The sequence below is a fragment of the Mesorhizobium sp. dw_380 genome (assembly GCF_018588885.1).
Taxonomy (GTDB): Bacteria; Pseudomonadota; Alphaproteobacteria; order Rhizobiales; family Rhizobiaceae; genus Mesorhizobium.
This window is the reverse complement of the sequence record NZ_JAFFIW010000033.1, coordinates 1-57671: the sequence shown is the minus strand read 5'-3', so window position 1 is coordinate 57671 and position 57671 is coordinate 1. Positions and strand designations below refer to the sequence as shown.

The 57671-nt window shown below is 60.4% G+C and carries 50 protein-coding genes and 8 pseudogenes (1 of these 58 running past the window's edge); 31 read left to right on the top strand and 27 right to left on the bottom strand.

Annotated elements, in window-relative coordinates; translation table 11 throughout:
- On the top strand, positions 1–503 hold the 3' portion of the coding sequence (locus JT360_RS34125; RefSeq protein WP_214474966.1) for a c-type cytochrome. The gene continues 643 nt to the left of window position 1, outside the view; 503 of the gene's 1146 nt are visible here — the last part of the coding sequence; the start codon falls outside the window, past its left edge; the stop codon is at positions 501–503.
- Here the strand turns inward: JT360_RS34125 and JT360_RS25195 are convergent.
- A complete protein-coding gene (locus JT360_RS25195) occupies positions 475–900 on the bottom strand; it encodes a c-type cytochrome (protein ID WP_214474964.1) in 426 nt (141 codons plus the stop codon). The genes JT360_RS34125 and JT360_RS25195 overlap by 29 nt on opposite strands.
- Before the next feature lie 94 nt (positions 901–994).
- On the bottom strand, positions 995–1315 hold the full coding sequence (locus tag JT360_RS25190) for a hypothetical protein (protein WP_214474962.1): 321 nt from the start codon (positions 1313–1315) through the stop codon (positions 995–997).
- A gap of 104 nt (positions 1316–1419) precedes the next feature.
- Here JT360_RS25190 and JT360_RS25185 point away from each other — a divergent pair, with 104 nt between their 5' ends.
- The 6 genes and pseudogenes from JT360_RS25185 to JT360_RS25160 all read left to right on the top strand — a co-directional run bounded on the left by JT360_RS25185 (position 1420) and on the right by JT360_RS25160 (position 7126).
- On the top strand, positions 1420–1689 hold the full coding sequence (locus JT360_RS25185; RefSeq protein WP_214474960.1) for a hypothetical protein: 270 nt from the start codon (positions 1420–1422) through the stop codon (positions 1687–1689).
- 188 nt (positions 1690–1877) lie between these two features.
- Positions 1878–2129: a hypothetical protein gene (locus tag JT360_RS25180; RefSeq protein WP_214474959.1), complete on the top strand. Its 252-nt coding sequence runs from the start codon at positions 1878–1880 to the stop codon at positions 2127–2129.
- A gap of 884 nt (positions 2130–3013) precedes the next feature.
- On the top strand, positions 3014–3379 hold the full coding sequence (locus JT360_RS25175; RefSeq protein ID WP_214474958.1) for a hypothetical protein: 366 nt from the start codon (positions 3014–3016) through the stop codon (positions 3377–3379).
- A gap of 477 nt (positions 3380–3856) precedes the next feature.
- Positions 3857–5228 (top strand): annotated as a pseudogene (locus JT360_RS25170) (adenylate/guanylate cyclase domain-containing protein).
- An 888-nt stretch (positions 5229–6116) separates the two neighbouring features.
- Positions 6117–6626, top strand: coding sequence for a YciE/YciF ferroxidase family protein (locus tag JT360_RS25165; RefSeq protein WP_214474956.1), 510 nt, complete (start codon positions 6117–6119; stop codon positions 6624–6626).
- Positions 6627–6688: 62 nt separating this feature from the next.
- Positions 6689–7126: a low affinity iron permease family protein gene (locus tag JT360_RS25160; RefSeq protein ID WP_214474954.1), complete on the top strand. Its 438-nt coding sequence runs from the start codon at positions 6689–6691 to the stop codon at positions 7124–7126.
- 29 nt (positions 7127–7155) lie between these two features.
- On the opposite strand, the gene JT360_RS25155 is transcribed toward JT360_RS25160, so the two are convergent.
- The gene (locus tag JT360_RS25155; protein WP_214474952.1) at positions 7156–7527 is read right to left on the bottom strand and encodes a response regulator; all 372 of its coding nucleotides are present in this window, start codon (positions 7525–7527) and stop codon (positions 7156–7158) included.
- A gap of 184 nt (positions 7528–7711) precedes the next feature.
- On the opposite strand from JT360_RS25155, the gene JT360_RS25150 reads away from it, so the two are divergent.
- Positions 7712–9505 carry a PAS domain S-box protein gene (locus JT360_RS25150; RefSeq protein WP_214474950.1) on the top strand — a complete coding sequence of 598 codons (1794 nt, stop codon included), beginning with the start codon at positions 7712–7714 and terminating at the stop codon, positions 9503–9505.
- 90 nt (positions 9506–9595) lie between these two features.
- Positions 9596–10267: a Tn3 family transposase gene (locus JT360_RS25145; protein ID WP_502845488.1), complete on the top strand. Its 672-nt coding sequence runs from the start codon at positions 9596–9598 to the stop codon at positions 10265–10267.
- A 531-nt stretch (positions 10268–10798) separates the two neighbouring features.
- Here the strand turns inward: JT360_RS25145 and JT360_RS25140 are convergent.
- Positions 10799–12589, bottom strand: a complete 1791-nt coding sequence (locus tag JT360_RS25140) for an adenylate/guanylate cyclase domain-containing protein (RefSeq protein WP_214474948.1) — start codon at positions 12587–12589, stop codon at positions 10799–10801.
- Positions 12590–13035: 446 nt separating this feature from the next.
- Between JT360_RS25140 and JT360_RS25135 the strand changes: the two are divergent.
- Positions 13036–13374: pseudogene (locus tag JT360_RS25135) on the top strand (SAM domain-containing protein); the annotation flags it as partial.
- Positions 13375–13409: 35 nt separating this feature from the next.
- Here JT360_RS25135 and JT360_RS25130 read toward each other — a convergent pair.
- Positions 13410–14831, bottom strand: a complete 1422-nt coding sequence (locus JT360_RS25130; RefSeq protein ID WP_214474945.1) for an adenylate/guanylate cyclase domain-containing protein — start codon at positions 14829–14831, stop codon at positions 13410–13412.
- A gap of 629 nt (positions 14832–15460) precedes the next feature.
- Here JT360_RS25130 and JT360_RS25125 point away from each other — a divergent pair.
- The 3 genes and pseudogenes from JT360_RS25125 to JT360_RS25115 all read left to right on the top strand — a co-directional run bounded on the left by JT360_RS25125 (position 15461) and on the right by JT360_RS25115 (position 16326).
- Positions 15461–15830 (top strand): annotated as a pseudogene (locus JT360_RS25125) (hypothetical protein).
- Positions 15821–16036 carry an RES domain-containing protein gene (locus tag JT360_RS25120; protein ID WP_352128331.1) on the top strand — a complete coding sequence of 72 codons (216 nt, stop codon included), beginning with the start codon at positions 15821–15823 and terminating at the stop codon, positions 16034–16036. The pseudogene JT360_RS25125 and the gene JT360_RS25120 overlap by 10 nt, the downstream one beginning before the upstream one ends.
- Positions 15997–16326, top strand: coding sequence for an RES family NAD+ phosphorylase (locus tag JT360_RS25115; RefSeq protein ID WP_214474988.1), 330 nt, complete (start codon positions 15997–15999; stop codon positions 16324–16326). Before JT360_RS25120 ends, JT360_RS25115 begins: the two co-directional genes overlap by 40 nt.
- A gap of 71 nt (positions 16327–16397) precedes the next feature.
- Here the strand turns inward: JT360_RS25115 and JT360_RS25110 are convergent, their stop codons facing one another.
- From JT360_RS25110 to JT360_RS25100, 3 genes are all read right to left on the bottom strand, one after another.
- Positions 16398–17480, bottom strand: coding sequence for a sensor histidine kinase (locus JT360_RS25110; protein ID WP_214474943.1), 1083 nt, complete (start codon positions 17478–17480; stop codon positions 16398–16400).
- Positions 17481–17953: 473 nt separating this feature from the next.
- Positions 17954–18367, bottom strand: coding sequence for a curlin (locus JT360_RS25105; RefSeq protein ID WP_214474941.1), 414 nt, complete (start codon positions 18365–18367; stop codon positions 17954–17956).
- A 171-nt stretch (positions 18368–18538) separates the two neighbouring features.
- Positions 18539–18778 (bottom strand): hypothetical protein, encoded by a 240-nt coding sequence (locus JT360_RS25100; RefSeq protein WP_214474940.1) that lies wholly within the window; start codon positions 18776–18778, stop codon positions 18539–18541.
- Positions 18779–18942: 164 nt separating this feature from the next.
- Here JT360_RS25100 and JT360_RS25095 point away from each other — a divergent pair, with 164 nt between their 5' ends.
- Positions 18943–19317: an ImmA/IrrE family metallo-endopeptidase gene (locus JT360_RS25095; protein WP_352128345.1), complete on the top strand. Its 375-nt coding sequence runs from the start codon at positions 18943–18945 to the stop codon at positions 19315–19317.
- A gap of 88 nt (positions 19318–19405) precedes the next feature.
- Positions 19406–19681 (top strand): annotated as a pseudogene (locus JT360_RS25090) (transposase); the annotation flags it as partial.
- Here the strand turns inward: JT360_RS25090 and JT360_RS25085 are convergent.
- Positions 19645–19812 carry an SDR family NAD(P)-dependent oxidoreductase gene (locus tag JT360_RS25085; RefSeq protein ID WP_214474938.1) on the bottom strand — a complete coding sequence of 56 codons (168 nt, stop codon included), beginning with the start codon at positions 19810–19812 and terminating at the stop codon, positions 19645–19647. The pseudogene JT360_RS25090 and the gene JT360_RS25085 overlap by 37 nt on opposite strands.
- Before the next feature lie 55 nt (positions 19813–19867).
- A complete protein-coding gene (locus JT360_RS25080; protein ID WP_214474937.1) occupies positions 19868–20290 on the bottom strand; it encodes a nitrogen regulation protein NR(II) in 423 nt (140 codons plus the stop codon).
- A 334-nt stretch (positions 20291–20624) separates the two neighbouring features.
- Here JT360_RS25080 and JT360_RS25075 point away from each other — a divergent pair, with 334 nt between their 5' ends.
- Positions 20625–21677 carry a flavin reductase family protein gene (locus tag JT360_RS25075; protein ID WP_214474936.1) on the top strand — a complete coding sequence of 351 codons (1053 nt, stop codon included), beginning with the start codon at positions 20625–20627 and terminating at the stop codon, positions 21675–21677.
- A gap of 3 nt (positions 21678–21680) precedes the next feature.
- On the opposite strand, the gene JT360_RS25070 is transcribed toward JT360_RS25075, so the two are convergent.
- The gene (locus JT360_RS25070; protein WP_214474935.1) at positions 21681–22526 is read right to left on the bottom strand and encodes a LysR family transcriptional regulator; all 846 of its coding nucleotides are present in this window, start codon (positions 22524–22526) and stop codon (positions 21681–21683) included.
- 172 nt (positions 22527–22698) lie between these two features.
- On the opposite strand from JT360_RS25070, the gene JT360_RS25065 reads away from it, so the two are divergent.
- The 6 genes and pseudogenes from JT360_RS25065 (at position 22699) to JT360_RS25040 (ending at position 27360) form a co-directional block, all read left to right on the top strand.
- Positions 22699–23784 (top strand): amidohydrolase family protein, encoded by a 1086-nt coding sequence (locus tag JT360_RS25065; RefSeq protein ID WP_214474933.1) that lies wholly within the window; start codon positions 22699–22701, stop codon positions 23782–23784.
- Positions 23784–24161, top strand: coding sequence for a Rieske (2Fe-2S) protein (locus JT360_RS25060; protein WP_214474931.1), 378 nt, complete (start codon positions 23784–23786; stop codon positions 24159–24161). Before JT360_RS25065 ends, JT360_RS25060 begins: the two co-directional genes overlap by 1 nt.
- Before the next feature lie 26 nt (positions 24162–24187).
- A complete protein-coding gene (locus tag JT360_RS25055) occupies positions 24188–24850 on the top strand; it encodes an HD domain-containing protein (RefSeq protein ID WP_214474929.1) in 663 nt (220 codons plus the stop codon).
- 279 nt (positions 24851–25129) lie between these two features.
- Positions 25130–25888 (top strand): annotated as a pseudogene (locus JT360_RS25050) (Tn3 family transposase); the annotation flags it as partial.
- Positions 25889–25994: 106 nt separating this feature from the next.
- Entirely contained in the window at positions 25995–26798 is an 804-nt protein-coding gene (locus JT360_RS25045) for an IS5 family transposase (protein ID WP_214474985.1), read from the top strand.
- A complete protein-coding gene (locus JT360_RS25040) occupies positions 26752–27360 on the top strand; it encodes a reverse transcriptase domain-containing protein (RefSeq protein ID WP_214474927.1) in 609 nt (202 codons plus the stop codon). Before JT360_RS25045 ends, JT360_RS25040 begins: the two co-directional genes overlap by 47 nt.
- 321 nt (positions 27361–27681) lie before the next feature.
- Here the strand turns inward: JT360_RS25040 and JT360_RS25035 are convergent, their stop codons facing one another.
- Positions 27682–28977 (bottom strand): epoxide hydrolase family protein, encoded by a 1296-nt coding sequence (locus JT360_RS25035; protein ID WP_214474925.1) that lies wholly within the window; start codon positions 28975–28977, stop codon positions 27682–27684.
- Between the two features lie 135 nt (positions 28978–29112).
- Complete coding sequence (locus tag JT360_RS25030; protein WP_214474923.1) at positions 29113–29340, bottom strand: DUF680 domain-containing protein; 228 nt, start codon at positions 29338–29340, stop codon at positions 29113–29115.
- Positions 29341–29906: 566 nt separating this feature from the next.
- Between JT360_RS25030 and JT360_RS34120 the strand changes: the two are divergent.
- A pseudogene (locus JT360_RS34120) lies at positions 29907–30140 on the top strand (DUF1348 family protein); the annotation flags it as partial.
- 111 nt (positions 30141–30251) lie between these two features.
- On the opposite strand, the gene JT360_RS25025 reads toward JT360_RS34120, so the two are convergent.
- The 3 genes and pseudogenes from JT360_RS25025 to JT360_RS25015 form a co-directional block, all read right to left on the bottom strand.
- Positions 30252–31487, bottom strand: a complete 1236-nt coding sequence (locus tag JT360_RS25025) for an MFS transporter (protein WP_214474921.1) — start codon at positions 31485–31487, stop codon at positions 30252–30254.
- An 84-nt stretch (positions 31488–31571) separates the two neighbouring features.
- Entirely contained in the window at positions 31572–34547 is a 2976-nt protein-coding gene (locus JT360_RS25020) for an ATP-binding protein (RefSeq protein ID WP_214474918.1), read from the bottom strand.
- A gap of 4 nt (positions 34548–34551) precedes the next feature.
- Positions 34552–36000, bottom strand: a pseudogene (locus tag JT360_RS25015) (cytochrome c biogenesis protein DipZ); the annotation flags it as partial.
- Positions 36001–36410: 410 nt separating this feature from the next.
- Between JT360_RS25015 and JT360_RS25010 the strand changes: the two are divergent.
- Positions 36411–37223, top strand: a complete 813-nt coding sequence (locus JT360_RS25010) for a hypothetical protein (protein ID WP_214474917.1) — start codon at positions 36411–36413, stop codon at positions 37221–37223.
- 152 nt (positions 37224–37375) lie between these two features.
- Positions 37376–38632, top strand: coding sequence for an MFS transporter (locus JT360_RS33685; protein WP_250889060.1), 1257 nt, complete (start codon positions 37376–37378; stop codon positions 38630–38632).
- Positions 38633–38686: 54 nt separating this feature from the next.
- Here the strand turns inward: JT360_RS33685 and JT360_RS25005 are convergent.
- The 6 genes and pseudogenes from JT360_RS25005 to JT360_RS24980 form a co-directional block, all read right to left on the bottom strand.
- Positions 38687–39445 (bottom strand): annotated as a pseudogene (locus JT360_RS25005) (zinc-binding dehydrogenase); the annotation flags it as partial.
- Positions 39442–40233, bottom strand: a complete 792-nt coding sequence (locus tag JT360_RS25000) for an alpha/beta fold hydrolase (protein ID WP_214474916.1) — start codon at positions 40231–40233, stop codon at positions 39442–39444. The pseudogene JT360_RS25005 and the gene JT360_RS25000, both read right to left, overlap by 4 nt.
- 58 nt (positions 40234–40291) lie before the next feature.
- The gene (locus tag JT360_RS24995; RefSeq protein WP_214474915.1) at positions 40292–41176 is read right to left on the bottom strand and encodes an SDR family NAD(P)-dependent oxidoreductase; all 885 of its coding nucleotides are present in this window, start codon (positions 41174–41176) and stop codon (positions 40292–40294) included.
- A gap of 62 nt (positions 41177–41238) precedes the next feature.
- Positions 41239–41688, bottom strand: a complete 450-nt coding sequence (locus JT360_RS24990) for a cytochrome P460 family protein (RefSeq protein WP_250889064.1) — start codon at positions 41686–41688, stop codon at positions 41239–41241.
- An 87-nt stretch (positions 41689–41775) separates the two neighbouring features.
- Positions 41776–42831, bottom strand: coding sequence for an alpha/beta fold hydrolase (locus tag JT360_RS24985; RefSeq protein WP_214474981.1), 1056 nt, complete (start codon positions 42829–42831; stop codon positions 41776–41778).
- A gap of 70 nt (positions 42832–42901) precedes the next feature.
- Positions 42902–43318, bottom strand: a complete 417-nt coding sequence (locus JT360_RS24980; protein WP_214474913.1) for an organic hydroperoxide resistance protein — start codon at positions 43316–43318, stop codon at positions 42902–42904.
- A gap of 357 nt (positions 43319–43675) precedes the next feature.
- On the opposite strand from JT360_RS24980, the gene JT360_RS24975 reads away from it, so the two are divergent.
- Entirely contained in the window at positions 43676–46552 is a 2877-nt protein-coding gene (locus JT360_RS24975) for an ATP-binding protein (protein WP_214474912.1), read from the top strand.
- A gap of 236 nt (positions 46553–46788) precedes the next feature.
- Here the strand turns inward: JT360_RS24975 and JT360_RS24970 are convergent, their stop codons facing one another.
- Together JT360_RS24970 and JT360_RS24965 are read right to left on the bottom strand one after the other, a co-directional pair.
- Positions 46789–47064 carry a hypothetical protein gene (locus JT360_RS24970; protein WP_214474910.1) on the bottom strand — a complete coding sequence of 92 codons (276 nt, stop codon included), beginning with the start codon at positions 47062–47064 and terminating at the stop codon, positions 46789–46791.
- A 418-nt stretch (positions 47065–47482) separates the two neighbouring features.
- A complete protein-coding gene (locus tag JT360_RS24965; RefSeq protein WP_214474908.1) occupies positions 47483–48373 on the bottom strand; it encodes a DUF1194 domain-containing protein in 891 nt (296 codons plus the stop codon).
- Positions 48374–48492: 119 nt separating this feature from the next.
- On the opposite strand from JT360_RS24965, the gene JT360_RS24960 reads away from it, so the two are divergent.
- Positions 48493–49596, top strand: a complete 1104-nt coding sequence (locus tag JT360_RS24960) for a helix-turn-helix transcriptional regulator (RefSeq protein WP_214474907.1) — start codon at positions 48493–48495, stop codon at positions 49594–49596.
- Between the two features lie 610 nt (positions 49597–50206).
- Here JT360_RS24960 and JT360_RS34115 read toward each other — a convergent pair.
- From JT360_RS34115 to JT360_RS24945, 3 genes are all read right to left on the bottom strand, one after another.
- On the bottom strand, positions 50207–51118 hold the full coding sequence (locus JT360_RS34115) for a helix-turn-helix domain-containing protein (RefSeq protein WP_214474905.1): 912 nt from the start codon (positions 51116–51118) through the stop codon (positions 50207–50209).
- A 188-nt stretch (positions 51119–51306) separates the two neighbouring features.
- Positions 51307–51954 (bottom strand): response regulator, encoded by a 648-nt coding sequence (locus JT360_RS24950; protein ID WP_214474904.1) that lies wholly within the window; start codon positions 51952–51954, stop codon positions 51307–51309.
- A gap of 5 nt (positions 51955–51959) precedes the next feature.
- Positions 51960–53660 (bottom strand): sensor histidine kinase, encoded by a 1701-nt coding sequence (locus tag JT360_RS24945; protein WP_214474903.1) that lies wholly within the window; start codon positions 53658–53660, stop codon positions 51960–51962.
- A gap of 223 nt (positions 53661–53883) precedes the next feature.
- Here JT360_RS24945 and JT360_RS24940 point away from each other — a divergent pair, with 223 nt between their 5' ends.
- The 4 genes from JT360_RS24940 to JT360_RS24925 all read left to right on the top strand — a co-directional run bounded on the left by JT360_RS24940 (position 53884) and on the right by JT360_RS24925 (position 57388).
- Entirely contained in the window at positions 53884–54798 is a 915-nt protein-coding gene (locus JT360_RS24940; protein ID WP_214474902.1) for an alpha/beta fold hydrolase, read from the top strand.
- A 45-nt stretch (positions 54799–54843) separates the two neighbouring features.
- On the top strand, positions 54844–55452 hold the full coding sequence (locus tag JT360_RS24935) for a hydrolase (protein WP_214474901.1): 609 nt from the start codon (positions 54844–54846) through the stop codon (positions 55450–55452).
- 48 nt (positions 55453–55500) lie between these two features.
- Positions 55501–56343, top strand: coding sequence for an alpha/beta hydrolase (locus tag JT360_RS24930; protein WP_214474899.1), 843 nt, complete (start codon positions 55501–55503; stop codon positions 56341–56343).
- Between the two features lie 142 nt (positions 56344–56485).
- Positions 56486–57388: an alpha/beta fold hydrolase gene (locus JT360_RS24925; protein ID WP_214474897.1), complete on the top strand. Its 903-nt coding sequence runs from the start codon at positions 56486–56488 to the stop codon at positions 57386–57388.
- The last annotated feature ends 283 nt before the right edge of the window (positions 57389–57671 follow it).

The following is a 57671-nucleotide window of genomic DNA, read 5'->3' as shown; positions in this document are numbered from 1 at the left end:
GCGATGCTGGAACCAAGACGCAGGGCAGCGGGAGCACGGACGGCGACAATCTCTATCGATCACTCTGTTCGGGGTGCCATGGGATGAATGGAGGCGGATCACCTGACGGGTCCTATCCGTCACTAATTCGCAACACCGCCCTCGGCGCAGCCACGCCTGAGAATGTCGTCATGACGATCCTTGAAGGCGTCAAGGCTGGTGATGTCGCGGGGCGCAAATCAATGGCGGCCTTCGGCGGCTGGTTGGACGATGGCCAAGTGGCGACACTTGCAAACTATGTGACCGCGCGGTTCGGAAATCCGGACGTGAGCACCACGGCGGCCGACGTGCGCCAGATGCGGGCAGGCTCGTCGACTGAGCAAACGGTCACGCTTCTGGCGGCCCAGGCACTGGCGGCGAGTGGCGCCGGATTGCTGCTCGCTCTGCTGCTTCTGCTGGCAAGACGCTTTCGCAGGGAAACGAGCTCAGCGCGTCTCATGTTCGTGCATAGAGATAGGCGGTGATATCGCGCGCTTCCTGGGGCGACAGATTTGTGTTGGGCATGGCCGTCTTGGGATCGACGTCCCGCGACCTGCTGATCCAACGCATCATCGCGTCTGGGGTGGCTCGCGACGCCCCGACATATCCCCTCTCGGCAATGCCTCGTAAGGAGGGACCGACAGTGCCATGGGCGCCAGGGACTCCAGGAATTTCGTGACATCCGCCACAGCCATTGCGGATCATTGCCGCGACGGCCCGTTCAGGGTCACCGCCGACCGCCTGCAGGATGGTGGTTTCTCGCAGATTGTTGCCGCGGACTGATCCGATGGCGCAGACAGCCAAAGCAATGACGACCGCCGCTGATGCGCCTGCCGCCCACAACAGTGGGGATGGCGTTTGCTCGACGGCCTGTCGGCTCATCTGCGCCTGCTGCTACTGCATCCGCAAAAACGCTGCCGGATCGTTGCCGACGCATGGAAAGGAACAACGTCCGGAAGCGCTATGATGCACCGGCTCATTTGTTGCAGTTCTGCATATTTGACGTCGTCGTGCCGGAGGCGGTGTTGTTGTCGATATCATTGCCCGCGGCATCCTTGCAGCGGTCAGTCATGCCGCCCGACTTCGTTGTCGAATTTGTTGTCGAATTTGTTGCGTTCGGGTCGACGGGCGTTGTCGATGCACCTGAGCCCGAGCCCGAGCCGGTGCCCGCGGTGCCATTCATGTTCCCAGTCGTCGAGCCCGAACCATTGTTTGAGCCGGAACCGCTCGACTGCGCCATGGCCAACGTGGCCAGAGCGACCGTAAGAACGGTGGCGGAGAGAAGTTTGGCAATCATGGTTGATCTCCTTGGTTGTGTGTACAGCCTCCACCAAACCGGTCGTCTCCTGATATGTTCCGAGTGAAATCGGTCTTTGGCGAAATTCTTGCAGGATCGGGTCTTTGGGCGATGTGATCGCGCGCTTGAGCGACATTAAGAAGCCAACCGCCGTGCTGCCCAGGAGCGTCGACTCGAAGTCCAGGCGCACGATGCGCTCGCCGAAAGGCGCTCTGGCGACGTACGCAAGGCGAGGACAGGCTTTGGCTGCCCATTCGAAAGACGCCAAATCGCCGACCGCCGCTGGCCAGAACGCTACGGCAGCGATGGCTGATGACAAGGACAAGCTCGATTACCAAGCCCGCACGCGTGTCAGCAGGAGACGAGGAACATGAAGTAGGCTACTTCGTCAGCAAATTTGGGTTACCATACCAGAATACTGGAGCTCGACGCCAACCAAGCAGCAATTCAGGGCAGGTTCCCTATCTTGCCATTCGGCGAAGCGGTCTGGAATGTCGAACTTGGCCGATACCGGTAGATCGGCATCGATTGAAGATCCACCGCGACATAGACGGCGCGGCGCATGAGCGAAGAGAAGCGCCAGGAGCCCCTCACTCCTTGCATCGCCCGCGACCGCGAGCCAACGGTCACGCTTGCCGACTTTCTGGGAGGAGACATCGCGGCCATGAACGTCAACACCACCGCTGAAATCAGACGCCTGGCCGGTAACGGTCGCCGACGCACTGAAATCGCCGCGCTGCTGCGCTGCCCCTATCACGTCGTCGACGAAGCGCTTTCCGGACCTGGCGCATTCGCGCCGACCCACGCTTGGTAAGGAGCCCTCCTTTGAAACCGCCAAGCCGAAACATGTCTCCGACATCGAAGTTGGGATGATGCTTGGCGAGGGTTCCACCAAGCAATCGGCAGGGGGCCCGTCACTGATCTCGACACCCGGAGACGGGCCTTCGCTATTGTACGCTTTTTTACCAACGCCTTGTCATATCTTCGGCCTAGCGTAGTTCATGGAATGCGGGTGCTGGCTTCCCCGCAAGGCCGACGCGGGGATTTGGTTGGGTTCCCAACCCGTGTCGGCCGTCCTCTTCTGAGAGATTAGGCCATCAGGCTTAATGGAGCCGTCGCTAATGTGCCGGTAGTTTGATCATCGCTGGATGTCCTGATCCGGTAGGCCGGCACGGCCTGTGTTCAACCCAACGCTTAGCACCGCGCCGGCCTATTCTTTGAAACGATCCCCAAGTTTAAGTGAAAGATCATGAAGCGAAGAGAAGCGCGCGGAATTGGGCTGTCGCCGGTGTGCCTCGCGAGCCAGCGGCTACGCTTGCTGACATCCTGGCAGAAGACATCGCCAACACGACGGCCCAAATCCAGCGCCTGACCGGTATGGGTCGCCAGCGCACCGAAATCGCGGCTCTGCTGCGCTGCCCTATCGCATGGTCGACGAAGCGCTGTCCTGACCTGCCTTCGCCGATGGTGCTTGGTAAGTCTGCGTTCCGCGAGGATTAGATTATCACAGTTAATTGCGCAGTCGCTAATGTGCGGCTAGCATATGTGCGAGCTGGCAGGTTCCCCACTCATGCCCAGCTCAAGGCCGGCACGGCCCCGTTTCACCCAAAACGCTTACCGCGCCGGCCACCTAGTGTCTGGTCAGCCGCTCGACACCTCAATGATGGCCCTTGGCACGCCGGCAGGACCAGCTCTCAGATGACCGAGTTTGAAATCGCAACAGCCACAACAGCTGACAGGCGCTCGCGCGCGCGGTCACGGTCCGGGATGGATTGCGCGCGCACTCCCCTGAAATCCTCACAGCGCCGTGAGAAGCAGAGAGCAATCGATCTCTTCGGTAAAAGGAGCCTGCAAATCAGCTTCCGCCAACAGAAACTGAGTACGAAGCGATTTCAATCTGGCCATCTTGGCGGCGCGCTCAGCCTCGGCGAACGCCATCCCGGACCGACCATTTTCGCCAAATCGCAGCCCACGCATCCATCCGCTCTCACGAAATATTCTTCAGGAGACACGGATAGTGCCAAAGGATCTCGGGCATTGTCGATTATTCAAAATTGGTATTGACGGACGGCAGTTCGACGGATGGCGACCAAGTTGCCTCTACGCGGCCGCGCGAAAGCGCCCCCCGCCCGCACGCGATCACTCCGGAACCTTGAGACGCGCTTATTCAGCGCGTTGCTTTAGAGCCGTTTTGCTGGACAGGGCTAAGTTCCGCATTAGGGGCACTTTTTTCAGGCAATCGGCCGACGCCGGAGCGTCGGCCGTTAGTTCGATGATCGCGTGCGCCACATAGAGGGCCGCGATCAACCAAACCCCGATCGCCAGCGCTTGCCACAACGCGCTATGGAAGGACGTCGGCCTGGGGATACTCATGGCTTGCCATGCCCCATGAGATAGGCCGCGACCTTAGCTGGCTGGTCGCGCCCTTGGTGCACTTAGGGCGCCTGTTCCTCAATGCGCAGCGTGCCAACAAAGGAATTCCCATTCGCATCGCGCTGGTTTTTTTAGTACGCTGTCGCGAGGTAAGGTTGAGGATCCGGCGTGACGGTGGTCGACGATCGTCTTCTCGAAAGCAAGATGACCAAGGTGGAGCAGGCGCGAGCCTGGAGCCCACGCGTCATCTCGAAATTCGAGACGCTGATCAGGAGTGCCGACGACCACGCACTCTATCGCGTCAATCCGCTGAGCTTTGCTCGCGACCGCGCAATCGCCGGGCCTGAAGCAATCGACCTCTTCCTTCATGCCGCCCGCTGTGGCTTGTTCGACATGAGCTGGGATGTGCTGTGTCCCCAGTCCGGGATGGTGCTCGATAGTTTCGGCGCCCTGCGCACGCTGAAGACCCACTATGTCTGTGGCCTGTGCGACGTATCGGGCGACACCGACCTCGACGACTTCATCGAGGTCACCTTCTCGGTATCGCCGAAGTTACGGCGCCTGCCATACCACGATCCCGAGACGCTTCCTGTCGAGGATTTTCACTGGAAGCTCCACTTTGGACATGACGGGCGGCTGCCGGGGCAAGACGTTCGCTTTCTTGACGTTCTGCACGGCTTCGTTCGGGGCATGACGTTTCTGCCGCCCGGCACCACCACAGTGCTCCGCGCCGACCTGGGACCGGGCGCCCTTTCGGGCGTCAACGTCCAGACGCAGGCCGCATTCGCCGTGCCAATATCGGGCGGTCCGGTGTCGGCGCCGACACTTCTGAAGATCGATTATGACGGCAAGCGCTTCTTGCCGGCGCTACCCGCTGTGCCACCAGGTCCGATCGTCATCGAGGTGGCGAATAGGGGGGCAGTGCGAGGTTCGTTGTTTATCATCAACTGGCCGCCTGAGCTTGTCGCTCTGACTACCAAGCCGGCGCTCGATTTCGACCCTTATGTTTCCGGTGGAGCGCTGCTTGCTCGGCAAACCTTCCGCCAACTCTTCCGGTCCGAACGTGTCGACGAGAAGGAGGGGCTCGGCATCCGGCAGATCACCTTCCTGTTCACGGACCTCAAGGGCTCGACCGCCATGTACGAGCGCCTGGGCGACCTCAACGCCTATGCTTTGGTCCGCGAGCATTTCGCGCTTCTCAATGCTGCGGTTCACCAGCATTCCGGCGCTGTCGTAAAGACGATCGGAGATGCGGTGATGGCAGTATTCTCGCGGCCACCGGATGCGATTTCGGCCGCCCTTCACATTTTTGAAGAAATCGATCGCTTCAATGGCGACAATGCCAGGCCGGGAATCATCCTAAAGATGGGTGCCCACTGCGGTCCATCGATTGCCGTCACACTCAATTTGCGTCTCCGAAGCGCTCTATTCCGCGCCAGGCGTGAGTGACCTGCTTGCCGGCCGTCGTGTCGTGGCTTTTGACGCGCCTCTTCGAGGTGTGGAGGGTGATGCAGCTGTCTATCGCATTATGCGGGGCTAAACATGATTGCGTGCCAGCTGCCTTTCGCCTAGAGCGGCAGCGTAACCGGAGCTGTACAGCAGCAAAGTCAAGACAAGCCCCTCGCCATCCGATCTCAAGCATCAGAGCGAAAGGGACCGTAAGCTGTGCTCAGCCAGTTGAAGCAGAGGTTCGGATTGTTGGGGCCCGTTGCTGCTCGGGGAACAGCAGTGCGAAACCGGTCTGATCAGCCGGCTGGGACCAGCCCGAATGATAATCGTAGTCGCTGGCGGCGCCCCCTTCGGCAGGTTTTCGGAAGATATGTTTTCGCCTTGAGGTTCCCAGGATTTGACCCGAAGTGTTCGCGCGGAGCGAGAGCGTCTGATGGGGCCTTTCCGGCAGTACCACTCTGATTTGCCCTATGCCTGGCCCAGCCGAGCGATGGTATCTGAGATCTTTCGCAATGGAACTCCTCGAAGTCACGCGGTGACTGAACGGCACTGGTCAACGCGCAAGGAGCGGCATTGTTGCTGCACTGCACAAAAAGTTATTTTGGCATAGAGGCCGCGCATTCACGTCATGGCATTGCAGCAGGCATAAAGACTTGCAATGGGCTTCCGCTTTTATCCAGGACCCGGGCCTCTGTGCGAGTCGCCAAGCCCGTCGCTGTGCCAAGCGTCGCCGAGACAATCCTTAGCGCCACGAACGTTGCCCCGTTCGGATCGGCCGTCTTACCGACGGCCGGGTCACCCAGCTCCGGTTGATCGGCACCGACCGGAATTCGCTGCTGCGCGAGGCGCGGCAACTGAGCCGGCAGAGTCTTCGCTAGGCAAGCATCAGGAACCCGCTCGGTCCTGCGGCAAGGGGCTTGCTGGAACCGTCTGGCGTTGGGGGAGTTATCGCTCGCAATCAACAAAGAAGGTCCTCGACATGGCAACGTCCAAGGCATCGAATAAAGGTCTCAATGACCTATTCCACGACACGCTCAAAGACATCTACTTCGCCGAGAAGAAAATACTCGCCACCCTGCCGAAAATGGCCAAGGCTGCACAGAGCCCGGACTTGAAGGCTGCCTTCGAAAAGCACCGTGAACAGACCAAGGAGCATGTGGTCCGCCTCGAACAGGTTTTCGAGGCGATCGGCAAGAAACCGGCGGGCAAGACGTGTGCGGCCATCATCGGCATCACCGAGGAAGGCGCCGAGATCATGAGCGAGTATAAGGGCGCGGCTGCCTTGGACGCCGGTCTGCTGGCCGCCGCTCAGGCGGTCGAGCACTATGAGATTTCCCGTTACGGCACCATGCGGACCTGGGCCTCTGAACTTGGCCTGACCGATGCGGTCAACCTGCTGGACCTCACGCTCGGCGAAGAGAAAGAGACCGACGCGTCCTTGACGGAACTCGCCGAGGCAGCTGTCAACATCGCCGCTGAAGCGGCTTAGGAAGGCCTTCCCGCCTGTCCGGCGCCCTGATGATCGTCAGGGTTCCCATGCAAGAGGGCTTCATGGAACGATCGTTCACCAGAATGGCCGGGGCCGTTGCCCGCGCCACCGGTCGACCTTGGGCTTTCGCCCTCTGCGTCGGCTCCGTTATCCTGTGGGCCGCCTTGGGGCCTATGTTTCAGTACTCCGAGACGTGGCAGCTCATCATCAACACCGGCACTACGATCATCACCTTCCTCATGGTGTTCCTGATTCAAAACACACAGAACCGGGATGGAGCGGCCATACAGGCCAAACTTGACGAACTGATCAGGGCGGGCCGCGGAAAGAATGATTTCATCGGAATCGAGCATCTCACCGAGGCCGAAGTCGAGGAAATGCGCGCCCTTTGTCTCCGCGCTGCCAAAAGGAACCAGAAAACAGAGACCCGAGCAAAAAGGTCGGCGGGCAACCGGAAGAAACGGACATCGCCACGCACCTCACGCCGGCCCCCCACCTAAGTCCGCAAGCGCCACACCAAAGGGTGCAGCTACCCGGTCAACCTTGGTTGCTGACCGGCGATCAGCTCTCTGAGGAGGCGGACAACTTCTTGCGGTTCGGCCGGCTTCATCACTGTCACACCAAGTGAGAATGCCTCGTCGCTATCCTCAACGCCCAGGCCGGAATACACGACGAACGGTACACCGCGGCCAGCCAGTGTTTTGGTCGCCTCCACGCTCTCGCCGTCCGACAACCTGACGTCCAGGACCGAAGCTGCGGGTGTGTGGTCCGCGAGAAAACGCGCCGCCTCGGAACATGACGAGGCCAATGCTACGGTGAAGCCTGCCCCGGAAAGAGCAGCCTCCATCTCAAAGGCAATCAAAGCTTCGTCGTCGACGACAAGGACCAGAGGTTTGTCCATGTGAGGCACGATTGCACGTTCTTAGATGAAACACGAGTCGAGGTTGTTTCCGTCCGGCTCCACGTTTGTATGTCGCGAAAGGCTGAATCAACAGGAGCATCGTGCCCAGGCCGCGAGGGGCGAGCTGTTGGAACGAATTGCCCACGGCCCGCGTTGAAGGCGGTTAAGCAGAGAGGGGTTTGGGATGAATGAAGTGCCGCAGGCGAATGTTGTCGCCTTCAACAACCCCGAAACGTCCGGTGGGGATAACCGGAACTTCGACTACCAGGATTTCTTTGAGAACGGTGCCGTTGCTCTCCACTTGGTGAGTGCGGACGGTGCCATTCTGCATGCCAACAAGGCCGAGCTCGACCTACTCGGTTATTCGGCGCAGGAATATATCGGTCGCCATATTGCAGAGTTCTATCCCGACCGGGATGTGATCGACGACATTTTATGCCGCCTCTCCCGTGGCGAGAAGATCACGAGATATCCGGCGCGATTGAGGGCTCGCAATGGCTCAATCAAGCATGTCGAAATCACCGCGAGCGGACATTTCCGCGATGGCAAGTTGATCAACACACGCTGTTTCACTGTCGATGTAACTGACCTGGAACGCACCCGCACGGAGCTGAAGCGGCAGGACAGCACCTATCACCAGATCCTCGATGGTCTGCCGGTTGCTATCTACACGACTGATCAGGATGGGACGATCACCTACTACAACCGCGCCGCCGCCGACCTTGCCGGCCGCGAGCCCGAGATCGGCAAAGAAAAATGGTGCGTGACATTCAAGCTGTTCACGCCTGACGGCAAGGAACTGCCGCATGACGAGTGCCCGATGGCGATCGCGCTCAAGGAAAACCGGCCTGTGCGCGACCAGCAAGCCATAGCGCAACGTCCAGATGGGACCTTCTTTCCATTCCAGCCCTATCCGACACCGATCCGCGATGAGACGGGCAACCTGATTGGTGCCGTCAACATGCTGTTTGACCTCACCGACCGCCAGCGTGCCCAGGAGGCCAGGCACCATCTGTCGGCCATCGTGGAGTCCTCGTTCGACGCTATCGTCAGCAAGGATCTGAACGCCGTCATCAAAAGCTGGAACCGCGGCGCCGAACGGCTGTTCGGGTATACCGCCGAGGAAGCGATTGGCCGCTCGGTGACCATGCTGATCCCGGATGACCACCAGGACGAGGAACCTCGCATCCTTGAACGCATTCGCCGTGGCGAAGCGGTCGACACATACGAAACGATCCGTCAGCGCAAGGACGGCAGCCTGGTTCCGGTCTCGCTGACGATATCGCCTGTGCGCAGCGCAACCGGGCAGATCATCGGCGCATCGAAGATTGCGCGGGACATTACATCGAGGAAAGAGAACGAGCATCGCATCTGCATGCTGATGCGCGAGGTCAACCATCGGGTCAAGAACCAGTATTCTGTTATCCTTTCAATGATCAGGGAGACCAACAAGCGAGCCGACAACCCGGTGGTGTTCGAACGGCAGGTGCGGGAGCGAATCATGGCCCTGTCACGTTCGCATGATCTGCTTGTTGCTGGCGAATGGAGGGGCGTCACCCTCTTCGAACTGCTGCTGTCGCAAACCAAGCCCTTCGGCAGTGAGGGGCGGATTTCCATGTCGGGACCATCCATCGTCCTTAGCCCCAACGCCGTCCAGTATTTCGGCATAGCCTTCCACGAACTCGCGACAAACTCAGCCAAATACGGCGTGCTTTCAGGAGACAAGGGCACGATTTCAGTCCGATGGAACGCGACCGGTTCCGGTGCCTCGAAGCTCTTCCAGCTCACTTGGGCGGAAATAGATGGGCCGAAGGTCGAGAAAATCGGCCAGGGCGGCTTTGGGACCGTGGTGTTGAAGCGCGTTGCGCCGGAGGCGGTCGGCGGGAAGGCTAGTCTTGAGTACGGCACAGATGGGATCGTCTGGACGCTGGAAGCGCCGGTGGCTGCGGTCGAAGCGTCTGTTGCGAACGAGGCTTAGACGGGCTGGTATCAGTGCTATCGCTCTTTTTTGATCTCTGGGACCAGCTGTCATCATTGCGCTGGCCGTCACTCAAAGCTCTCGCCCGCCTTGGCGCAGCTCACCTTCGCGCTCCGCCTTTCTAGCGAACGGCTTGGCTGGGGCCTGGAACCACGCCCCCTGACCTCTGGACTTCGTTATCAATTTGATTTGGAACTGCAATCACAAAATCTTAGATTGACGCTCCGTCAAGTATGGATCTTGAAGAAAGACATCGGGGCGATGCGCGACAGGACCGTCACGCCATCGCTGATCCTTAAAAAGCTCTCCGCATACCGGCAACAGAATAGCCTTGCCGCCGCACTGCGCGAGGTTGGTCGTATCGAACGCACGCTATTTACATTGAGATGGTTCCAGGACCCTGCGCTGCGCCAGCTCGTCACCGGCGAACTCAACAAAGGAGAAGCCCGCAACAGCCTGGCGCGCGCGGTTGCTTTCCACCGGCTGGGACGCTTCCGGGATCGTGGCCTCGAAAATCAGCAGATGCGGGCGGCGGCCCTCAATCTCGTTACCGCCGCGATCATCCTGTTCAATTGCCGCTATCTCGACCGCGCAGTGGGCGAATTTCGAAAACGCGGAATGACGCTCGATCCCGAGCTGCTTTCGCGGCTTTCTCCTTTGGGTTGGGACCGGATCAACCTCACTGGAGATTATGTTTTGTCAGACAGCATTGAACTCGACGCTGATGGCCTCATGCCGCTCCAATTGACCGCTTGCCCGTGATCGTTACGCCGCTATGGTGAATCCGTGTCCGAATAATGCAATGGGGGCCTTCACGGTGCGGACCGTCAAAACCGGACATTCAGTTGGACGTGGGCATCGTCGTTATCTGACCCCGATGAGGACATAGGGCTTGGCCGTATCACGGGCACTCTCGCGGACAGCTGTCGCTCGTCATCGATCAACATGACAATTGCTCAAGTCTCAAGCATTCCTGCTCAGCCTACAATTTCATCGCGGCCTGGAGACCCTCAAAGGCCTCACACCCTTTGAATACATTTAACAAAGCTAGACAAACGAGCCTCGATCGATTCAGGCGCGGTCCGCCCCATTAAACCAGGGGACTCAACATCTAGCCGATCACGTTTGCCGCAGTCCGGGGTTCGAATGGAAAGCGGCCGAGGGCGACCCCGCGCTGACACCTCGCCTTGTGCCAGGGACGGACGTTTTACGCGAACCTCCCCATATTTTTTTGAAGCTCGGGAAGCAGACCCGAGACGTCACCAAGACAGACAGCTCGATGCCAATTTGCATTTAAACCGGGAGGCCAACCTTGCTGAGGCCCTCGGACAGATGGTCAACGTCGGCCTGATCGCGGAAGGGGAGCCGTCCAACATGCTCGGCAAAGGAGTATTTCGGATTGATCTCCATCAGTTCGCGCCAGACCCGGCCGGCTTCCTCGGCCTCGTCCAAATGGCCGAGCGCGACAGCAAGAAAGGCGCGAGAGAGATCGGTCTTCGGGGCGAGCTGTATACGCTCCCGGAACAGCGCCGAGGCAGCTTCGAATTTGCCGGCGACAAGATAGGCAGAGCCGAGAAAGTGAATGTATAGCTGCTTCAACGCGGGATCGAGCCGGATGGCTTGTTCGATATGAGGAATAGCCGCGAGGGGCTGGCCGCCATAGATGTTGACGATGCCGCGCGAGTTGTGCGCCTGAGCGTAGTTCGGATTGAGATTCAGCGCAGCGTCCGCTTCAGCCGCGGATCGGTCGAGATCCTTTTTCCACAAGTAGAAGACCGAGGCGACGTAGTGCACGAAGGCAACCTGCGGACTCTTCTGCAAGGCCAAGTCGACATGGCGCTCGGCCCTTTCAAGCGACTCGCTCCAGCCATCCGTCCAATGGAACTGCCAGTTGAGCACCTCGGCCATGGCGAGGCCGGCATAGGGCTCGCCATAGCTCGAATCCTGGGCGATCGCCTGCGCGAACAGGTCGGTCGAGTGCTCGAACACGTCACGGTTCCTGATGGTCCCCCACAGCGCCTCGCGCCCGAGCAGGAAAAAGTCGTGTGCCTTGCTGCTGGTCGTTTTGACAGCACCAAGCATCGCGGCTTCGCTCGGGCTCAGTTTGATCATCAGCGCGTCAACGATCCGCCGGGTGACCTCGTCCTGGACCGCGAAGACGTCGCTCAGTTCGCGATCGAAGCGGTCGGCCCAAAGGTGTCCGCCGGTTTCCGCATCGATCAGCTGAGCGGTAATCCGTACACGGTTGCCGGCGCGGCGGATGCTCCCTTCCAGCACCGACCGGACCCCGAGCTCACGGGCCACCTGCCGCACGTCGACAGCTTTGCCCTTATAGGCGAAGCTCGAATTGCGCGCGATCACCAGCAGGCCGCTGACCTTGGAGAGGTCGGTGATCACATCCTCGGTTATCCCGTCGGCGAAATATTCCTGCTCAGGATCGCCGCTCATGTTCTGGAACGCCAAAACGGCAATCGAAGGCTTGTCGGGCAGCGCGAGCTGTGGCGAAGGCTTCCCCGGCGCAGCGGCCTCCGCGGGTGCCGCGGACTTCGCCTGTGCGGGGACTCCGACCTGCAGCGAATAAACTCGGACCGGATCGGCGATGTTCTTGAGTTGCACCGCGCCGCGATCGTGGATTGCGAGATCGAGCCTTGCCTTGACCTGCCAGTACGCTTGCTCGGAGAGACAGATGCTGCCAGGCTCGCAAATGCCTTCGAGCCGCGCGGCGATATTGACGCCGTCGCCCATCAAATCGCCGTCGCGCTCCTCCACGACATCGCCCAGATGGATGCCGATGCGAAAGTCGATGCGGCGGTCGGGCGGCAGCCCGGCATTGCGCTCAACCATGCCATTCTGCACCTCGATGGCGCAGCGCACGGCGTCCACGACGCTGCGGAACTCGACGAGGGCTCCGTCCCCGGTGCGCTTGACAACGCGACCATGATGCACGGCGATCGTCGGATCGATCAAATCGCTGCGCAGCGCCCGCAACCGCGCCAGGATGCGATCCTCGTCGGCGCCGGCGAGCCGGCTGTAGCCGACCACATCCGAGACCAGGATCGCTGCTATTTTCCGGGTCTCACTCACGTCGTGCTCCCTCTATCCAGCCTACTGCAGCCAGATCAGTGCCGTCCTTCTCAACATAGAGCCGTTAAGCACAGGGAAGATAGCCCCGAGCCATTGGTCGGATGGTCCGCACAGGATCGACCGAGTCGTTCGAGACAGGCCGGCGAAGCGCCCGGACTTGGCGCAATCAAGCCGTCCAGCCCTGTCGCTAGCAGCGTCTGCTTTCAGGGGTCAGAGCAAGAGACAGCGGTCCGACCGGTTCTAGCAAGCACGCACGCCCTCGTTGGGTCAGATCGAGACTTGGGCCCCACCGGATTGAATGTCTGCATTCTCGTTCGGACGGCTAAACTCGGCGTAGCTCGTGACGACCCTAAAGCCGGGATTGCTACTCGCACAAAAGGGAGGATCCTTCTTCCGATCTGCTATATAGTTCCCCGCAGAGCCTCGACCGCTTGGGAGAAGGCACTGTGGATATTGAGGCATGGCTGGGAGGCCTCGGCCTGGGCGAGTACGCACCGGTCTTCCGTGACAACGACATCGACCTCGAGGTTCTTTCCAAGCTGACCGCCGGGGACCTGACCGCGCTCGGGGTCACATCGATCGGCCATCGGCGCAAGTTGCTCACCGCCATTGCGTGCTTCGCTGAGATTACAACCCTGCCCCGAGTGGCGGCGCTACTGCCAGCGGCCTCGAATTCCCGCGCAGAGCGGCGGCAACTCACAGTGATGTTCGTGGACCTCGTCGGCTCGACCGAGCTGTCGCAGCGGCTCGACCCGGAGGACACACGCGAAGTCATCTTCGCCTACCCGAGAGCGCGATGCCCTTCTCGGATCGACCGGACTCAACCGCATTGCTTTGTGGAAGTGGTCGCGACAAGCGGGCGGCTGGAATGTGCGTTCACCCAGCCGCTACCCGTATAGCCCTGCGCCGAATTGGGGTTGAGCAGCAGGGATCGTTCGATCGTGCCCAGCGCCATCTGGTAGTCCTTCGCGCTATAAGCGATCACCTGCGCGGCGAAGCGTAGGCTCGTGGGGTCGTCGCGCGCTTCCGCCAGGACCTCGCGCGCCATGCGCGCGGCGACTCGCATATCGTCAGGCTCGTGCCAGCACTGGCTCATGGATAGGCTGCGGACATAGGCGCCGAGTGCCTTCGCCAAGTTGAAGCCAGGGTCGATGCTGAGGGCCTCGTTGGTGAGCCGGCGCACGTCGGCAAACCCTTCGCGCGTCATGCTGTAGAAGCGCGGCAGCGCGCGAAGGTAGAGGTCGTAGGCGCTGATGTAGTCGGTCGGCTTCATGCGCGCCTGCTTGATCTCCACCAGCCGGATGCTCGGCTCGACAGCGCCGACGACGCTCTCGGTCACCTTGTCCTGCAGCTCGAAGATATCGCTCACGTCGCCCTCGAAGCGGTCGGTCCAGACATGGTGTCCGCTGATCGCGTCCACCAACTGCCCACTGATGCGCACCCGCGATCCTGCCCTGCGGATGCTGCCTTCGAGCACATAGCGGACGCCCAGCTCGCGCCCGACCTGGCGCAGGTCCACCGCCCGGCCCTTGTAGGTGAAGGACGAGTTGCGGGCGATCACGAAGAAGGAGTTCACCCGGCTCAATCCCGTGATGATGTCCTCGACCAGCCCGTCGGCGAAGTATTCCTGGTCGGGGTCGCCGCTCATGTTGGTGAAAGGCAGAACCGCGATCGAGGGTTTCTCGGGCATGGGAGGCGATGCAGCCTCAGAGGCGCTGGCGTCGGTCTCGACGCGGTAAGCGCGCACAGGCCGCTCTATGTTCTTGAGGCGCAAGTCGCCGAGCGGCGTGAAGCCACAGTCGAGCTTGCCTTGAAGGTGGTCGTAGGCGGTGCCCGAGACAATCACGGTGCCTGGATCGGCGATGCTTTCGAGACGGGCGGCTATGTTGACTCCGTCGCCGTACAGGTCGCCGTCCTCCTCGCAGACCACGTCGCCGAGATCGACTCCGATGCGCAAGCGAATCCGCTTTTCCTCCGGCGTCTCCGCCTCGTGTTCTGCCAAGGCCTGCTGGATCGCCATCGCCGAGGTCACCGCGTTAACGACGCTCGCGAACTCGCACAGCATGCCGTCGCCGGTGAGTTTGACGATCCGACCTTGGTGCTCTGAGACCATCGGTTCGAGGAGGTCCTTGCGGTAGATCTTCAGCCGCTCGAGCGTGCCGCGCTCGTCGCGCTCCGTCAGGCGCGAATAGCCGATCACGTCGCAAGCCAGGATCGCCGCGAGGTGGCGCTGCGTGGTCATCGAACCGCTCAGCCAAGCGCCCGCACGCAGGCCGCCCCGCGCCCAGGTCCTGCCAACTTCCACGCCTCACGCGCATGGTAACCATCTCTCCCAATCTCCTCCCGTACGACGATACAGAACGGAGAACGCAGCTTGACCTTGCCTTCACGAGATTTCGCTATCCCGCTTGCGAGGCGTGGAGCGTTCCAGTCGCCGCGCTAACAGCCAACCGACGACACGCCCACGCAGCCTCTGGGGACGCTGACTCGCCACTCCCAGAAGGCCGGAGATATTTCCTGATCTGTGTAACCGGTCGACGCCACCGTGGCGGTGCCTTTGTCACCGCGAGGTAACAGCGAGATGCCTTGCGAACGCGCTCATCGGGCATCACCAATCGTTCGCGCTTAGACGTGTTGAGGTCGGCAAGTGGCGCATCGGCGACTTACGATCCGGTTGTCGAATGTCTGCTATTCAGCAAGGCTAAATACGGTCTCTACGGCGTCAATTGAGGCGCTTTGCTGCCGCTAGCTACCATCCCCTACGAGGATGGGGAAGCACAAGCAGTGCGCTGGAATGCGCCAGGCTATGTTCACTTGCTACGCCTAGGAACGTGCATATATTGTGCGTACGAGAGAGGTCGGAGATTTGTCATGCCCCTCGCACAGCTCGCACAATCGAAAGTGGTCTCAGGCTTTGTCGACAGCCTGCAGGAGCCGCGCACCCCTTATATCTCGCCGAAGCGCCTGTCGCAGGCGCTGGGCGTGGAGGTGGCCAAGGGTTCATCGCAACACGCTCCGCAACCCGTCATCGGAGCGCCTGCAGGGCCGGATGCGCGAGATGGTCAAGGTGATTTCGGCCGCAACGGAGCTCACCGGCGACGTCGACAAGGCAATCTACTGGTATCGCAATGAACCGATCGCCGACTATAGCCATCGCACGGCGGCCGAGCTCGTCGCGAACGGCCAAGTTGAAGCAGTCCTGGCCTTCATTCGGGATCTCGAGAACGGGGCGTGCGGGTGAAGGTCACCAGCGTCGGGCCGGACGAGATCTTCCATCGCTATCTGACACCCAAATGGGCCCTCCTCCCGACCAGCGGTGCAGGCGCGGCGATTGACGGCGGTCATTTCAACCGGCCAGGCGTCGAAGCGCTTTACCTGTCCCGTTCGGCCCAGACGGCGCTCGATGAATACAGACAGGCACCAGCATCAGCCCGCCGGCCACCCTAGCCCCCTACAAGGTCACACTCGCCGAGGTCGCCGACCTTTCGCAGGGATTCGACCCGAGCATCTGGGACGGCGCTTGGAAGGAGTGGGATTGTGCCTGGCGCCGGAAGCTTGCGGATTTGGTTCTCACCGCCGGGCTTCGGGGCATCCTGTTTCCGTCGCTGCGTCACGCCGGCGGCACCAATCTGGTGATCTTTCCGGCCAATCTTGTCGATGGCGACCATGTCGCGGTTCACGATCCCGATCACCGGCTGCCGCAAGATACAGGTCGCGCGACGGCTTGCGATTGGTGACGGCTGATTGCAGGGCATGGAAGTCGGACAGCCTCGCCTCATTGATGCGGATCGCCATCGACATGGCGATTTCAGTCCGTGGCGGCCGACCGTTTGAAAGCGATGGTCACCTTTGTCCCCTCATTCGCGCTTGAGTTGACGTCGAACTCCGCCTTTGCGTTCTCGGTCAGCGAGCGCGCGATTAGCGCGCCGAGCTTACCGCGCTTTGGCCATGTCTCGCCTTCCGGCAGGCCGATACCGTCATCCGCGACGACGACCCGGCAGCCGTCGTCGTCCACTTTGCTATGCAGCGTAATCGTGCCGCCGTCACGACCGTGGAAGGCATGTTTGAGCGCATTGGTCAGCAGCTCGTTCACGACGAGCCCAATCGGCATGGCGACGTTTATCGAGACTGGATAGGTATCGACTTTCATGTCGAGGCGGATGCCCTCGACAGCATGAGAATTCATGACGGCTGACGCGATCTGGCTGAGATAGACCCCGAGATCGACCTCATCGTTCTGCTCGTCTGCCGAAAGCGTTTGGTAAAGGATGGCGAGCGCGTCAACACGGCCTGCGAGCCTTTCGAAACGCTTCTGGTCCGGCTCGGCCGCGTTGCGGGTTTCCATACGAATCAATGCCGTGATCATCTGCAAGTTGTTTTTCACACGGTGCTGCAGCTCGCGCAGCAGCGTGTCCTTTTCTCTGATGCGCTCGTCAACCGAGCGCGGATCCTCGGGCTCGCCATGGGCCGAGACGTCGACCAACGCCACCAGCCTGAAGCAGATCTTGCCGTTGTCATCCTCGATGACATTGGAATAGACGTCGACGATCGCCGCCTTATCCTCGCCCCGTTCCAAGCAAAAAGTGCCGACGAAATCGGTCTCTTCGACCAAGGCGTCGACCAACGGGCGATCCTTCTGTTGATGGATGCCGGTACCGCAAAGGGCAGCCCAGTTTTCTCGGGAAAGCCTAGCCGCCTTCAGGCCAGACAGGTTCTCGAATTCGGGATTGGCATAGACGACACGCTCCTTGGCGCTCAGGTCAGAGACGGCGATAGCAATTGGCACCTGGTCGAGGAATTTCTTGAACTGTTCGCTCTCCAGCGTGCTGGCAAGATCTGGCGTCTCGAGCAGTTGCTCGACCGCCTCGGCCTTTTCTGAATCGGATATCATCTGCGGGCGCCTGCGTGTGCGTGAACGAACGCCACCAATACCAGTGATGCCTAACGCTTGCCATTGCCAAACGAGAGGGCATCTTCGCGCGCCCGGTCAGGAATACGAGGGTAGCCGTATACAAGAGACGCCTAAATCATGGAGAATATTGGGGTGTCGCTTCACAAATCTACACATCCTTGAAGTGACATTGCGGGAAAAGGTGCTTTCCAGACAAAACCTTGCTGGTCGCGAGGCCGGCATTCGCCTCCTGCTGCTATGCAGGAAGGCATGGATGAAGCGTACCAATCAGGCAGCAAGCTATCACCCCCGTTCGTGCAATTTTCCGAACAATCCATCAGGCGAACCTCCCTGCTCCAAGTTCGACATAGAGGAAGCGCTTGAGGTCAGCGCCGAACGGTCATCAGCCAAGCGAGCCGCCAGCGACGAGCATTGACTATCTCCGGGTCAGAGTCTCCATCGGTCGTCGGCTGCTACCAGCCGTAGCTGAAGGTGGCGCCGCCGCCACCGTCGCCGTTCTGAACGACATTGGCGTTGTTACTCCTTCCGAACTGGAAAATGCCGTAAGCGTTGTCATTGCCGTTCTGCTGCAGGGTGGCGGAATGGCCGTTGCCTTCCTGATGAATGATGCCCAGATTGCCGCCGCCGTTTTGTCCCATGCCGGCGGCGTTGCCGTGTCCCAACTGGCGGATGCTGGCGCCGCGCAGGCCGCGATAGAGCGAATAGACGCGCAGGCCGGTCGCCATGGCACCCGCGTCGCGGGCGTTGTCAGGAGCAAATGTCACCGAAACCCAGCCGCCCGCGTAAGCCGGTGCGGATAGCGCCGCCTGGCCGATGCTGCCGGCAACGAGAGCGGCGGTAAGGGTCTTGAACAGGGTGAAGGTCATCCTGGTCTCCATTTTCCGGCTGTCTCAGCCTATGGCCAACCGTCTCATTTCGTGGCTGAACGCTGCCGGAATCTTCGTTCAGCTGTCGTTCAGTCATCCCCCCGGACCCTGGCGCACCAAAAAAAGGGCGCCGACCGCCGGCGCCCCTTTTTCGTAAATCTGACGATGAGATCAGGTTGCGCTGCCGATCCGCTCGGCACAGCCGATACTCTTGCCGCCGACCGTGACGTCGAGCCTTCCGTTGTAGACGGCACCTTTTGCGTCGAGCGTAACGACGCCGAAGTAATCCCTCGGCCTTTCTACGATCGCTGCCGACAAGCGGGCCGCTTCATTAGTCGTTCGCACGAATGGCGCTTGAATAGTGCTGGGCAGTTTGAAGGAACCAGGGCAACGCCATTCGCGTTCGTGCACCCAACTTATCCAGTTGCGAGACCTCAAACCTTACCACTCGCCACAGTTCGTCTGCCGGAATGCCAAGTTCTCCATTGCCGATTCCAAGCTGCCACTCATTCTTATCAACTCCAAGGACCGCACCACGCACCTTCACGCTGATGCACGAGTTCTGCCACTTGGTCGTGCGCGCCAGCGGAATCAGCGGGCTTGATTTCGAAGCTCCCGAGCCGGCCAGCGCCGCCGTCGAGCAATGCTGCGATGCCGTTGCCGGAGCCGCGCTGGTGCCAGCAGACTGGCTGCTAGGCGAGCAGCTTGTGCGCGCCAAGGGCCAGGTAAAAACCTGGGACGAGGAAGAGTTGACCGCGCTCGCCTCCCGTTTCGGCGTCAGCCGCGAAGTCATCATGCGCCCCGCACTTGAGGATCGCACCAGCACCGGCGGCCCGCCCCACCATCTGGCTGTGCTCAGCCAATTCGGCCGCAGCGGAAGCAGATCGCCGGTTATGCACCACACTGCCAGCTCAGGAGCCAACCCTTCCGCCCAACCCGCGGCACGGTGAGCTCTGGATGGCACAATCCTAAGAGACCGTTTTGAAAATCGGCTGGCTATGGGTTCCGTCTGAGGCTTGGTTGTGATTCAAGCTTTTGATGTGGACAAAGCAGAGCCGTGGGCGGATGGCCCAGATTGCCAAGAAGACCAAGCGCTATCCGTCTGATTTGACGGACGAAGAGTGGGAGCAGTTCGCACCGCTGATGCCCAAGCCTGGGCGTCGCGGCCGTCCGCGCGAGGTTGATTTCCGGGAGGTGGTCAACGCCGTGCGCTACCTGGTCCGCTCGGGTTGCGGTTGGCGGATGCTGCCGATCCATTTCGGCCCCTGGCAGACGGTCTACGGCTGGTTCCGCGAGTTGGCGCGGCGCTTTCTGTCCATCGTCACATAGTTGACAATCACGTCTGCTCCAGCCGCCCCCAAGGCGATTGCTACAGCCTTGCCGATTCCGGAGTTCGCGCCCGTGACGAGCGCCTTTTGCCCTGTAAGCGGTTTCGGCAAAGCCATCTGGAACTCCTTCTGCTCATAATTACCGGGAGCAATTACCGGGAGCAGCACGACGTCAATTGAACGCGCCGGTAGGCGTCAGGTCGTCAACCACCAGGACGGCACGAGCCAGCCCGAAAGAATCTCTGGCAGCTCCGGCTATCGGCAAGCAATGGATGACGAGGGGCGGGCCATCGTGGCGGGTTAGGACGGCTGGTTCGATTTTCGAGCCAGGCACCAAAGAAATCCCGCATGCACGAAAAATGAGGGTGCGGAGTTCGTTCGCATCAAGTGGATCGACTGCGTGGACATGACCGGACCTGACATCCAGGCGCTCCCCCAGCAGCCGTGCGAAGGCCGGCGACATATGAAGAACGTGTCCAGTAGCAGAGAGCAATGCCAACGCTTCGCGATGGTCGCCGAGGGTATCCAGAATCTGGTTCGCCGTCGCCAACTTAAGCCGCAACGCAAACGAGCACGCATTTGAAAAGCCGTCCACGAGTCGGGTCCTACGGGCTCAAATGTGTGAGAACATCGGGTGCCCTGGCCCCGGAAGTTCTGCCATGAGAATGGAGCCAGTCGCGGCTTCGGTGATCTAGAAGGCGCCACGTAGTTGGTTGAGGTCCGTTCCGCTCACCACCGAATGGCGGGCTGAGGAGCGAACCGTCACCTGACCTGGAGGTGAAGCGCAAGGCATCAAGTGGCTCCGCACTCTTTGCCGCTTACAGCTGAAGAGGGATCTGAACGCCTTTCGCGATCAACGAAGCGCGGGGTTGTGCCGCCAACTCTGTTTAGGATGTTTCACTTCTCCGTCTGATCCGGGACATGACCGAATGAGCATCGATGCGGTTCTCGCCGAAACAAAGGCACCACTTGGCACCTTGCACTCTTGCGTTTGCACTGATCGCATTCAGGAAACAGGGGATATCGTCACTCTGGAGTTCCAGAGGACCGATGGTCGGATGTTCGATTTCCTTGCCGGACAGTTCGTTACGATCCGCTTCTCTTGGGATGGCGATCGTTACGCGCGGGTGTTTACCATCGCATCGCCACCGACCCGGCCTCAACGTATCGCCTTGACGATCAAGGCCGCGGCGAATGGCAGGGCCACGCGTATCCTACACGATCATTTCATCACAGGTTGCTCGGTCGAGATCAGCGAACCCGGGGGCGACTTCACACTGGACGGCCGCGCCGTCGAGAAAGCGCTGTTCGTGTGCGCTGGAAGCGGTATCACGCCACTGATGTCGATGGTGCGGGCCCAGTATGATAGAGGTAGTGACCTCGACCTGGCGTTCATACAATGCGCGCGCACGCCGGACGATGTCCTTTTCGGCCAGGAACTGCGGATGCTGCGCGAAAGCATGCCGAAGCTGAGGGTCGAAACAGTGTGCAGCCAAACGCCTGGATCCGGCCAACCCCAAGGTGGCGGCCGGCTTGACGCGACCCGGTTGGCGCGTCTTGTCCCGGATGCGGCTACACGAACGGCTTTCCTGTGTGGCCCGACTGGATTCATGCAGGCAATGCGCCGTCATTTGATCGAACTTGCGGTTCCAGCCGAGCGGATTTTCATGGAAAGCTTCGGCCTCGAACCATCGCCAGCAAACAAGGCATTTGGCAGCACGGAAGCCGTTGTCACCTTCGAGCGCTCCGGCGTGCGCTGCGAGAGCAACGAAGGTGAGACAATCCTGCACCTGGCCGAAGCCAAGGACATTTACATCGAAACGTCGTGCCGAATGGGTGTGTGCGGCACGTGCAAGGTCAAGCTGCTTCAGGGCGAAGTCGAGATGAACGATATGGGCGGCCTGACAGAAATTGAGCGCCTGGACGGCTTCATCCTGTCCTGCTGCAGCATGCCGAGAGGCGACGTCGTCATCGACCTGTAGATGCTACGCCGTCATCAGTTTGAGTGCCTTGAGCAGGCGAACATGGGTATGGGAATGGTGGTGCCTGACATGCACGACTGAATAGATGGGATGTGAGATCTTCGGTGCATCTGCAACGGGGTGCGCCACACCCTCCTGCCGCAATTTTGTCGCCATCGTTTCCGTAACGAAGGCGGCACCGCCCCGGCTTCGCAGGAGATAAACAACGGCACCGCCATTTCCCGTCGAAACCGGGCTGTTTTCCAATTCCGGCAACATCTGCTTGTGGGCGCGGTTGAAAAAGGCCGAATAATTGGCGCGGATATAGTCCGCCGGCTTGACCTCGCTCCAGGCAATGCTGCGCGTCGAAACCATGACGAAATTTTCCTCCGCGATCTGCTCGTAATGCATGTCCGGAAAGTACTGCGGAGAATAGAGCACCGCCAGATCGAGGCTGCCCGTGGTGAGATCAAGGATCATCTGGTTCGAGTAGTCGATCTCGACATAGATCGCGAGCTTGGGCATCGTCGCCCGCACCCATTCCAGCCACCCTTCCAACACGCGTTCATAGAGCTCGAACTGGATGCCGATGCGGATGAGGCGATCGAACTTTCCAACCGCCTGGATTTCGCTGCGAGCGTCCAGCCAACGCAGCCTAACCGCGCGCGCGTGCTCTTCGAACCTCAGACCGGCCACGGTCGGCTCAGTCCCGCTTTTGCCGCGGATGAAGAGCTGCTTTTCCAGGAGAGCCTCGAGCGTGCGGATGCGGCTGGAAACGGTCGACTGGGTGATGCCCAGTCGCTCCGCTGTCCTGTTGAAATTGCGGGTTTCGATCAGATCTAGGAACGTATCCAGCAGTTCGATCTGCATGCAGCCATCCAGCGCAAGAATTCCCGCAACTGCTAGCGCTTTTCAGGCTGTTCCGACAACAGGTAATCGGATTCGCCGATTAACATCTTGCCGTTGGCTGCGTTGCCGGAGCTGCCGCTGAGGCGCACGCTTACCCCGTCTTCCACCCACCCTCCATGGCAGGTGCCTACCCATGTTCATCGTCGACACCGACGTCCACAATTACTGGTCCAGCGCCGAGGTGCTGCTCCCCTATCTCGAGCCCTACTGGCGCGATTTCCTGGTTCGCGGCGAGAAGCCTGGGCCGAGGGGAAGCTTTCCGCATGGCCACCGACCATGGCTGCATCCGGAGGGGTTTTCGCGGCACGACATCCGGCCGGAGACCGAGGAAGACAACTATTTGATCATGAAGGAGAAGCACCTCGATCTCTACGACATCGACGTGGCTATCCTCACCGCCGACGAGCCTTTGGAAGCTTCGACGCTAGCCAACTACCACTATGCCAACGCGCTGGTGAAGGCCTACAATGACTACATGATCGACTGGTGGCTGCCGAAGGACAGCCGCTTGAAGGGATCGATCATCATTTCGCCAACCGACCCGCACGGAGCCGCGGCCGAAATCCGGCGCCTCGGCGGCCACAAGGACATCGTGCAGGTCCTGGCCAGCCACGGCTCGCAGCGCCCCTATGGCGATCCCTTCTACCATCCGATCTATGAGGCCTGTGCTGAGGTCGGCCTGCCCTTCGCCATCCATTTCGGCGGCCAGGGCGGCGTCAACCACAATGCGGTCGCCAGCGGTCCGACTGCCTATTACTGGGAAACGCACGCCCTGCTCAGCCAGCCGGCCATGACCCATGTGGTCAGCATGATCTCCAACGGCGTGTTTGAGAAGTATCCCGACCTCTACTTCGTCGTCATCGAATGCGGCGTATCGTGGGTGCCTTCGCTGATGTGGCGGCTTGACGCCAACTTCAAGGCGCTGCGCAAAGAGACGCCGTGGCTGAAGATGCTGCCCTCGGAATATTGCCGCCGCAACATCCGCTTCAGCACCCAGCCGCTCGAGCAACCTCAGAACGTGAGGCATCTGTGGGAAACGCTGGAGCACATGGACGGCCAGAACACACTGCTTTTCGCCTCCGATTATCCGCATTGGGATTTCGACGCGCCGACCAATCTGCACATCCCGCCCGCATGGCGCGACAAGGTCATGGGCCTGAATGCGCTGGAGGTCTACAAGCGCATCGAGGCTCCGGCCGCTACCGCGAGGGTCGCCTGATGACAGCCGCAGCAACCGCCCCCGCGCTGACCTTCGCCTGCAAGACCGCCGACGTCGCTGTCGGCAAGCCGAGGATCGTCACCATCGGCCGCATCGGCGTCGGCATATTCCAGCTCGAGGATGGCTACGCCGCGCTGCTCAACATCTGCCCGCACCGCGCAGGTCAGCTCTGCGAGGGGCCGATCTCCGGTACCACCAGGCAAACAGACAAGACGGAATTCGTTTACGAACGCGCCGGAGAGCTCATTCGCTGCGCCTGGCATGGATGGGAGTTCGATATCCGGTCCGGCAAATGCCTTGTCGATGACAGGCTAAAGGCTCGCACCTTTCCCGTACATGTCGACGGCGACGACATTTATCTTGAAATGGCCCGCTGACAGAACCAGAATTTGGAGTTTCGCCAATGGAAACCGTGAAGTTTACCCAGATGAAGGATGGCGACCGTGAGGACTACGCCTTCCTGACCGAGCATGAAACCGAATATGCCGCCGGCACGGCCGACCGACTTTTGGCAGCGATGGTGGAACTCGACAAATCGCTGTCAGGTTACAAGGTGACCCGGCTTGGCCATTCGCTGCAGGCCGCCACGCGTGCCTGGAATGCCGGCGCAGACATCGACTGGGTGGTGTCGGCGCTGTTGCACGACATCGGCGACATCTACGCTCCCTACAATCACGACGAATATGCCGCTGCCATCATACGACCGTTCGTGCGCGAACAATGCGCCTGGGTGGTGGAGAAGCACGGCGATTTTCAGCTGGTCTATTACGGCGAGCATGTCGGTGCGAACCCGCGCAAGCGGGACGCGTTCAGGGACTCCGCCTATTTCGACGACTGTGTGGAATTCTGCGAAAGATGGGACCAGGCGAGCTTCGATCCGGACTACGTCACGCGGCCGCTGGAGTTCTTCGCGCCCATGGTGCAGGAGGTGTTCGCCCGGAAGAGCTATGATCCGGGAATAATTCGGACCGATCGGCGAGAGCCCCTGTCGAACGTCGCGCTGCAGATGTCGCGTGCAGCGCTGAGCCATGTTAGGCTGGGCGCGACTGTCGAAGTGGCGCGGTAAGGAAATCATCGAGAGCACCCGGGCGCAGCTGATTGAGGTAGCGCTGGAGGTTGGGGCTGACGGTCGTTTCGGCACTCGTGCAGAAGCTTGAGTACATCGCTGGCGCACGACATGCCGCGAAGCGGGGTCTCGATCCGGGGAAGACGAATGCTGCCGAAGCCGCTGGTGCCGGCAGCGCAGTTCTGGAGAAGGTAGCAAAGCGCTCGTAGGGAGGTGTTCTCACCGTAGATGGCAATCGCTTCGTAGCTGTCGGTTCCCTCAACGTTGTGTTCGGCGCCTAACGCCACGCCGGCATGGCTGGCCAATGATTTCAATGCGAGTCGCCGGGGCGCTTTGATCGTGGCGCAGGTAATCAAGCTCGGCCAGAAGCTCACCGACGATGCAGTGTCGATGTTTATCAAGCTGATGGGTCGGCTGTTCTCGCAAGCCAATAACCGCAAGAAGCAGCGACACATGGACTGCAGGCCAGATACCGCCAAGGCACTGCGCATGTTCCTCGACACGATCACTGCCCTGCAGTCTGCCAACGACTATGGTCGGAACGCATTGGAGGTTCTCGATCAGAAGGTCGGCTGGCACCGGTTGCTCCGCATGAAGCCTGAGCTCGAATCGATGGTCGAGGACAACGAGGCGTCGCCCTTGGCGTTGGCGGCCGAGCAACATGCGACCGTCAACAAGTATGCCGGGGCGTTCCTGCTGGCGTTCACGTTCCAATCGGCGCGGCGACACGATCCGCTTCTTGCGGCAATTTCGCTTCTGAAACGGCTCTATGCCGAGAAGCGACGGACACTTCCGGATCGCGTCCCTGTCACCCACCTCAGCCAAACTGATCGACGGCTCATCTTGGGACCGCAGAGACCCGATCGTCGCCTCTACGAGATTGCAACGCTTGCCGTGTTGCGAGACCGGCTGCGATCTGCCGACATCTGGGTCGACGGCAGCCGATCCTTCCGGCCGATCGACCAGCATCTGATGCCGCGGTCAACGTTCACCACAATGAAGGAGCAGGATAGGCTCGGACTTGGCGTTCAGGGTGATGTCAATCTACATTACGGCAGTGAGCCCGGATCGAAGTTCTACAGCCATCTGTCAGATCAGTACGGCTACTTCAGCATCTTGCCCATCAGCCCGACCGAAAGCGAGGCTGCCTTTGGCCCAGATCGCCAAGAAGACCAAGCGCTATCCGTCTGATTTGACGGACGAAGAGTGGGAGCAGTTCGCACCGCTGATGCCCAAGCCTGGGCGTCGCGGCCGTCCGCGCGAGGTTGATTTCCGGGAGGTGGTCAACGCCGTGCGCTACCTGGTCCGCTCGGGTTGCGGTTGGCGGATGCTGCCGATCCATTTCGGCCCCTGGCAGACGGTCTACGGCTGGTTCCGCGAGTTGGCGCGGCGCTTTCTGTTCCAGACCATCCACGACGTGGCACTGATGCTGGATCGCGAGCGCGCCGGGCGCGAGGCCACTCCCACGGCTGGCGTGATCGACAGCCAGTCGGTCAAGGCTCCGCAAGCTGAAACAAGGGGTTACGACGCCGGCAAGAAGATTGTCGGCCGCAAGCGACACATTGCCGTCGATACGGATGGGCGGCTGTTGATGGTCAACCTCACCACCGCCGATATCTCCGACAGCGCCGGCGCTCAGGCGATCCTGGATGGTGTCCGCAAGCGCTGGCCCTGGGTGAAGCATCTGTTCGCCGACGGCGCCTATGACCGGCTGAAGCTCATGGACAAAGCCACCTATCTCGACTTCGTGGTCGAGATCATCCGTCGATCCGACGACCAGAAGGGCTTCCAGATACTGCCCCGCCGCTGGGTCGTCGAGCGGACCTTCGGCTGGATGACAAGATGGCGCCGCCTCGTGCGCGACTACGAGCAGCGCATCGACGTCTCGCAAGCCATGATCCTTGTCGCAATGGGCGGCAATCTCATCCGCCGAAACGCTCATCCGTGAATTTCAAAACGGACTCTCAAAGGGTATCGACGGGTTGCAAGACGTGCCTCGGTTGCGGAACTTGACATTAAGTGGTTATGCCAAGAAACATCCGCTGAATTTTGTGAACGGCATATCGACGCTTAAGGAGCTGAAGTTGATCTTGGGAGGTCGTGTCGATCTTGACGACCTGTCGAACAAGTCTCTTGAGATTTTGCAAGTTATCCGCGTGCAGGGCCTGACAACGATGGGTGATCTGTCTCGGTTGCCCGCACTATCAGCGCTCCGCATTGAAGACCAGATCCAACTGAAGCAGGTGGACCTGAACGGAGCGAGCCTGAAGCGGCTTGCACTAACCAATTGCAAGAACTTGGTGGAGTTGCCCGGGCTGGAGACGCAGGATCAACTTCGGGAATTCTCAGCGTCTCGCGTAGCACTCGATCTTGACGGCCTACGTGATCGGGAGTGGCCTTCAGCTACCCGATCAGTCAGGCTTTTCTCCGGCAAAAACAAATGGAACGACGACGCCGCAGCTCGGCTGACTGCGCGAAATCTGACCGAGAGGGGCGACCTCTGGCTTTGATCTGCCCGGCTCGTGCCAGCCGACGCTGCACCCAATCAGTTTACAGCCTTTCTCCATCAACTGCGCTGGGCGGCGTCCCAAACGCCTGCCGCTAATGAGTTTACGGCCTAGTTCACGAGAGCGGACTGGCGGGTTTAGGGAGGTATGGTGCTGACACGGTCATTGCACGGACATGCGAGTGCTAGTCAAAGCTGGCTACCTTTGGGGTGGATTTTTCAGTCGCGAAGGCCGCACGGCTATCGCGACTGAAATGGGAGACTACGGAGCGCTGATCGATGTGCTTCGATGGGTCATTCCGCAGGCTTGGGTTGCGCTGCTCGATCAGCGAAGCGACCGGAAGGCCGCCCGGACTTCCCGGGTGAAGATTTCAGGCTGCTCCCATGCCGCGAAATGTCCGCCATTCTCGGCTTTGCTGAAGTAGACGAGGTTGTGATAGCAGCGCTCGGCCCAGCTGCGCGGCGCGCAATAGATCTCGCCAGGGAAGACGGTCACCGCCACCGGCATCTTGGCGATGTCCACGGCGTTGAAATTGTTGGAATGGTCCTCCCAATAGATCTGCGCGGCGGAGGCTCCGGACCCCGTGAGCCAATAAAGCGAGATGTCATCAAGCATCTCATCTTTCGTCAGGACCCGCTCCGGTTTGCCGCCACTGTAGGTCCATTGAGCGAACTTCTCATAAATCCATGCGGCGAGCCCGACAGGCGTATCAACAAGCGAATATCCGATGGTCTGTGGTCGCGTGACCATCATGCTGGCGTAGCCGGAGCTATCCTTGTAGAAGGCATCGAGCGCGTTGAAGGCCGCTTTCTCTTCCTCTGGCAGATTGATCGGCGCCGGTCCGCCAGCGGCGAGGATGGACGCAATCTCCTTGGGAACGGTTGCCGGCATATTGACGTGAATGCCAACAAGTCCGGGCACATTTTGAAGCGCCATGCGCTGAGAGACCACCGAACCGCAGTCTCCACCCTGCGATACATATCGGCTGTATCCCAGCCGCTGCATCAGCACGGCCCAGGCACGACCGATCTGGTTGGAGCCCCACCCCGTCTTCGACGGTTTCCCGGAGAAGCCGAAGCCGGGTATCGAGGGCACGACGATGTGGAAGGCGTCCTCGGCAACCCCGCCATGTGCGGTTGGATCGGCGAGCGGGCGGATAACCTTCATGAATTCCAGGATCGAGCCGGGCCAGCCATGTGTCATGATCATCGGCATGGCGTTCTCGTGGGGCGAACGGACGTGTATGAATTGGATGTCCAGGCCGTCGATCTCAGTGATGAACATTGGCAGGTCGTTCAGCCGCGTCTCGACCTTTCGCCAGTCGTAGTCGGTCATCCAGTAGCGAACGAGGTCCTGCAGCTCTGCCAGCTGCACACCCTGGGATTGATCCGCAACCGTCTCCCGATGGGGCCAGCGAGTTGCGGCCAAGCGCCGGCGAAGATCGACAATCGCTTCGTCCGGGATGTCGACACGGAATGGTCGGACCGCAGGGTCGGCAGCCGCCCCAGCCACCGCGGATGAGAGGCTGATCGGGCTCCCCATCGCCGAGGCGGCGAGCAGCACCACGGCTGAATTGGCAAGAAACGCACGTCGATTGGTCTCAGAGCTATATTCTGACATGATTCATTCTCTTGAACTTGCTTAATAATCGAAGGGAGAATCGATGCCCCCCTTCAGAAGAGGGGGGGCGAACGTTCGACATGATGAACGGCCGATCTTGGCGCCGTTCACATGCCCACGCGCTTGTTCAGACGTTCACATTCCCCAGAGGCCCTGGCCGTAGTAGTCCGCCGGGTTATAGGGCGAGGTCTTCGGCGCTTTCTCGATCGCGTTCTTCGCGGCTCTCTTGATAGAAGCCGTGTGCGACCCGTCCATCGAGCCGGCGTTAGCATCCCAGTAATTGGAGCCATAGTGATCACTTCCTGCAAAAGCGCTGCCGGTGGCTATCATGAATACAACTGCAGTAATGGCGAAGGTCTTCATTTCAGTTCTCCTGTTCCGGATAAATCCGTCAGACGAAGTGCTTGGGAGGATACGTCGTTCGGACCGCCGCAATCTGGCGTGCCAATCCAGCCATTTCCAGAGATGAAACCGATGTTTAACGGCATCTAATATCATCACATGTCGAATGTTGTTGAACTTCTCGAATATAATGTGCCGGCATCTGACTATTGAATGAGCGATCCCCGTCGGAATAACCCTGCAATTTCAAACATCATATGTCGGCGCCACTTGGCATATCTCGAAAAGATTCTTAGCATGCAAGAAATACGAGCCGCTAAGCGCCGAGACCGTCCGGCAGGCAGCTTGAGCGGGATAGGCGCCTCCGCGGCTGTTGCCGAGCCGATGTCCTGATGCCTCACCTGCTCATTGAGAATGGATGAGTATCGACCGCAAGAGAGGACCAACCATCCGCTCCTGGCCTGCGCCTGTGTCAAATCATGACGGCTAACGCAGCCTAACTGGCAGCGAGGGCCGGACCTGTCCCTCTTGGGGCATCAGGAACGGGGATAGCCGCTTGGCACGATCCATCATATGACTGGGCTGCAATGACGCTCGGAGATCAAAGGCGCGTCATGAAAAAATGCGAGCCGCTGCCTTCAGAAGCGCTGGCCGTCGAAAGGGTGCGGGCTGCTGAGAACACCTTTGACACGCACGATATCGACGCCGTGCTGGTGTGCCACACCATTGACTGTCAATGGCGAAGCCAGATTGATTTCATCTGGGGGCGCAAACAGAGTCGGACGTTTCTCAGCCGAAAATGGCGGCGCGAAATCGCGTCCCGGGGGATCAAAGACGAGCGCGTGCTTCGGTGGCCGCCTGGAATTCGACCGGTCGATCATCCTTCGCGGTCGGATCTGGGCCTCGAGGTGAATTTCCGATTGCTCATCGGTTCACGATCTCGCCTGGGACACGCTCCTCAATTCCTGCCCGCGCGTCTCAGGCAGAAAGATCGCTACCAAAGAGACAAGGCCATAGGAGCTGGCTACGTATATTCCTATCGCGTGGTTAATACCGATGGTCGCGGCACTGCCGCCGATCAGCAAAGGTGTCGCGCCGGCCATGCCCCGTCCAAAATTATAGCAGAAACCCAATCCGGATCCCCGGATTTCGGTCGGATAGAGTTCTGTCAAGACGGGGCCGATTGCGCTGAACATTCCCAACGCGAAAAAGCCGAGAGGGAAGCTTAAAAGCAGCAATTCGAAATTGGACGCCGGAAGTTCGGTGCAGGCAAGCACCGTAAGAATGCCGCCCATGGCGAAACTGACCAACGTGGCTTTTCGCCCTACGCGATCACCAAGCCAGGCGCTTGATATGTAACCGAAGAACGAAGCACTTGCGACCGCCGCCAGATTTGCACTGGTGGCTGTCGTCGAGAGCCCGCGCTCGGAACGAAGCATGACCGGCCACCAGGTCGCGATCGCCCAATAGCCGCCGTGCATCCCTGTAGCGAGAAGACTTCCCTTGATCGTTGCCGCTGCCATCGACCGAGAGAAGATCGAGTGCCAGGATGATGGCGGTCCTGCTTTCAAGAAAGTTTCCGACTCCGTTAGCCTGGTCCGGAAGACGTAGACCACGAATGCCGGGAGAAGCCCGACAGTGAATGTAATGCGCCATCCGAGATCTGGCGGGACCAAGGCGAGCACGATAGCCGATATCATTGCCGCCATCCCCCATCCCACTGCCCAGGCGCTCTGGACCATTCCGACCGCTCTGCCTCGAACCTCAGGCGCAACGACCTCCGCTACGAACACAACGCCGGCGGCCCACTCCCCTCCGAAGCCGAGACCTTGAAGCAAGCGAGCGACCAGCAGTTGACCGAAGTTATCGGCAAGACCGCAAAGGCATGTGGAGAGCGCGAGCCAAAGCATCGTAATTTTCAGCATGCGGATACGACCAACCCTGTCCGCAAGCAGTCCGGTAATCCAACCGCCTATCGCGGAAGAGACCAGGGTTGCCGACGCAAGGAGTCCGGCCTCGGTATGGCTCAGGCCCCAGACGGTGAGGAGCACGGGCAATATGAATGCGTAGAGTTGAACATCCATCGCATCCAGACCGAACCCCGCGAACGAAGTCCAAAATGCTCGGCGAGCGTTCCCGTCCAACATTTGGTACCATTGCGGCTTCATGTCGTGTCGGCTCCATCGCCCGATTTTCACCGCTCGCACCAGCATGCCTGCGATATGCCTTTCAAACCGAATTTTCTGTACACGCTACTGGCCCCATGCCTGACCTTGCTGGGTTCGAGCAGGATCTGCCGCCGCAGCGACGCCTCCCCGATCTGAACCAACGAGCGTGCTCAGAAGCAGATCTGACGCGCGCAAATCAGCGGTATCGAAACCTTCGGAAAATGCCTGGCGCAGGGGCATCAGCAGGGCGAGCGCCTCGGCCGGCCGATGGTCCATCCAAAGGCGCGCGAGGTCGATGGCACTTCTCAGTTCCCAGGAGCGGGCTCCCTGGCGCCGGCCCCAGGCAAGCGAGTCGAGAAGCAAGGCCTCGATTTCGCTTGTGCCTTCCCCGGCAGCCGACTGCAAGACTTGCGCCTTGACCCGGAGCAGTTCGGCCATGGCGAGCAGCTCGCCATTTCTGTTGCAACGGTCGATCGTGGCATCCACCAGCTCCAGCGCTTCCCCAAATCGGCGATGCAGCACAAGGCCTTGCGTCAGTGCGATCGAAAAGCTTGTCGTCAACAGCTCGTATCTGGCGGACCGCAAGCGGGCGATGCTTTCCTCTAACCAGCCCAAACCTTCATGCGCCGCCCGTTGCTGCTGAACAGCCAGTTCTCCCCTAAATCCACCGGACGCGGCGATGTAGGGGCCAAGTGCGTTTACTTCGGCAGAATCAGCGAACGTGTTGAGGCTTGCTTCTGCTTTCTCGTGGTCGCCGGTCCAGATATGGACCGAGAGGGTCCAGATGAGCGCGATGCAATGAGTGACAGGATGCTCCAGACTGGCGGCCTCTTGCACTGTCTGCTCGGCAATGCGCCGCGCCTGATCTGCATATCCTTGCAGCCACAGCGTGCGTGCGAGCGCAATGCCGGATCGGTTCCGATGATCGAATCCGTAGTAGATCGTGCGGCCGCGATCGGAAGGGATGCTCTTTTGCAGCGACAGCTCCAGTTCCCTCCGGGCGAGCCGTTGATCTCCTGCCAGTTGATGAGAAATGCCGGCGAGCGAAGCAGCAACCGCGATTGCTTCCGATTCGCCGATCTCATCGGCAACCTTGACCGCCATCTCGGCCCACTCGAGGGCGGTCTTGAAATCACCGATCCGCTCATGAAAAATATGGAGGCGGCCGAGCAGCCTCAGTTGGTTCCAGCGATCGGCCAGTTCGACCGCAATGTCGAGGGCGCGACGCAACGCGGTTTCAGCCGCTTCACTGTTCCCCCGCGCGAACATCAGTGAGAAACCGAGGGCGGCCTGCAACTCAAGCTCGACAGAGGTGCCGCGATACCGATCCTGATCCGCAAGCTGCCCAATCGCCCGCGCGCACCAGATCCTGCACTCAACGAGTAGCGAAAGGGTCAGCAATACTGGCGCGCTGGCGGCGGCCAGGGCCACTCCGATGGAAAGATCGCCACCGGTCCCAAAACTCCAATCCAGGGCGCTGCGGACGTTGGCCAGTTGATGAGAGAACAGCGCCGCGCCATCGTGAAAGTCTCTTTCCGAGCGGCCCGTCACTTCGAGTTCATTCAGAAAGAACTTCGCATGCCGCCGCGCGACGGTGCTGAACTCCTCCCCGCCCCTGGCGAGAAGTTTCTCCCTGGCATAAGCCCGCGTCATCTCCAGCAATCGATAAGAGCCTGCGCCTCCCGAACGGTTCGGTGAAATCAACGATTTCGCGGTGAGTTCATCCAATGCCGCGACGGCCGCTTCGGCGTTCACGGTCCCGTCGGCAACGACATCCAGCGCAGCGTCGATCTGGAAAGGCCCCAGAAAGACCGATAGCCGTTCGAGCGTGCGGCGCTCCGCTTCGGGCAGAAGATCGTAGCTCCAGTCAAGTGTGGCCTGGAGTGTCTGCTGGCGCGGCAGCGCCGTGCGGCGCCCTGTCCAGCCAAGGCTGAACCGTTCTCCCAAAAACCTTACCGTGGCATCCAGTCCATGCGCAGCCACCCTTACCGCCGTCAGCTCGATTGGCAGCGCCATTCCATCCAGACGGCGGCACATGTCTGCAATCACGCGGGCGGTGTCGGCATCTATCCTAAGCGCGCTGTTGCCAGCAGCTGCGCGTTCGACAAACAACTCGACTGCCGGATACGCAAGAAGCTGGCCAAGGGAGAGGCCCGCTGTCTCGGGCGGATAATCCAGTGCACCCAGCCAGTGCACGTGCTCCCCTCGGACGCGGAGCGGCTCCCGGCTGGTCGCCAGGATATTAACGTTTGGAGCAGCTTCACCGATGCGTTCGACAATGGCCGATACCGCGTTGATCAGATGCTCGCAATTATCAAGGATGAGCAGCAGTTTTTGCGCGCGGATATGACCCAGGATCACCGTCATTGCGTCTTCAGCGGGCACAAGAATCCCGAGCGCACCGGCCAGCGCCGAAGACACCAGTGTTGGATCTTCAATGGTCCCCAGGTCGACGAAGCTCACCTTGTTCGCAAAGCGGGGTGACAGGGCATGTCCTATTTCGACCGCAAGCGTCGTCTTTCCAACCCCTGCAGCCCCAACGATTGTGAACAGCTTTGCGTCTGCTATGCGATCCGTCAGCAACTGGACGTCGCGTTCGCGTCCAATCACGCGCCGCAGCCGCGCGGGAAGCTTTCCAATGGGGGCAGGGTCAAATTCCGGACGGTGCTCCGCTGATCGGTCGAGCGGCGCCAATGATGCTGATCCATTGCTTCCAATCGGTAGCGGCTGAACCGGCGCGACGAAAGCGTAGCCCACTCCGACCTGGGTAGCGATGTAGCGTGCGCCGCCTTCGCCATCGCCAAGGGTCTTGCGCAGACCGGCCATATGGAAGCGCAGGCTCCCATCCTCGACGACGACGTCTGGCCATACGCGTTTCAGCAATTCCCGTTTGGACACGACCCGGCCAGGCTGTTCCGCAAGCGCGATGAGGATGTCGAGCGAACGCCCACCGATTTCGACCGGAATTCCTTCCCTGGTCAGCAACCGTTCGCTGGGCGTGAGGCAAAATGAGCCGAACGCTATCCGGCCGCCCCGTGTGGCGGAGGATAAGTCATCCATGGCAGGCTTCCACCATCCGGTGTCCGGCTGGGCTCGATCGATTGAACGCCGGCTGCCCAGCCGTGTATTTCTGGGCCCTGTCGTCGATGCATCCGAGGGAGGCGAGGCTCGACGTCCTCACATGGCCGATGTAGGTTTGCCCGGAGCTTTCCAAAGCGAAGTCGAGTGCGCGTTCCGTCACCGGCATTTTGTTGTCGACCCCCTGACTTCCCTTGGCCTCGGCCAGAAGTTCCTGAATGACCTGCTCGGAGCGTTGGTACTCGCCTTCTCCGAAATGATGATGTCTGATTCGCCCCTCGGCATCGACGAAATAGGCGGCGGGCCAATAGCTGTTCCCAAAGGCGCGCCAGATCCCGTAATCGTTGTCGATCGCAATCGGATAGCTGATGCCGAAGTCGCGTGTCGCGCGTTCGACATTCTCGATTTTCTTCTCGAAGGCGAATTCGGGCGCGTGAACGCCGATCACCACCAGGCCTTGATCCTTGTATTTCTCCGCCCACGCACGCACGTAGGGCAGCGATCGAATGCAGTTGATGCAGGAATAGGTCCAGAAATTGATGAGGACGACCTTGCCGCGCAGTTGACCGGCATTGATGGGGTTGGAATTCAGCCACTCGACGGCGCCGTCGAGTGACGGGAGCCGGCCCTCGACTGACAGGCTGCTGCGATAGCTCGGACGAGCATCGACTTCGGGAAGCGTTGTGCTGCCGTCAGCCGTCGATGCCTTTGAGGAATCCTTGGGAAGCCGGTCCAGCAAGGATTGCTCGATGCCAGCCGTGCCTGCGTAGGAAAACTTCGCCAACAGACCAGTGTCGAGGCCGAGCGCGATGGCCGCAACACCCGCCAGAACGGCAATCCCCACACCTTGCCGGATGCCGTCGCCGAGACCGAGCGAACGTCTCATTGCCGCGAGCATTCGACCGCCGGCCAGCAATGCCAGGGCAAGCGACGTGGCCGCGCCGGCAGCATAGAATCCCAAGAGCAGTGTCGTCTGCGCATTGGCGCCTTGAAGGGCAGTTCCTGTGAGCACAATCCCAAGGATCGGGCCCGCACAGGGGGCCCAAAGAAAGCCTGTTCCGACACCGAGCAGCAATGATCCTCCGACGCTCGGGCCCCTTCCGTCGGCAGTTCTCGAAACGCGGCTCCCAAAGGCGACGAGTGGTCGGGATAGAACCGCTGCCAGGCGCGGTGAAACCAGTGCTGCGCCGAACACGGCCAGAAGCGCTATTGCCGCAAAGCGCCCGATCTCACTGGCATGCTCTGCCCAGCTTCCGGCAACGGCCGCGAGCGTTGCTGAAGCGGCGAAGGTGGCTGCCATGCCGATCAGCATCGGCAGAATGCCACAGGCGAAGGGCTGGTTCGCCCTTGAGAAGACGAAGGGCAGTATCGGAAGGATGCAGGGGCTAACGATCGTCAACACGCCCGCCAGATAGGAAATTAGGAGAAGTGTCATGGCTGATCCTCGAGGCAGGCGGCAAACAGTGTCGATGTGTCGACTGCTCCCGAACGTTTCCCTGTCTTCCGATGAAGCGGGTTTCGTTGCGGCATGCAGGAACCGGCTTGGATCACCGATGATAGCCACAAATCGAGCGATCAGCCCGTTATGCCTTATGATGGATTGTTAGCGATCATCGGTTTGCGAGGTCAGAGCAGGTCGTCAGATGTCCCGGCTGCCAATTGGCCGATACGCCGCGGTCTTTGGCAAAGTGCCTTGCCGCCGCCTTGCGAGGGATAACGCCGCCTCACACTGTCGAACTCGATCCTACCGTCACAAACAGCGACAGTGGCACGGAGACCAACCGCACTTGCAGGTTCGATTGTTCGCACGCCGACGATCCAAAGCGCAAACATCCCGGAGGTAACATGAAACCTATATCCGACACGGCCATCAATGGCCGAGGAAAGGAAGAACCTGTCAGACTTTTGGCTCTGGGACTTTTTGGGCGGGAGACCCCACTGAACGTTGGCGCTGTCATCGGGCTCGCGGCAAGCGCCATCCATTTGCTTCAGGACAACCTAGCCAAACCTTGTGAAAGCACTGATGAGAATGGACGACGGTCAACGCGCCTTGCGGGCGATGCAGCCACCCTCGATGGCTTTGCAGAGCCTAATATCTCCTCCGCGAGGGTGATCAACGTTGCTGCGATTCTGACGAGGGCCGAACGCATTTCACTTTGGGGGCACGACATTGCGTTCGAACTGGAGATCGAGAAAGGGCTGTCTGCAGCGATCTACGAGAGAGATGAATTTAGATCGGCGTTTCTGGGCCTCGTTGCCGACGTTCAGGTTGCGTTGGCTCAAGGCGGACAGTTCATGATGAGCGTGGAAAGAGCTGACGGCTCTCGTCGGGAGCATCATCAGGAAATCACCAGGGATTCCTGCCGTGAGGAAAATTGCGACCTGCTCGACGACCTTGATGCGGGGCGGGCGTTCGCCGAATTGCTCTCACTGACGGAAGTCACGCGCGATGGCAGGCCTGAGATCGCCGTTGCACTGGATTTCGCGCTTTACCGCCATCGACTGATTGAGAGCGAAGCACCAGGCGCTCGACAGTGTGTCGTGATGCGGCTGCGACGCCTCTGGCTGATGCATGGGAGCACGACGACACGAAGCTGCTATCAGCAATTGAACGCGGTACCGCCCCGTGAATCTATTTTCCGGTCTTGGCGGCTCTGATTGTGCGGCTCAAAGTTCCTCGCACATCGCGCCCGCCCAGTCACCCTTCCAAGCTCAGATACTGACGCTTCCTGAAAGCGTCTGTCCATCCTCCCGAATGCTGCGACAGGACATCGAAGACTCGTTTCGATGCCTCACGAGGACCACTCGAAATGAATAACTTTCCGGATGCACAATGCGATGAGACTCCTGTCACCATTCCGGCAGTGTACGGACTGAGCTCCACTTTCGTCTTGGCGGTGGGAACGTTCGCAGTTGGCACTGATGCATTCATCGTGTCAGCCTTCCTTCCCGCAATGGCCGATGGCCTCTCCGTCACCCCGGCTGTGGCGAGCGAGTCGGTCACGGCATTCGCGCTTGCCTATGCACTGCTTGCACCGGTCGTCACGAGCCTCACCGCGACCATGCGGCGCAGAAAGCTCTTGGTCCTAGCCTTGATTTTCCTCAGCCTTGCGAACATCGCATCGGCCGTGTCTCCGACGCTTGGAATTCTTATCGCCTCCCGAATCGTGGCGGCGGCGTCAGCTGCTGCCTATACGCCGAGCGCCGGCGCCGTTGCAGCGGCGATCGTGCCTCCGCACCTTCGCGCCCGCGCGCTTGCCATCATTGTCGGCGGGCTCGCATCGGCTACCGCGCTCGGCGTTCCGCTCGGGCGCATTGCAAGCACGGCGATGAATTGGCGTGCATCGCTCGCATTGGTCGGTGTCTTGTCTTTTATCGCCGCGCTTGGCGTCCTTGCCGTCATGCCGAAGCTTCCCGGCAACGCGCCGGTGACGTGGCGCCGGCGCCTTGCCGTGCTCGCTCGTCCCGGCGTAATGTTGGTTCTACCGCTGACGGTGATCGGCATGGCGGCATGTTACCTGCCCTATGCCTTTACCGTCCAAATACTCGACTCGTTGCTGATCTCACCCGCTTCGATCATGCTGATGCTTCTGTGCTACGGTTTTGGCGCGGTGGTTGGCAGTTATGCCTCCGGTTGGGCAGCAGACCGTTTCGGCCCGATCGCGGTGCTCATCACGGTCTATTCTGTTATGGCGGGCACGCTCGGCGGGCTGGCGTGCTTCAGCGACTTCCCCTCCGCAGGCATTTACACTGGCGTGGCGGTACTCATGGCATGCTGGGGCGCAAGCAGCTGGTCGCAGACACCGGCGCAACAGCACCGGTTGATTGAGAGCGCCCCGCAAGATTCAGCGCTCGTCGTCGCATTCAATTCTTCGGGGATCTATCTCGGCATTTCGATCGGCACCGCCATCGGTGGTTATGCCGTCGGCACCGGCGCGTCGACCGCATTGTGGTACGGATGCGCCCTCGCACTCGCCGCACTCTTCTACGTCCTTGTCACAACGGTGCTCGGTATCGCCAACAGCCACTCCGTGGAACCTAGGCGCAAAGCGATGCGGTCTCGCTAAGGCAGGAGCGGCAATCGCTCGCCACGGCGCCAACGCCGCAGCGCGTCTCCAGAATATGAGCGGCAGCTTTCCAATGGTCGTTCGGCTTCGAGTGTCAGCATGGGCATTCGCCGCATCCGCCAGGGAATATTCGCCGCCGATCGTGATCTTGAGTTTGCCCTCGATGATCCAGGGACCGGAGCCATCATAGACCACGTGCACCCCTTCGCTGTCCGACAGGCGAACCACTTCGTCGGCAAACTGTCCCCGGGTATCAACAATGAACATGATCGGCGCCCGCCTTCTTGGCGATCGCCGGGTTGTCTGCCGAGGAGGCTCGGCCGATGACATGGCCGCCGCCCCTCAGCTTGGTGACCTGGCTTAGCAGCAGACCGACTCCGCCAGCAGCAGCATGGACAAGCGCGATTTCGCCGGGAGGCACGGGATAGAAATCCGTTGCGAAGTGGCTGGCTGTGAGCCCCTGTATTGCTCACAGCCGCCATGCGATCGTCGATCGTATGCGGTATCCGCACCAGCACATTGGCCCGTATCGCCGCCCTCTCGGCATAGCTCCCCGGCGATAAATCCAGGCGACACGACGGCCCGGCCAAAAATCGGCGCCCCTGCCCGCGACGCCATCACGCGGCCAGCGCCTCTACGCCAAAATCTTCAGATCCAGCACGTCCGTCCAGGCAAGCCCTCGCCGCACGTCCGTGTCCATGAAGTTTACGCCGCGACGTCAACCAGGGCTTCTCCCGGACCTGGCGTTGGCTCGAGCGCATCCACAAACTCGACGTCCGGTCCGCTCCATCGGCTCATGACGATGGCTTTCACCGCGATTCCTCCGTAGCCGCCTTTTCGATTAGCCGCGCGACAGGTCCAGGATTCGACACCATCGCCACATGCGAAGCGCCCTTGATCACGACCGTATCGCGCGAGTGAGCCCGTGCGGCCATGAAGGCTGACGCTTGCGGCGGGATGTTCTTGTCCTTATCGCCATAGATGAACCAGCTCGGAATCTTCTTCCACGCCGCTGCGGTCTGGGCCTCGTTCAGCGCCGCTTCAGTGATGGGCCGCTGCGAAGCGGCCATCAGCTTTGCCTCGCGGCCGGAAACGTCGGCCGCGAACTGATCGTGGAACTTGTCTTGCTGGATGTAGAGATCCTTCCCGCCGCCCGAAAGCGGAACGGGCGGAGCAAGTGTGGGCGCAAGGGTGCTGCCGGGGAACTTTCCCGCAAGCCCGGCGGCAGTCTCGCCGACCTCCGGTGCAAACGCCGCAACATAGACCAGCGCCTTGACATTGTTGCGGGGGTCGGCGGTTTCGCTGATGACCGAGCCGCCATAGGAATGGCCGACGAGGATGACAGGCGATGCAATGCTGGAGACGATATCGGTAACGTATTGTGCGTCATTGGCGACACCCCGCAAGGGGTTGGCAGCAGCCACAACAGAATAGCCGTCCTTCTCAAGGATTTCGACGACGCCGTTCCAGCTCGAGGCGTCGGCAAACGCGCCGTGAACCAGAACGATAGTGGGCATAACGTTGGCGGGTTTCTGTGGCTGCGCAAAAGCGCTGCCTAGAATGGCCATTGCGATTGCCGATCCTGCCAGCAGTCTTTTCATCTCAAATGTCCTTTCGATGGTTTTGCCTTGTTTCGGTCTCAATGCGATTGACGCAAAGCTAAGATGAAGACATTTCGGAAGGGTCATTGCCCGGTCCTGCGGCTGGCCGATCCTCCGGCGGAAAGTCCGTTGAGATGCTCAGCCCGCGCCACCGCTCGAGTTCTTCCAGCTTCCCGAGATCGGCCCGCTCGATGATCTTCACAGCGTCGCTGCCGATCGGCAGGCGCAACGGTGGTCGATCCATCGTGGCGATCTCGAGAATCACCTGTGCCGCCCGGGTCGGGTCGCCGGGCTGACGGTTGTTGTATGCCCGCTGCAGCCTGGCGGTTGCACCGACGACCGCATCATATTCCGCCCGGCCCTCCCTCAGCGAGGTTGAGGAGCCTGCGAAATCGGTCCGGAACCCCCCCGGCTCGATCACAGTCACCTTGACGCCGATCAGAGCCATTTCCAGAGAGAGTGCTTCGGAAAAACCCTCCACGCCCCATTTGGCGGCCGAATAGGGTGCGCGACCTGGAGCGCCGACGCGTCCACCGACCGACGAGAACTGAATTATGTGGCCAGCGCGCTGTTCACGCATGACGGGGATCACCGCCTTGGTCATGATGATCGTCCCGAACAGGTTCGTTTCGATCTCCCGGCGAAAATCATCCAAGTCCGCATCCTCGACCGAGTTGACGTTGCCGTAGCCGGCATTGTTGACCACCACGTCGAGGCCGCCGAAACTATCCACGGCGACACGGACTGCCGCCTGTGCCGCAACCGGGTCCGTCACGTCAAGCGCGGCTATCCGGACGGCATCACCGTAGCGCTCCGCCAGGTCAGCCAGTTGCGCGGGCTCACGCGCGGTCGCGACCAGGCGATGACCGGCGTCGAGGACCACTTCCGATAAGGCACGGCCAATGCCGCGCGAACTTCCTGTGATAAGCCATCTTTGCGGCACGGCTTCCTCCTTCGATAGCTTGCCTGCGGCGCAGGCGTTCAGACAGCAGTTCCAATGAACCGTCAGGGTGCGTAGCGCGTGAAGACGTAGTCATGCCCCCGGACGCCCGCCTCATGACAGGCAAAGCAGGTCTGATGCTGGGCCTCATCGGCCGGTTTGCCGTCGACAAATCTCCCGAATCCCCATCCGCCGGTGGCGGCGTATTTCTTCGAGTCCTTGACCATGACCTGAACCGTCGTCGCCGCGCCGGGAACGGAGGCGGATTCGAATTCGGGCGATTGAACGTGTTTCCAAGCGAGCTTTACGAGGACAGTCCCATCAGGGAACGGCAGCGTTCCCTGGCGGTATGCCTTGATCGCCGCGGCGTTGCCAAGGACCGCTCTAAGCTCGTTCAGGGGTGCTGCTTCCTCTGCCGGCGCGATCAGTTCCCATTGCCGATATCCCTCAGGGATCGTGACACCATAAATCGGCGACGCGGCCCGCAGTTTCGCATTGCCATCTGCTCCGGCCATCGCTGTGAACACCGATAACGCAATGATCGCGCCCACACACGGCAGAAGGTGGAGAGGTTTCATCGGAAGGCTCCGTTTGATAGCCCGTCAGAGCTTGTCGACGTCAATGACCGCCTGGGCAAAGGCCTGCGGGGCCTCTTGCGGCAGATTGTGGCCGATGCCGCCCGAGATCAGTCTGTGTTCGTATTTGCCGGAGAACTTCTTGGCGTAATTTGCCGGATCGGGATGCGGCGCACCGTTTGCGTCACCTTCCATCGTAATCGTCGGCATGCCTATCACTGGAAACCCCGCCAGCTTCTTTTCCAGAGCATCATATTTTTGCTCGCCCGGCGCCAAACCGAGCCGCCAGCGATAGTTGTGAATCGAGATGGCGACGTGATCGGGATTGTCGAATGCCGCAGCGGAGCGTTCGAAGGTGGCGTCGTCGAAGGCCCATTTCGGCGAGGCAAGTTCCCAGATAAGGCGGGCGAAGTCCCGGGTGTATTTCTCGTAACCCGCTCGCCCCCGTTCAGTGGCGAAGTAATATTGATACCACCATTGCAATTCGGCCTTCGGCGGCAGCGGTGCCTGGTTCAACGCCTGACTGCCGATGAGATAACCGCTAACTGACACCATGGCCTTGCAGCGCTCAGGCCAGAGCGCGGCGATAATGTTGGCCGTCCGCCCGCCCCAGTCGTAGCCGGCGATCACCGCTTTGTGGATGTTCAGCGCCTTCATGAAGGCAACGACATCGGAAGCAATCGCCGCCTGCTGGCCATTCCTTGGCGTTGCGGCCGACAGGAACCGCGTCGCGCCGTAGCCGCGCAGATATGGCACGATCACCCGGTACCCTGCATCTGCAAGCAGCGGCGCGACATCGACATAGCTGTAAATGTCGTAGGGCCATCCGTGCAGAAGGATGACCGGGGGACCATCCGCAGGACCGTCCTCTGCATATCCGACGCTCAGCAGATCCGCGTCGATCTGCTTCATTGAGGAGAAAGAGGTTCTGGACTTTGCCGTGCGGGGCGTTTCCGTCCCGCCGCCTTGCGCTCCTGCAATACCGATCGCGCCAAGCTGCGCTGCGGCGACCGTCACGGCAGCGACGCCGAAAAAGCGGCGACGATGATGGTCGATTTTTTCCAGGGTTTTGATCGTGTTCATTGGTGTAGCCTTGTTGTGATGGCATTTTGCCGAGAGTGGCTCCGCCTGATCGACCAATGTGATCGATTGGCTAGATTAGGTTGATTGCGGCTTCGATGTTCCCGCGCGTGGCGTTGGAGTAGGGGCAGGTCTGATGTGCGGCTTCCACAACGGCCAGGGCAACGTCGCGCTCAAGCCCCGGCACACTCACATTGAGGCGTGCGCTGAGAAAGAACGCGCCGTCGGCGATGTTCAGCTTCACTTCAGCATCGATCGCCACCCCGGGCGGCAGAATGATGTTCATTTTGCGGGCGGCGATTGCCATCGCACCCTCGAAACAGGCCGACCAGCCGGCCGCAAGCAGTTGCTCCGGATTGGTGCCGCCGCCAGGACCGCCGGGCGTGGAAAGCCTGATGTCAAGTCGACCGTCGGAACTGCGCGACATGCCATCCCTGCCTCCCGTGGTATGGACCTTGGCGGTGTATAGGAGCTTTCCAGATTGGGTCATGATCTCTGTGTTCCTTACAAAAAAGCACTGGGAAAATCGGTGGGAAATGGGCGCGAAGCGTCGCTGTCAGCGAGTGCGAAAGCAGGCTGAAATGGCCCGCGCCCGCATGAGCGTGGATGGCAATTCAGGCATGATCATTCTCCTATGGCCGGTCAGCAGAAATTCTTGCTGCTTCGAAACATAAAGGAGGATCGTCCAAGGGACCCGTTATGGACTATGATGGAGTGTTAGCGCTCGCCAGTTGCCGCACGTATGGGAACTGGGCCGCGCGCTCCTGCCTCAAAGTCGCCTCTCGGGGAGTGGACACGGGTCTTTGACTTCGAACCAGGACCTGCCCCAGCCATCAGGCAAGATGCAATGAAGAACGACGCCGTGATATCCCCAGCCGCGCGGACGAACGACAGGATATCGTTTGGTCCCTTCACGCTGGCGGCGAGCGAAAGGCTCCTGCTGCGGCAAGGCATGCCAGTCGGCCTCGGCACGCGCTCATTCGATATCCTGGCAACCTTGGCTACGCGTCCCAACGAAATCGTCAGCAAGAAGGAACTGCTGGCTCAAGTCTGGCCCGACGTTTCCGTCGAGGAAGGCAGTTTGCGGTTTCACGTCGCCAATCTCAGGAAGGCGTTGGGCGACGGCAAGGACGGCGCGCGCTATATCACCACCCTGACGGGGCGGGGCTACTGCTTTGTAGCACCGGTCTCGCGATCGAATAGCCAAGACCATGTTCAAAGGGAGGTCGTTGCCAGCTATCCGCAGGCCAATCTGCCAAGCCGCCTGATCCGGATGGTCGGCCGGACGGATGACACCGCCGCACTTTCGACTCAACTGGCCGGCGCGCGTTTCGTCACGATCGTTGGCACTGGCGGTGTTGGCAAGACCACTGTTGCCGTGGCGGTAGGCCATGATCTAGTCGAGGCATTCGCGGGTGCTGTGCATTTCGTCGACCTCGGGGCGCTGAGCGATCCTAGGCTGGTTGCGCCGACCGTAGCGTCGATGCTGGGACTATCACTTCAATCCGACGACGCGGCGTCCGGTCTGGTCGCCTATCTTGCGGACAAGCGAATCCTTCTGATCTTCGACACCTGCGAGCATGTCATCGACGCCGCGGCAGACCTGGCGGCCCGCATCTTCGCTTCTGCACCGCAAGCTCACCTGCTGGCAACGAGCCGCGAGCCTCTTCAGGTCGAAGGCGAGTACGTCTACAAGCTGGAGCCGCTCGCGTGCGCGCCTGACAATCTGGAACTCACCGCTTCCATGGCGCATAGCTTCCCTGCCACCCAGCTGTTCCTGGAACGCGCAGCGGCTAGCGGTGCTTGGCTCGACCTCCAAGGTACGGATGCCGCCACCGTGGCTGGCATCTGCCGCAAGCTCGACGGCGTGCCGCTCGCGATCGAACTAGCGGCTGGACGGGTTTCGAGTTTCGGCCTGCAGAAAACCGCGGAACTTCTCGACCAACGGCTGACGCTGTTGTGGTCGGGGCAACGTAGCGCGCCGCCGCGGCAGAAGACCCTCCAGGCCACTTTGGACTGGAGCTACGGGCTGCTATCCGATTTCGAACGCCATCTGCTTCGTCGGCTCGCGGTCTTCGTCAGCCATTTTTCGATTGAGGCCGCTCTGGAAGTCGGGACGAGCGCAACCGTCGACGAGGCTCTGGTGTTTGGGGCCGTCGATAGTCTTGTTGCCAAGTCGATGGTGGCGGCAAGGCCTGCGGGAGCAAGCATGCGTTACCGGCTGCTCGACACGACGCGGACTTACGCCCTTCACCTCGACGTCGACGATGCCGAGCTCGGGGGCTTGGCAGAACGTCACGCGACCCACTACCTGCGCTGGCTGGAGGAAACGGGAGGAGAGTGGCCTAGCTTGTCGAGCGCCGCGCAACGGTCGCTTCACCTCGCGGGCCTGGCCAATGTGCGAGCGGCTCTGGACTGGTGCTTCGGGCCTGGCGGAAACACTGAAGTCGGCATCCGCCTGGCCACAGGGGCGGCTCCTGTTTTTCTATCGATGTCTTTGCTCACCGAATGTCATCGCTGGACGGCGCGGGCGGTTCTTGCCCTCGATGACGCTACCGGCGGCGGATCGGACGAGATGCGTTTACAGGCCGCCTTGGGGGTGTCCCTGATGTACACCCGTGGCGGAAAAGACGCGGCGGGTGTGGCCTTGAACAGAAGCCTTGCCATTGCAGACCAGCGTGGCGACGCGCGCGATCAGCTTCAGATTCTCGGCCCGTTGCAGCAATTCTATCTGCGCAGGGGAGAGTTCAGGGCTGCGCTGCACCATGCGGATCGCTGTTCCGTTATCGCCGGAACCCTTGAGGACACTGTTTCCGCCACTTTGGCGCACGCTCTGATGGGGATCTCACTTCATCTCTGCGGGGAGCTCGGGCGTGCGCAGACCGCGCTCGAAGCGGCGCTGCGATACGGGCCGCGCTCCGACCGGACCACGACGAACTATCTCGGCTTCGACGGAAGGATTCTGGCCGGGTCAATTTTGGCAAGGACGCTCTGGTTGCAAGGCCATCCGGATCGGGCCGTATCGCGCGCGCAGCTGACAGTCGAGGAAGCGGAAGGCCTAAACCATCCCCTGACACTCTCCATTGCACTTATCTGGGCGATTTCCGTACTGCTCTGGGTCGGTGACCTAAAGGGTGCGGAGGCGTATATCGATCGACTTTTCACCCGTGCCGAGTCTCATGCGCTCGGACCTTATCTTGCCCTGGCTCGCGCCTTCAAAGGCGAACTCGCCATTCGTCAAGGCGATGCAGGCAGCGGTGTCGAAAGCCTTCGATCCTGCCTTGCCGAGCTTCACGCCGCCCCCTACGAACTTCTTACCACGCCGCTCAACATCTCGTTCGTTCAGGGCCTCTCCGCGACAGGCCGGTTCGTGGAAGCGCTTTCACTGACCGAGGAGACGATCCAGCAGGTCGAGGCAAACGGCGATCTTTGCTATATGCCGGAATTGCTGCGCGTAAAGGGCAATCTCGTTCTCGCGACCGCACAACTTGGCGCCGACGAAGGAGCGGAACTTTGTTTTCGGCGGTCTTTGGAGCTCAGCGATCGTCAGGGCGCGCGAGCATGGGAGTTGCGGACGGCAGTCGATCTTGCTTCCCTGCTGTCCGCTCGGGGACGACACGATGACGCCCGAGCACTTCTCCGGCCTATTTTCGCGCAATTTGGGGAGGGGTTGGAGACAGCAGATCTGCAGTTAGCCGCTTACATGCTGGCAACGCCGAACTAGATGGCTTTGGCTGTACAACCGGCCACCGAGAGCGCGGCTCAGCCCGCCGAATTCCGCGAACGAGCGGCGTTCGCTTATGCTCCCACACGTGAAGCGTCAGCAGGGATAGCGCCAATGCACAATGCGGAGTAGTTCTCACGCAGAAGTTTTTGTGGCCGCTGCTGGCCGCGGCCCTGGTGGGTGCCAAAGTTGACCCCCGGGCCAGCATGCGGCGCCAAGCAGAAACAGCTCGACTTCTATTTCATTCCAGCCAGTGCGTTCACGGTGGCACAGAATTCGGCGTATGGCTTGCTCTGAGCAGCGTCTTGGCACTCTCTCATCATCATGTCTCGTGTGTGTACCGGAGTAGCCATAAACGCGGCCTTAAATTCCGGCATCGGCCGCAACGTTTTCATGCTGCTGTCGGTGTAGAATGGCTGCAGGTTGTCGATCGCATCAAGTGCGCCGGCAAATGATGCATTTCCGGCGATCGAAAGAGCGAAGGCGCCAAGACAAAGAGCTTTGACGTTCATGACAGATCCCCTTCAAAGGTAGGCGAGCCTGTATTCCACGGTCGCACAAATCGTTAGCTTCTGATGCTGGCGCCGCGACTGCAGCGCTACTCGATCATCAAAGCAGGTGTCATAGGAGATGGCTTGTTGTGGGGTGTATGGGACCGTTAGGAGTTGTTAGCGGAGGACCTCCATACCGGCGCAACGTTGTGGAACACGGATCCTTTCGGATCTTTCAATGGCATGGAGGTCCTATGACCAATGGCAGGCGGGATTCAATCGGAATATCGCCCGTTGCCGCCAGCCTGAACCATGTTCAAATGCGGCGCTCAAGTAGTTGTCCGCTTTTGGGAGACGATGAAGTTAGCTTGTATGACCGTTGTTGGGCGCATTGCGGACCTTCCGCTATCGGACTATGCGAGGTCCGCCCGCCGCAGCCCTATCGTCCAGGGGCTACTCCGATCGTGACGCAATCGACGTCAGGTCGTGAGCGGATCTGATGGGCCGCAGGCTGCATACCAGCGGACAGACCTGCTATTTCATTCACGAGTTTCTTCCGAATTGCCTTTGCAAACTCGGCTGTGCTGTCGACCCTGACGATGAAAGCGTCGGAACCGCCGATGACGCAGCTCTCATAATACAGCTCGACATAGCGCGGACCAAAGCTATCCAGCGTGTCGGCTGCGTGCAGCGAGATCGCCAGTCCGTTGATGGTCACACCGGCGGCAATGAATGCGTCACGTACGGGTTGAAGGGGCAGACCGGCATTGTTGGGTCCATCGCCAGAGACATCGATTACCCGGCGGTCGCTTGCCGGCCCCTCGGCCAGTAGCTTGCCCGCCGCCAGGATCGCCCCTGAGATTGAGGTGCCGCGTCCTCTGACGATCGGCTGAGCCCGCAGCACCTCGCCGAAGGCGGCCGCATCTTCGGGCTCATCGAGAACGGTCCATGGTATCAGCACACTCTGGTGAGTTGGACCCGCCCACTCGACATAGGCTATGGCAATTCTGCCACGCCGGCCGGATTCGATGGACTGCAACACCGCGGAATCGTGCAGTGCGTTGACATATCCTTCCCGCTGCAGCCGTTGTTCCGCCTCGCTCATTGAAGACGATACATCGACGCAAAGAACCAGCTCGAGATCCACCGAGGGAACCTGCGCCGCTGTGGCCGACAGCGACGTTGTCAGGCTCACCGCGAGGGCAAATAGCCCGCCTCGTGCCCGTCGGGATTCTTCTTGTCCAGCGAAGGGTGGAACGAAGGACATCATATCAGCGCGTCTTTCCGGTTGGTCGAACGAGAGGATGCTGCCGGCGACTTTGTCTCGCATCACCCGTAAGGGTGAACCGGGCCTGCGCTTTTGCTGGTAGTGTGAGCCAGCATCCAGCGCTGTTTCTCCGAGGCACAACATGCTACTGAAGCTTGCCTTTCCGACCACGGAGTTGGTCGATGCTTGTGGAAAGAACTGAGCGAGCCATCGAGGCCTGTTACGATGCGGTCCTGGCGCCGGCCGAGTGGCCACGCGCCTTGCAATTGCTTGCAGAGTCGTTAGGCGCCGAAAGCTGCACCTTTTTCTCAGACGACGAAGAGGTGCCGCCCAAGATGCCCATCTCCACGGAACACGCCGAATTCCACGAATTGTGGCTGCGCAATGAAGGCGATGCTCCGGACCCGCACGTTAAGAGAGCGCCCGCATTCCGCCGAGCAGGCTATACGACGCTCATCGAAGATCAGATCTCAACGGAGGAGGAGCGCAGGACGCTGCCCTACTACCAGGAGATTGCCCATCCCGGAGCACGGGATTGGTATGCGTCAACGCCCTTCATGGTGGATGAACATCGCTGGAGCCTGCCGCTTTATCGTGGCGCGCGCCGTGGCAGGTTCTTTCCCGAGGAAACCCACTGTTTCGCGGCAGTTGGTCCGCACCTTGGCAGGATCGTAAGGCTCGCCAAGCGGTTCGCAGCCTTCCAGCAGGCGTCGGAACTCGCGTCCCTTGAACGAGCAAGCTGCGCGGCCATTCTGCTCGACGAAGAGGGACGCGCAAAGCACCTTAACCTTTCGGCACAGAAGCTTGTTGGTCAGGAGTTCTACCTTGTGAGAGGTCGCCCGGCGACCGATGACCCCTGCAGCAACGACCGGATGCGGCGGCTACTCTCACGCGGTTTGCACAGCCGGCTCGACGGAACGCCTCCGGCCGAACCGGTGATCATCAGCCGCGGCGAAAGGCCTTGGCTTCTGGCGGAGGTGATGCCGTTGAGCGCGCTCGGGTGTGATCTGTTCACCGCCGGCTGCGCCGTCCTCCTGCTGACTGACCTGCGGTCTCTGGCGCGCCCGAATGCACTGCGCTTGCGCGCTGCATTTGGCTTGACGGCAGCCGAGGCCAGGCTGGCCGCTCGCCTTGCGTTGGGCGATGGTATCAATGCGGCGGCAACTGCACTCGGCGTCAGCCGCGAAACCGCGCGCACTCAGCTCAAAGCGGTATTCGCCAAGACCAACACATGCCGTCAGGCGGAACTCGCCACGCTTGTCACCCGTCTTCGACTGCACGCATGATGACCGATTGGTAGAGCGTATCGGCGACTGGACGGCCCGGCCCTGGGCGAGCAGAACGCTCGATTAACAGGTGGCGGGCATAATCCATCTTCCACATTTGGCGCATGTGTTGAGTAACGCGTGGCTCAGCCTTCGGCCGGCTGTCGGGTGAAGACCGCACATGAAATTCCGACTCACGAATGACGCCTGCGGCTCAAGTCCTGACGATGGAGATTGACTGCCGAGATCAGGCGCATTGCTGCTCGGCAGCCTAGGGCCGACAGCGGATTGGCAGTTTCGGGTCACGGATCTTCAATTGCGGACCTTAAGATCGGTGCGAGTATCGTCGTGACGCGACCCGTAGCCGACGAAATGTTTTCCACGATGCGAACGGCAGCTTCGCGCCCAATGCCAGCCCGTAGGGATCGGCTTTGCTGCTTCCTGAAAGGAGACATCGTCTGCGACTACGCCGGAGGCCGGTTGCGCATAGGCAGACGGGCACCGCATGGAGCCAAACACAGGGACGCGACGGCAGTTCATAAGCGTCGCGGGCAGATATCATGCAGGTTCATAGGCCGATCTTTCGGTCAAGCAAGCCGTGAGCATCTTTAAGCGGCGGCAAATCGGATCTTTATGCCGAATGATTCCTGCGCCAAGCGCCGGGCGAGAATCCAGTGATCGTCCTGAAGGCACGCGTAAAATGGCTCTGATCGGCAAATCCGGTGGCAAGTGCTACTTCGGCCAGTGTGTCGCTTGTTTCAAGGAGTGCTTTTTGTGCCTTTCGTATCTTCGCGGCAAGATACCAGCGGTGCGGCGACACCCCCGTAGAGGCCTTGAAAGCACGGGCAAAATAGGCCTCGGAAAGCCCGACCATATCGGCCAGGTCCTTTAGAAAAACGGCTTTGGGCAGGCTCTGCTCCATCAGCACCGTCACGCGCCGGAGCTGTGCGGGGGCAAGTCCACCCCTTTTCTCCTCTTGCCTCCTTAAGCCAAACAGATTGTGGGATATCGCCAGGGCAAGGCTATCGCCATAGAAGCGATCATCCGGGTGGGTGCCAACGCAGGCATCCGCCAGCAATTCGACGAGAGCCAGGAGGCGGTTGTCCTGGAACATCACGCGCGGCGCGAGACGGGATGTAAATTCGAGCGCTTCACCGAAACATTCCGCCAGCTCAGGGAGATCAAAATCAATGACCAGTCGCCGGATGTAGTGGGACCGTCGGGCAAACTGCCAGAGAGGGATGCCGGCTGGGACGAACGTCAGATGTCTGACGGTCCCTTCCGCCGAGGTTGGCATGGACTGTGCGGGGCTGTGCGGCGTCAACAGCATTTCCGCGCGGCCGCCGACCTGCTCCAGAATCGCGGTCAGGCGCGGCCGTTTTGACCGGAGGTCCTCCGGATGCGGGCGCGGACCATGCAAGTGGGCGACCTCGACACGAATGCCGGTCAAGCATCGCATCTGTCTATGCGAAGCCGTTTTCTCGGCGGCTGCCATGAAGCCCGGCGTCTGCTCGCCCAAACGATCGGTCGTTTGACTGGTCACCGGTTGTCCCTCGCGGCAGCACGTCGCTCCTGCAACGCCGATATGATGCGCTTCGCGGAGGTCTCGCGAAATTGGTGAGGCGATGGAATTTCCGGTCCTTCCAATGGGCCGGCGTCGGCTCATACTTTCGAACCAGGACAGCAAGCGAGGCCGGGACGTCGACAGAGGTGATCGAGCCCCGTGACCTGCTAAAGTTGAACCAGACCCCGCCGGCTGGCGACGGCAATCGCTTCGGTCCGGCTTAGAACATTGAGCTTGTTGAAGATGCTGCGCAGATGCGACTTCACAGTCGTTTCGCTGATGTGCAGGTTGAGGCCGATCTCCTTGTTGCCCTTGCCTTGCGCCAACAGGGTCAGCACGTGCATCTCGCGGCCGCTGAGTTCTTCGCTGCTGACGGCGGCCGCAAGCTTTGCCACTAGCAGCGACGGGATACAGGTCTCGCCGGCATGAACCTTGCGGATGCAGTCGAGCAGATCTTCCCGCTGAGCGTCCTTCAGCAGGTAGCCGCGAGCACCGGCTTTGACTGCGCGGGAAATCTCATGGTCCGTGTCGAAGGTGGTCAAAACGACAATGCGCGCGGAAGGGTCCTGCTGTCGGATTTCGCCCATGGCCGCGACACCGTCGAGAACCGGCATACGCAGGTCGAGCAGCACGATATCAGGACGCTGCTGCCGCCAGAAATCGACGGCATCGCGTCCGGTTGCGGCTTCCGCGACGACCAGCATGTCCGACTGACGGCCGATGATTGCTGCCAAGCCTTCGCGCACGGTTACGTGGTCGTCGGCAATCAGAACCTTGATCCTGGCGGTTGGCGTTTTTTCAGGCGCAATGCTCATGACGTTCAAGCCTCCTGCGAGGGCAATATGATGCGCACGGCCGTGCCCTTTGCGGGCGAGCTTTGAACAACGAGCTGACCGCCTATTCTTTCGACCCGCTCCCTGATTCCGCGCAAGCCGTATCCATCATTCTTGCTCGAGGGATCAAAGCCGCGTCCGTCATCATGCAGGTCAAGACAGACTTCTCCTGGCAAAAAAATCAGCTTGGCGGTCACGAGTTTCGCCTGTGCATGGCGCAAGGCGTTGGTCAGAATCTCCTGACCGATACGAAACAGATTCTCTTCCGAATCCGGAGGCAGCGATCGCGGTGCGCCAAGTACGGCGAACTCCATTTTCAGGCTGGTTCCTGCCGTCATCTTCGTGAAAAGCTCGGCCAGCGCTCCGCTGAGATTGCTATCATCCAACACCCGCGGTCGAAGTGCGTGCACGGAACGCCGGGCTTCGTTGAGACTCTCGCGAGCCAGGCGACGGGCGCGGTCCAGATGCTCTCCGGCTTCCCTTGAAAGGCCCCGCTGGTTTGCATCCTCGGCAGCTTCCAACTGCACGATCACCCCTGTAAGCCCTTGGGCAAGAGTGTCGTGGATGTCGCGAGCGATGCGATTGCGTTCCGCGATCACGGCCGTTTCGCGTGTCTGAGTAGAAAGGCGCGCGAACTGGATCATCAGCATCACCTGGTTGGCCAGCGCCTGGGCAAGATCCATCCCCTCGGTGCCAAACATCCGTTTCTCGGCGAAACGAAGACCGATCGCCCCTTCAAGACGGCCAGCAACGAACATGGGCACCAGCAACACAGTGATGATGCCCATGGGCAGCAGACGATCGCGCAGAGCAAAGGCTGGAACGGTGCGGATGTCTTCGATGAGGTTTGGCTTACCCGTACGAAAGACCTCCGGCCAGGGCCAGCGCTCTTCCATCGGCAGCCACTTGTCCATCCCGGCGAACCGCGGATCGGCGCTGGTTACGACCCGGCCCTCTTCGAAGGCCATCTCGATGCCTATCATTCCACTCCCGGGATCAAGTCTCCAGACGCTGATGCTATGAGCACCGAATTGCTCGGTGATGATGCGCAGCACGTGTTCCACCAACTTGTCGGCGGCGGGCTCCATCGCCAGCGCCTCGAGCGTGCTCTTGAGTGCGGCGACCTGGCCGCGCGACAGATTTTCCGAAGCACTGAGCGCCTGCTCGACGCGCTTGCGCTCTTCGATGTCCGTGTTCGTGCCGTACCACCGGATCACCGTGCCCGACTCATCGAGCAGTGGTGCGCAGCGCAACAAAAACCATCGATACGCGCCATCGGATCGGCGCATCCGCGCTTCATGCTCATCCGGGCGTGCCGATTTGATGATCTCGCCCCAATGTTCCGCCAGGCCGGGGAGGTCGTCCGGATGGATGACGCTTACCCAGTTCCAGCCCAGCCCCTCTTCCATGGTGAGCCCGGTGTAGGCGCACCACTGGGTGTTCAGAAACTCGACTGAACCGTCCGCACCGCCGAACCAGATCAATCCGGGTGTCGTGTCGGTGGCGAGCCGAAAACCCGCCTCCCACTGCCGCCGGTCCGCATAGATACGAAGTGTTTCGTTCTCTTCCGTGAGCCGGGCCGAAAGCTTCCGGCCGGCATCGAGGTCACTCCTCGATCGAGCCAGTTCTTGCTCGATTAGTTTCAGCCTCGCGCCCGCGTCGTCAGCTATTCCCTTGCCCGTATTCATGACGCTTCCCTGACCGTGTGAAAGCAGCCTTATCACCCCTGGTTTCGCTCGGAACGAAAAATCGTGCGCGGGCGGCGGCGGCGCAAGAAAAGGCCTGCTTCCTTCAATCCAGGTCAGATTCAGGCAATTCAACGGGAGCACGGAGACCTATTGTTCTCGCGGCGAGCTCGTCCGTCGGGCCGAGACGGCTCGGCCCACATGCTCAAGGCTTCCGGAGAACAACATGCTCAAGATAGTGATAGCTGCGTTAGGCCTGATGGTTCTTACCTTGCCGGCGGCGGCTCGGGTCGTCCCGTTTCCGTCTGAATTCAAGGCGCGGTCGATCGAGACCAATGGTACTAGCCTTTACGTCCGCGTTGGTGGCAAGGGGCCTGCCGTGCTCTTGCTGCATGGCTTTGGCGATACCGGCGACATGTGGGCGCCGCTCGCCGCCAGGTTGATGAAGGACCATACCGTGATCGTGCCTGACCTGCGCGGTATGGGGCTCTCGGCCCATCCGGATACCGGCTACACCAAGAAAAACCAGGCGGTCGACATTGCCGGCGTCCTGGATCAGCTGAAAATTGACAAGGTCGAGCTCGTCACCCACGACATCGGCAACATGGTGGGCTACGCCTTCGTCGCCCAGTACCGCGACCGCGTCACACGCTGGGCCGTCATCGATGCGCCGCTGCCTGGTATCGGCGATTGGGAAAACATCATCCGCTTGCCGCTCTTGTGGCATTTCAACTTCCGTGGCCCCGATATGGAGCGATTGGTGGCGGGCCGGGAGCGCATCTATCTCGACCGCTTCTGGAATGAGCTGTCGGCGAATCCCAAGGCCATCGATGAAGCGACACGCAAGCATTATTCGAAGCTCTACGCCCGACCCCATGCCATGCACGATGCCTTCGAGCAGTTCGCCGCGTTCAACCAGGATGCTACCGACAACAAGGAATTTCTCGCCAAGGGTGGCAAGGTTGCCATGCCGGTGCTGGCGCTAGGTGCCGAAAAATCCTTCGGCACGGGTCAGGCTGATGTTCTGCGCTTTGTCGCAACCAATGTAACCGCCGGGATCGTACCTGGCTCCGGGCACTGGATCATGGAGGAGAATCCAGACGCCACAATGAAGCTCGTCACCGATTTTCTCGCCAAGTAGCTGCCCGGCCACCAGGCCGCGTGCCGTAAGCTAAAGGAGAGACCCATGGCCAGTCGACCCACGCGCAATCCGGTCCAGGACCATCTCCTGACGCCCAGCAACTGCGCGGTCGTGATCATTGACTATCAACCGGTCCAGGTAACGTCCGTGGCGTCAATGGACCGGCGGACCCTTGTCGCCAACATTGTAGCGCTGGCGAAGACGGCGAAACTCTATGATGTACCGGTCGTGTTGACGACGGTGAACGTCAGCACCGGTCGCAACCAGTCCCTCATTCACCAACTGCGCGACATTTTCCCGACCGTTGAACCGATCGACCGCACGGCGATCAATGCATGGGAGGATCAGGACTTTGCCGACGCCGTCAGGGCGACCGGTCGGCAGAAGCTCGTCATGGCTGCCCTCTGGACCGAGGTCTGTCTGGCTTTTCCCGCGCTCGATGCGTTGCGCGACGGTTTCGAGGTTTATGCCGTGATCGATGCCGTCGGCGGCACTTCCGTCGAGGCACACCAGGCAGGGCTCGAACGCATCATGCAGGCGGGAGCGGTGCCCGTAAGTTGGGTTCAGTTCGCCTGCGAGCTGCAGCGCGACTGGCTCCGCGAAAAGACAGTTCCCGGCTTCGCGGAAATCGTCTTCGCGGTCGAAGGACGTTGAGCCGATACCTCTGCAAGCCTCAGCTTGGCAGCTCGACAGGAGAAGAAATTGAGCCAGGAAGTCCTCAACCCGGTCAATGATCGTTTCGAGGGTGATGGTGGTTTGAAGATAGCCTTTCGGTCATGGCGCCCATTCGCCAAGCCGAGCGGCGTCGTCGTTATCGTCCCCGGCTTCAATTCGCACGGCGGCTACTATGGTTGGGTGGCCGAGCAGTTCACAGGCGACGGTCTGGCCGTCTATGCTGTTGACTTGCGCGGACGCGGCGGGTCGGATGGCGAGCGCTTCTATGTCGACAATTTCGCCGAATATGTCAGCGATGTCTCGGGCATCATCGACATTGCCAAAGCGCGGGAGCCGGGCCTGCCGGTGTTCCTGCTGGGGCATAGCGCAGGCGGTGTGGTCGCCTGCCTCTACGCGCTGGAAAACCAGGCCGGGCTCGCGGGGCTGATCTGCGAGAGCTTCGCGTTCCAGGTGCCGGCACCCGACTTCGCCCTTGCGGTGCTCAAGGGGCTCAGCCACATCGCACCGCACGCGCATGTCCTGCATCTCAAGAACGAGGACTTTTCGCGCGACCCGGCCATCGTCGAGGCCATGAATGCCGATCCGCTCATCGCCCATGAAACCCAGCCGAGCAAGACGATTGCCGAGATGGTTCGCGCCGATGAGAGGCTCAAGGACGAGTTCCCGCTAATGACGCTGCCCGTGCTCATTCTGCACGGCACGGCCGACAAGGCGACGAAGCCGAGCGGCAGCCAACTCTTCTATGAAACTGCCGGCTCCGCCGACAGGACGCTGAAGCTGTATGACGGCCACTTCCATGATCTCCTCAATGACAGGGACAAGGAGGTCGTCATGGCCGACATCAAAGGTTGGATCGACGAACGTCTTTGAAACCGATGATCGATCCCGGGCGCCGTCGATCGGCGCCTGGACCGAGGTAAACCGCCGCTTCGTCCTAACCGCCCGGTGAACAGGAGTTCGGAACAACGACGTCGCCAGGCAAGCCTCGCGGCGCGCGACCGCTTCCATTGCGATGGCCGTACCAGCCATCGCGACGGAAAAATCCACCCCAACCAGCAAAGGAATTTCCGACATGACCCAGAGCTTCGTCAGAACCAAAGACGACGTCGAAATCTTCTACAAGGACTGGGGTCCGAAAGACGCCCAGCCGATCATGTTCCATCACGGCTGGCCGCTGTCTTCGGACGACTGGGACGCCCAAATGCTGTTCTTCGTCAACCGGGGTTTTCGCGTGATTGCTCATGACCGCCGCGGCCATGGGCGTTCCGCCCAAGTCTCCGGTGGCCATGATATGGACCACTACGCCGCAGACGCCTCGGCGGTGACCGCTCACCTCGACTTGAAGAATGCCGTTCACATCGGGCACTCCACCGGTGGCGGTGAAGTGGCGCGCTATGTCGCCAAATTCGGCGAGCCGCAAGGTCGCGTTGCCAAGGCCGTGCTCGTCAGTGCCATTCCGCCACTGATGCTGAAGACGGAATCGAATCCGGGCGGCCTGCCGATCGAAGTCTTCGACGGAATTCGCAAGGCGCTGGCAGATAACCGGGCACAGATGTTTCTCGATTTTCCCTCAGGCCCATTCTATGGCTTCAACCGGCCGAACGCGAAAGTCTATCCGGGCGTGATTCAGCATTGGTGGCTTCAGGGCATGATGGGTAGCGCAAAGGCTCACTATGACGGCGTCAAAGCCTTCTCGGAAACTGACCAGACCGAGGATCTGAAGAAGATCACCGTGCCTACGCTGGTCATGCATGGCGACGATGATCAGGTCGTGCCAATCGATGACTCGGCCGAGCTGTCGGTCAAACTTCTGAAGAACGGTACTCTGAAGGTCTATAAAGGTTACCCACACGGCATGCTGACGACGCATGCGGACGTCATCAACCCCGACTTGCTGGCTTTCATCAAGAGCTGAACGGATCTTTGAGGTGCGTTCGCGTTCACATAAGGACGCGGCGGAATTTTGCCGCCGCGTCCACAAGGCGGCCAGTGCACGGCCTCAATCCCCTGACCGGCTGAGGGCGCTAGGCCGAACTGTGCCAGCTCTTCGCGTTGAGGAACCATTCCCGCGCGAGTGGATTTCGATCTTCAGGGTCGATGTGAGCTGGAAAGGACAAACTCTAGTTGTGCCCGAGTTCCACAAAACAAGACAGGTGTCTGCTGAAGCCTTTCGGCGGCTGATCCGCAGGGAAGATAAC

Excerpts from the sequence above, each read along its gene's own strand:
- JT360_RS25155 (WP_214474952.1), bottom strand. The coding sequence starts at position 7,527 with ATGGACAAACCTCTGGTCCTTGTCGTCGACGACGAAGCTTTGATTGCC.
- JT360_RS24925 (WP_214474897.1), top strand. The coding sequence starts at position 56,486 with ATGGCCGTACCAGCCATCGCGACGGAAAAATCCACCCCAACCAGCAAA.
- JT360_RS25085 (WP_214474938.1), bottom strand. The coding sequence starts at position 19,812 with ATGGCTTTGCCGAAACCGCTTACAGGGCAAAAGGCGCTCGTCACGGGC.
- JT360_RS24935 (WP_214474901.1), top strand. The coding sequence starts at position 54,844 with ATGGCCAGTCGACCCACGCGCAATCCGGTCCAGGACCATCTCCTGACG.
- JT360_RS25060 (WP_214474931.1), top strand. The coding sequence starts at position 23,784 with ATGACAGCCGCAGCAACCGCCCCCGCGCTGACCTTCGCCTGCAAGACC.
- JT360_RS25190 (WP_214474962.1), bottom strand. The coding sequence starts at position 1,315 with ATGATTGCCAAACTTCTCTCCGCCACCGTTCTTACGGTCGCTCTGGCC.
- JT360_RS24975 (WP_214474912.1), top strand. The coding sequence starts at position 43,676 with ATGAAGAACGACGCCGTGATATCCCCAGCCGCGCGGACGAACGACAGG.
- JT360_RS25000 (WP_214474916.1), bottom strand. The coding sequence starts at position 40,233 with ATGAAAAGACTGCTGGCAGGATCGGCAATCGCAATGGCCATTCTAGGC.
- JT360_RS25105 (WP_214474941.1), bottom strand. The coding sequence starts at position 18,367 with ATGACCTTCACCCTGTTCAAGACCCTTACCGCCGCTCTCGTTGCCGGC.
- JT360_RS25075 (WP_214474936.1), top strand. The coding sequence starts at position 20,625 with ATGAGCATCGATGCGGTTCTCGCCGAAACAAAGGCACCACTTGGCACC.
- JT360_RS25025 (WP_214474921.1), bottom strand. The coding sequence starts at position 31,487 with ATGAAGCCGCAATGGTACCAAATGTTGGACGGGAACGCTCGCCGAGCA.
- JT360_RS25160 (WP_214474954.1), top strand. The coding sequence starts at position 6,689 with ATGGAACGATCGTTCACCAGAATGGCCGGGGCCGTTGCCCGCGCCACC.
- JT360_RS25070 (WP_214474935.1), bottom strand. The coding sequence starts at position 22,526 with ATGCAGATCGAACTGCTGGATACGTTCCTAGATCTGATCGAAACCCGC.
- JT360_RS25010 (WP_214474917.1), top strand. The coding sequence starts at position 36,411 with ATGAAACCTATATCCGACACGGCCATCAATGGCCGAGGAAAGGAAGAA.
- JT360_RS24940 (WP_214474902.1), top strand. The coding sequence starts at position 53,884 with ATGCTCAAGATAGTGATAGCTGCGTTAGGCCTGATGGTTCTTACCTTG.
- JT360_RS24965 (WP_214474908.1), bottom strand. The coding sequence starts at position 48,373 with ATGCGAGACAAAGTCGCCGGCAGCATCCTCTCGTTCGACCAACCGGAA.
- JT360_RS25110 (WP_214474943.1), bottom strand. The coding sequence starts at position 17,480 with ATGATATCCGATTCAGAAAAGGCCGAGGCGGTCGAGCAACTGCTCGAG.
- JT360_RS25150 (WP_214474950.1), top strand. The coding sequence starts at position 7,712 with ATGAATGAAGTGCCGCAGGCGAATGTTGTCGCCTTCAACAACCCCGAA.
- JT360_RS25180 (WP_214474959.1), top strand. The coding sequence starts at position 1,878 with ATGAGCGAAGAGAAGCGCCAGGAGCCCCTCACTCCTTGCATCGCCCGC.
- JT360_RS33685 (WP_250889060.1), top strand. The coding sequence starts at position 37,376 with ATGAATAACTTTCCGGATGCACAATGCGATGAGACTCCTGTCACCATT.
- JT360_RS25175 (WP_214474958.1), top strand. The coding sequence starts at position 3,014 with ATGACCGAGTTTGAAATCGCAACAGCCACAACAGCTGACAGGCGCTCG.
- JT360_RS25030 (WP_214474923.1), bottom strand. The coding sequence starts at position 29,340 with ATGAAGACCTTCGCCATTACTGCAGTTGTATTCATGATAGCCACCGGC.
- JT360_RS25195 (WP_214474964.1), bottom strand. The coding sequence starts at position 900 with ATGAGCCGACAGGCCGTCGAGCAAACGCCATCCCCACTGTTGTGGGCG.
- JT360_RS25065 (WP_214474933.1), top strand. The coding sequence starts at position 22,699 with ATGTTCATCGTCGACACCGACGTCCACAATTACTGGTCCAGCGCCGAG.
- JT360_RS24990 (WP_250889064.1), bottom strand. The coding sequence starts at position 41,688 with ATGGCCGGAGCAGATGGCAATGCGAAACTGCGGGCCGCGTCGCCGATT.
- JT360_RS24945 (WP_214474903.1), bottom strand. The coding sequence starts at position 53,660 with ATGAATACGGGCAAGGGAATAGCTGACGACGCGGGCGCGAGGCTGAAA.
- JT360_RS25130 (WP_214474945.1), bottom strand. The coding sequence starts at position 14,831 with ATGACCACGCAGCGCCACCTCGCGGCGATCCTGGCTTGCGACGTGATC.
- JT360_RS24985 (WP_214474981.1), bottom strand. The coding sequence starts at position 42,831 with ATGAACACGATCAAAACCCTGGAAAAAATCGACCATCATCGTCGCCGC.
- JT360_RS24980 (WP_214474913.1), bottom strand. The coding sequence starts at position 43,318 with ATGACCCAATCTGGAAAGCTCCTATACACCGCCAAGGTCCATACCACG.
- JT360_RS25035 (WP_214474925.1), bottom strand. The coding sequence starts at position 28,977 with ATGTCAGAATATAGCTCTGAGACCAATCGACGTGCGTTTCTTGCCAAT.
- JT360_RS25165 (WP_214474956.1), top strand. The coding sequence starts at position 6,117 with ATGGCAACGTCCAAGGCATCGAATAAAGGTCTCAATGACCTATTCCAC.
- JT360_RS24950 (WP_214474904.1), bottom strand. The coding sequence starts at position 51,954 with ATGAGCATTGCGCCTGAAAAAACGCCAACCGCCAGGATCAAGGTTCTG.
- JT360_RS24960 (WP_214474907.1), top strand. The coding sequence starts at position 48,493 with ATGCTTGTGGAAAGAACTGAGCGAGCCATCGAGGCCTGTTACGATGCG.
- JT360_RS25055 (WP_214474929.1), top strand. The coding sequence starts at position 24,188 with ATGGAAACCGTGAAGTTTACCCAGATGAAGGATGGCGACCGTGAGGAC.
- JT360_RS25020 (WP_214474918.1), bottom strand. The coding sequence starts at position 34,547 with ATGGATGACTTATCCTCCGCCACACGGGGCGGCCGGATAGCGTTCGGC.
- JT360_RS24970 (WP_214474910.1), bottom strand. The coding sequence starts at position 47,064 with ATGAACGTCAAAGCTCTTTGTCTTGGCGCCTTCGCTCTTTCGATCGCC.